Annotated in this window: 44 protein-coding genes, 1 tRNA gene and 1 pseudogene (1 of these 46 running past the window's edge); 28 read left to right on the forward strand and 18 right to left on the reverse strand. The window is 69.1% G+C overall.

Features of this window, described 5'->3' with window-relative positions:
• Positions 1-258: 258 nt before the first annotated feature.
• Positions 259-1,191: a hypothetical protein gene (locus PPSIR1_RS25620; protein WP_157595976.1), complete on the reverse strand. Its 933-nt coding sequence runs from the start codon at positions 1,189-1,191 to the stop codon at positions 259-261.
• 371 nt (positions 1,192-1,562) lie between these two features.
• On the opposite strand from PPSIR1_RS25620, the gene PPSIR1_RS43810 reads away from it, so the two are divergent.
• Positions 1,563-2,867: a 2-hydroxychromene-2-carboxylate isomerase gene (locus PPSIR1_RS43810; RefSeq protein WP_006974093.1), complete on the forward strand. Its 1,305-nt coding sequence runs from the start codon at positions 1,563-1,565 to the stop codon at positions 2,865-2,867.
• Entirely contained in the window at positions 2,864-3,031 is a 168-nt protein-coding gene (locus PPSIR1_RS48260; RefSeq protein ID WP_006974094.1) for a hypothetical protein, read from the forward strand. The genes PPSIR1_RS43810 and PPSIR1_RS48260 overlap by 4 nt, the downstream gene beginning before the upstream one ends.
• Here PPSIR1_RS48260 and PPSIR1_RS25630 read toward each other — a convergent pair.
• A complete protein-coding gene (locus PPSIR1_RS25630; protein WP_157595977.1) occupies positions 3,022-3,738 on the reverse strand; it encodes a dienelactone hydrolase family protein in 717 nt (238 codons plus the stop codon). The genes PPSIR1_RS48260 and PPSIR1_RS25630 overlap by 10 nt on opposite strands.
• Positions 3,739-3,785: 47 nt before the next feature.
• A complete protein-coding gene (locus PPSIR1_RS25635; protein WP_006974096.1) occupies positions 3,786-5,378 on the reverse strand; it encodes a sigma-54-dependent Fis family transcriptional regulator in 1,593 nt (530 codons plus the stop codon).
• A 138-nt stretch (positions 5,379-5,516) separates the two neighbouring features.
• On the opposite strand from PPSIR1_RS25635, the gene PPSIR1_RS25640 reads away from it, so the two are divergent.
• Positions 5,517-5,990, forward strand: a complete 474-nt coding sequence (locus PPSIR1_RS25640) for a nuclear transport factor 2 family protein (RefSeq protein WP_006974097.1) — start codon at positions 5,517-5,519, stop codon at positions 5,988-5,990.
• A gap of 48 nt (positions 5,991-6,038) precedes the next feature.
• Complete coding sequence (locus tag PPSIR1_RS25645; RefSeq protein ID WP_006974098.1) at positions 6,039-6,773, forward strand: cysteine hydrolase family protein; 735 nt, start codon at positions 6,039-6,041, stop codon at positions 6,771-6,773.
• Between the two features lie 72 nt (positions 6,774-6,845).
• On the opposite strand, the gene PPSIR1_RS25650 is transcribed toward PPSIR1_RS25645, so the two are convergent.
• Entirely contained in the window at positions 6,846-9,011 is a 2,166-nt protein-coding gene (locus PPSIR1_RS25650; protein ID WP_157595978.1) for a C1 family peptidase, read from the reverse strand.
• A gap of 242 nt (positions 9,012-9,253) precedes the next feature.
• Between PPSIR1_RS25650 and PPSIR1_RS25660 the strand changes: the two genes are divergently transcribed.
• The 7 genes and pseudogenes from PPSIR1_RS25660 (at position 9,254) to PPSIR1_RS50315 (ending at position 17,455) form a co-directional block, all read left to right on the forward strand.
• The gene (locus tag PPSIR1_RS25660; protein ID WP_157595979.1) at positions 9,254-9,802 is read left to right on the forward strand and encodes a hypothetical protein; all 549 of its coding nucleotides are present in this window, start codon (positions 9,254-9,256) and stop codon (positions 9,800-9,802) included.
• A 151-nt stretch (positions 9,803-9,953) separates the two neighbouring features.
• The gene (locus PPSIR1_RS25665; RefSeq protein WP_157595980.1) at positions 9,954-13,184 is read left to right on the forward strand and encodes a hypothetical protein; all 3,231 of its coding nucleotides are present in this window, start codon (positions 9,954-9,956) and stop codon (positions 13,182-13,184) included.
• Positions 13,185-13,205: 21 nt separating this feature from the next.
• The gene (locus tag PPSIR1_RS25670) at positions 13,206-15,170 is read left to right on the forward strand and encodes an HTTM domain-containing protein (protein WP_157595981.1); all 1,965 of its coding nucleotides are present in this window, start codon (positions 13,206-13,208) and stop codon (positions 15,168-15,170) included.
• A complete protein-coding gene (locus PPSIR1_RS25675) occupies positions 15,163-15,828 on the forward strand; it encodes a hypothetical protein (protein ID WP_157595982.1) in 666 nt (221 codons plus the stop codon). The genes PPSIR1_RS25670 and PPSIR1_RS25675 overlap by 8 nt, the downstream gene beginning before the upstream one ends.
• Complete coding sequence (locus PPSIR1_RS25680) at positions 15,825-16,742, forward strand: HTTM domain-containing protein (protein WP_006974105.1); 918 nt, start codon at positions 15,825-15,827, stop codon at positions 16,740-16,742. Before PPSIR1_RS25675 ends, PPSIR1_RS25680 begins: the two co-directional genes overlap by 4 nt.
• Positions 16,743-16,842: 100 nt before the next feature.
• A pseudogene (locus PPSIR1_RS50840) lies at positions 16,843-17,052 on the forward strand (RNA-binding protein); the annotation flags it as partial.
• A 19-nt stretch (positions 17,053-17,071) separates the two neighbouring features.
• Positions 17,072-17,455 carry a hypothetical protein gene (locus tag PPSIR1_RS50315; protein WP_232296550.1) on the forward strand — a complete coding sequence of 128 codons (384 nt, stop codon included), beginning with the start codon at positions 17,072-17,074 and terminating at the stop codon, positions 17,453-17,455.
• Between the two features lie 196 nt (positions 17,456-17,651).
• Here the strand turns inward: PPSIR1_RS50315 and PPSIR1_RS25690 are convergent, their stop codons facing one another.
• The 8 genes from PPSIR1_RS25690 to PPSIR1_RS25725 all read right to left on the reverse strand — a co-directional run bounded on the left by PPSIR1_RS25690 (position 17,652) and on the right by PPSIR1_RS25725 (position 25,646).
• Positions 17,652-19,013: an MFS transporter gene (locus PPSIR1_RS25690; protein WP_157595983.1), complete on the reverse strand. Its 1,362-nt coding sequence runs from the start codon at positions 19,011-19,013 to the stop codon at positions 17,652-17,654.
• 70 nt (positions 19,014-19,083) lie between these two features.
• Positions 19,084-19,260 carry a hypothetical protein gene (locus tag PPSIR1_RS25695; protein WP_157595984.1) on the reverse strand — a complete coding sequence of 59 codons (177 nt, stop codon included), beginning with the start codon at positions 19,258-19,260 and terminating at the stop codon, positions 19,084-19,086.
• A gap of 383 nt (positions 19,261-19,643) precedes the next feature.
• Positions 19,644-20,336, reverse strand: coding sequence for a TetR/AcrR family transcriptional regulator (locus tag PPSIR1_RS25700; RefSeq protein ID WP_086001693.1), 693 nt, complete (start codon positions 20,334-20,336; stop codon positions 19,644-19,646).
• A 197-nt stretch (positions 20,337-20,533) separates the two neighbouring features.
• The gene (locus tag PPSIR1_RS25705; protein ID WP_006974110.1) at positions 20,534-22,855 is read right to left on the reverse strand and encodes a sodium-translocating pyrophosphatase; all 2,322 of its coding nucleotides are present in this window, start codon (positions 22,853-22,855) and stop codon (positions 20,534-20,536) included.
• A 28-nt stretch (positions 22,856-22,883) separates the two neighbouring features.
• Positions 22,884-23,507: an aminoacyl-tRNA hydrolase gene (pth, locus tag PPSIR1_RS25710; protein ID WP_006974111.1), complete on the reverse strand. Its 624-nt coding sequence runs from the start codon at positions 23,505-23,507 to the stop codon at positions 22,884-22,886.
• Between the two features lie 75 nt (positions 23,508-23,582).
• Positions 23,583-24,188 (reverse strand): 50S ribosomal protein L25, encoded by a 606-nt coding sequence (locus tag PPSIR1_RS25715; protein ID WP_006974112.1) that lies wholly within the window; start codon positions 24,186-24,188, stop codon positions 23,583-23,585.
• 399 nt (positions 24,189-24,587) lie between these two features.
• On the reverse strand, positions 24,588-25,535 hold the full coding sequence (locus tag PPSIR1_RS25720) for a ribose-phosphate diphosphokinase (RefSeq protein WP_045116750.1): 948 nt from the start codon (positions 25,533-25,535) through the stop codon (positions 24,588-24,590).
• 38 nt (positions 25,536-25,573) lie between these two features.
• Positions 25,574-25,646: transfer RNA gene (locus tag PPSIR1_RS25725), tRNA-Gln, on the reverse strand.
• Positions 25,647-26,107: 461 nt separating this feature from the next.
• Between PPSIR1_RS25725 and PPSIR1_RS43815 the strand changes: the two genes are divergently transcribed.
• The 3 genes from PPSIR1_RS43815 to PPSIR1_RS25740 all read left to right on the forward strand — a co-directional run bounded on the left by PPSIR1_RS43815 (position 26,108) and on the right by PPSIR1_RS25740 (position 32,598).
• Complete coding sequence (locus tag PPSIR1_RS43815) at positions 26,108-29,356, forward strand: protein kinase domain-containing protein (RefSeq protein WP_006974114.1); 3,249 nt, start codon at positions 26,108-26,110, stop codon at positions 29,354-29,356.
• Positions 29,357-29,638: 282 nt separating this feature from the next.
• Entirely contained in the window at positions 29,639-31,036 is a 1,398-nt protein-coding gene (locus PPSIR1_RS25735; RefSeq protein WP_086001694.1) for a M16 family metallopeptidase, read from the forward strand.
• Between the two features lie 32 nt (positions 31,037-31,068).
• Positions 31,069-32,598, forward strand: a complete 1,530-nt coding sequence (locus tag PPSIR1_RS25740) for a M16 family metallopeptidase (RefSeq protein ID WP_157595985.1) — start codon at positions 31,069-31,071, stop codon at positions 32,596-32,598.
• A 61-nt stretch (positions 32,599-32,659) separates the two neighbouring features.
• On the opposite strand, the gene PPSIR1_RS25745 is transcribed toward PPSIR1_RS25740, so the two are convergent.
• On the reverse strand, positions 32,660-34,129 hold the full coding sequence (locus PPSIR1_RS25745) for a hypothetical protein (protein WP_006974117.1): 1,470 nt from the start codon (positions 34,127-34,129) through the stop codon (positions 32,660-32,662).
• Positions 34,130-34,249: 120 nt separating this feature from the next.
• Between PPSIR1_RS25745 and glmS the strand changes: the two genes are divergently transcribed.
• From glmS to bfr, 3 genes are all read left to right on the forward strand, one after another.
• The gene (glmS, locus tag PPSIR1_RS25750) at positions 34,250-36,133 is read left to right on the forward strand and encodes a glutamine--fructose-6-phosphate transaminase (isomerizing) (RefSeq protein ID WP_045116752.1); all 1,884 of its coding nucleotides are present in this window, start codon (positions 34,250-34,252) and stop codon (positions 36,131-36,133) included.
• 303 nt (positions 36,134-36,436) lie between these two features.
• A complete protein-coding gene (locus PPSIR1_RS46530; protein WP_086001695.1) occupies positions 36,437-36,628 on the forward strand; it encodes a (2Fe-2S)-binding protein in 192 nt (63 codons plus the stop codon).
• A 154-nt stretch (positions 36,629-36,782) separates the two neighbouring features.
• Positions 36,783-37,247: a bacterioferritin gene (bfr, locus tag PPSIR1_RS25755; protein WP_006974119.1), complete on the forward strand. Its 465-nt coding sequence runs from the start codon at positions 36,783-36,785 to the stop codon at positions 37,245-37,247.
• 77 nt (positions 37,248-37,324) lie between these two features.
• On the opposite strand, the gene PPSIR1_RS25760 is transcribed toward bfr, so the two are convergent.
• Positions 37,325-39,313 carry a S8 family peptidase gene (locus PPSIR1_RS25760; protein WP_006974120.1) on the reverse strand — a complete coding sequence of 663 codons (1,989 nt, stop codon included), beginning with the start codon at positions 39,311-39,313 and terminating at the stop codon, positions 37,325-37,327.
• A gap of 386 nt (positions 39,314-39,699) precedes the next feature.
• Here PPSIR1_RS25760 and PPSIR1_RS25765 point away from each other — a divergent pair, with 386 nt between their 5' ends.
• The 3 genes from PPSIR1_RS25765 (at position 39,700) to PPSIR1_RS25775 (ending at position 44,793) form a co-directional block, all read left to right on the forward strand.
• The gene (locus PPSIR1_RS25765; RefSeq protein WP_006974121.1) at positions 39,700-41,334 is read left to right on the forward strand and encodes a Re/Si-specific NAD(P)(+) transhydrogenase subunit alpha; all 1,635 of its coding nucleotides are present in this window, start codon (positions 39,700-39,702) and stop codon (positions 41,332-41,334) included.
• Between the two features lie 13 nt (positions 41,335-41,347).
• Positions 41,348-42,793: an NAD(P)(+) transhydrogenase (Re/Si-specific) subunit beta gene (locus PPSIR1_RS25770; RefSeq protein ID WP_086001700.1), complete on the forward strand. Its 1,446-nt coding sequence runs from the start codon at positions 41,348-41,350 to the stop codon at positions 42,791-42,793.
• Positions 42,794-42,957: 164 nt separating this feature from the next.
• Positions 42,958-44,793 (forward strand): hypothetical protein, encoded by a 1,836-nt coding sequence (locus PPSIR1_RS25775; RefSeq protein WP_006974123.1) that lies wholly within the window; start codon positions 42,958-42,960, stop codon positions 44,791-44,793.
• 258 nt (positions 44,794-45,051) lie between these two features.
• Here the strand turns inward: PPSIR1_RS25775 and PPSIR1_RS25780 are convergent, their stop codons facing one another.
• Positions 45,052-46,170 carry a SprT-like domain-containing protein gene (locus PPSIR1_RS25780; protein ID WP_006974124.1) on the reverse strand — a complete coding sequence of 373 codons (1,119 nt, stop codon included), beginning with the start codon at positions 46,168-46,170 and terminating at the stop codon, positions 45,052-45,054.
• 194 nt (positions 46,171-46,364) lie between these two features.
• Here PPSIR1_RS25780 and PPSIR1_RS43820 point away from each other — a divergent pair, with 194 nt between their 5' ends.
• Positions 46,365-47,570, forward strand: a complete 1,206-nt coding sequence (locus PPSIR1_RS43820; protein ID WP_006974125.1) for an RNA polymerase sigma factor — start codon at positions 46,365-46,367, stop codon at positions 47,568-47,570.
• Here PPSIR1_RS43820 and PPSIR1_RS25790 read toward each other — a convergent pair.
• A complete protein-coding gene (locus PPSIR1_RS25790; RefSeq protein WP_157595986.1) occupies positions 47,525-48,268 on the reverse strand; it encodes a hypothetical protein in 744 nt (247 codons plus the stop codon). The two genes, PPSIR1_RS43820 and PPSIR1_RS25790, sit on opposite strands and share 46 nt — an antisense overlap.
• Positions 48,269-48,299: 31 nt before the next feature.
• Between PPSIR1_RS25790 and PPSIR1_RS25795 the strand changes: the two genes are divergently transcribed.
• Both PPSIR1_RS25795 and PPSIR1_RS25800 read left to right on the forward strand, forming a co-directional pair.
• Positions 48,300-48,737: a hypothetical protein gene (locus PPSIR1_RS25795; protein ID WP_006974127.1), complete on the forward strand. Its 438-nt coding sequence runs from the start codon at positions 48,300-48,302 to the stop codon at positions 48,735-48,737.
• Positions 48,734-50,308 carry a DUF4397 domain-containing protein gene (locus tag PPSIR1_RS25800; protein ID WP_157595987.1) on the forward strand — a complete coding sequence of 525 codons (1,575 nt, stop codon included), beginning with the start codon at positions 48,734-48,736 and terminating at the stop codon, positions 50,306-50,308. The genes PPSIR1_RS25795 and PPSIR1_RS25800 overlap by 4 nt, the downstream gene beginning before the upstream one ends.
• A gap of 368 nt (positions 50,309-50,676) precedes the next feature.
• Here PPSIR1_RS25800 and PPSIR1_RS25805 read toward each other — a convergent pair whose 3' ends face one another.
• A complete protein-coding gene (locus tag PPSIR1_RS25805) occupies positions 50,677-51,837 on the reverse strand; it encodes a UTP--glucose-1-phosphate uridylyltransferase (RefSeq protein WP_045116745.1) in 1,161 nt (386 codons plus the stop codon).
• Positions 51,838-52,031: 194 nt separating this feature from the next.
• Between PPSIR1_RS25805 and PPSIR1_RS25810 the strand changes: the two genes are divergently transcribed.
• The 5 genes from PPSIR1_RS25810 to PPSIR1_RS25830 all read left to right on the forward strand — a co-directional run bounded on the left by PPSIR1_RS25810 (position 52,032) and on the right by PPSIR1_RS25830 (position 56,632).
• Positions 52,032-53,555, forward strand: a complete 1,524-nt coding sequence (locus PPSIR1_RS25810; RefSeq protein ID WP_006974130.1) for an Rne/Rng family ribonuclease — start codon at positions 52,032-52,034, stop codon at positions 53,553-53,555.
• A 68-nt stretch (positions 53,556-53,623) separates the two neighbouring features.
• The gene (locus PPSIR1_RS43825) at positions 53,624-54,211 is read left to right on the forward strand and encodes a PilZ domain-containing protein (protein WP_269744731.1); all 588 of its coding nucleotides are present in this window, start codon (positions 53,624-53,626) and stop codon (positions 54,209-54,211) included.
• Positions 54,212-54,314: 103 nt separating this feature from the next.
• On the forward strand, positions 54,315-54,791 hold the full coding sequence (locus PPSIR1_RS25820; protein WP_157595988.1) for a J domain-containing protein: 477 nt from the start codon (positions 54,315-54,317) through the stop codon (positions 54,789-54,791).
• 108 nt (positions 54,792-54,899) lie between these two features.
• Positions 54,900-55,715 (forward strand): hypothetical protein, encoded by an 816-nt coding sequence (locus PPSIR1_RS25825; RefSeq protein ID WP_006974133.1) that lies wholly within the window; start codon positions 54,900-54,902, stop codon positions 55,713-55,715.
• Positions 55,715-56,632: a class I SAM-dependent methyltransferase gene (locus PPSIR1_RS25830; RefSeq protein WP_006974134.1), complete on the forward strand. Its 918-nt coding sequence runs from the start codon at positions 55,715-55,717 to the stop codon at positions 56,630-56,632. The genes PPSIR1_RS25825 and PPSIR1_RS25830 overlap by 1 nt, the downstream gene beginning before the upstream one ends.
• A gap of 31 nt (positions 56,633-56,663) precedes the next feature.
• Here PPSIR1_RS25830 and PPSIR1_RS25835 read toward each other — a convergent pair whose 3' ends face one another.
• Positions 56,664-57,671: the 3' portion of a hypothetical protein gene (locus PPSIR1_RS25835; protein ID WP_006974135.1), read on the reverse strand. The gene runs 171 nt beyond the window's last position; 1,008 of the gene's 1,179 nt are visible here — the last part of the coding sequence; its start codon lies off the right edge, out of view; it ends in the stop codon at positions 56,664-56,666.

Here is a 57,671-nt window from a genome sequence, read left to right on the forward strand (position 1 = left end):
CAGGGACCCCTCCCGCCGAGCGGCCTGCTCGGGGTTCGCAAGTTGAATGCTGGGATCTCGAACGAGTTGCGCCTGGCTCCCTGACGCCCGCCGCAGGGGTCGAGCCACCGCCCAAGGTCTTCACAGCAGTGGTTGGAGAACCCCGCCGCATGCAGCACGGGCTCTTGGAACCCCAAAAAGCGGGACCCCAAAATTAGTTTGGCGGAGATGAGGACCAATCCCTCATCCCCGCCAACGGGGCCCTCGATGGCCGCAGCCTCAGGGAGCCTTGGGCGGCGGCGCGGTCGTCGTCGTCGTCGTCGTCGTCGGCAGCGGGCTGGCCTCGACGGCGTTGGCGGCCTCGGCCTCGCGGATGCGGGCGAGCTCGGCCTTGGCGGCGGGGCGCAGGGTGGTCCAGGCGAAGTCGTGGATGTCGAGGAGGTCCAAGGGCGCGTGGCCGAGGGACTCGAGCTCGGCGTAGACGGCCTTGGCGACGTCGAGGTAGCGCTGGTAGCCGGTCTCGTCCGGGCGCTTGGGCGGGTTGAAGCGGGCCCGGATGATCTTGCCCTGGGTCGAGAGGACGCTGGGGCGCACGCACATGTGGTGCTTGGGCGCCAGCAGGGCGAGGGGGGCGGACACGACCTGCCACGAGGTCGCGGGGCCGCGGGAGCTGACCAGGGCGGCCTGGAAGGGGCGGACCGTGGCCTCGTGGGGGTGCTTGGCCATCGAGGTGAGGATGGTCGTCAGCTCCTGGGTGGGCCGGGTCTTCTTGAGGTTGTTGAGCTGGGCGCTCGGGACCAGGTCCGTGCCCTGGAGCACCTTGATCAGGCGATCGAGGGCCTCTTGGTGGTTGCCGGCGGCGTTGAACTTGGCGAGATCGTCGGGGTTGAGGAGGTCTCGGGCCTCGGTGATCGCGGCGTTGCGGTGACGCTTGAGCCGGCGGCCAGTGCCGCGGTGCTTCTTTTGCCAGGCCTCGCCCGTGAACCCGCCGGGGTACTCCTCGAGCAGGAGCAGCAGCTGGTGGCCGACGGTGGGCAGGATCTCTTTGTGCTTGGTGGTGGCCGCACGGACCTCGGCGCGGAGCCGGGTGGCCGAGCCGTCGCCGGGGGCGACGGTCGGGACCATCAGCTCGTAGTAGCCCTTCTTGAACACGCGAACTTCGCCGTCGGCGAAGCGAAAGGCACGCTTCTCGTCGCGCTCCCACAGGAACACGGCGACGCCCCACCTCTCGCGTTTGGTGTGGCGGTATAGCGTATCCAGGTCGATTTCATTCTCGTCGACGTCCATGGGCTCTCTTTGCGCTGGGGGCAGACTTTGGTGTCGGGAGCGAATCGTGGGGGAGGCCGGGTGCTCGCGACGATGGACGACGCTCGACATCAACGCGGAGGTGCCGGCGAGGGCACGTTTTCGGATGATGAGCGCCGCCAAAAGCGGCTTTGGTGAAGCGCAAATATAAACTTCGTTCGTCAGTCTGGCAAGCGCGCCTCGCGGCGTAGGCGCAGAGGCCCTGGCACCACACAGAGGTCCAGGAGGCGAGATCTCACCTCCCGGGTGCATCCGAGCTTTGGCGCTAAGCTCCAGCCATGAACGCGCCTCGGGTCCGGTTCTACTTCGACTTCTCCTGCCCCTACGCCTACGTGGCGTCGACCCTGGTCGAGGCCATGGCGGAGCGCGCGGGGGCCGAGCTCGACGTGCGGCCAATCCTGCTCGGAGGCGTGTTCCGGGCCCGTTCGACACCCCAGAATCTGTCCGAGGTGCTCCCGCCCGCGAAGGCCCGTCACAACTTCGCGGACATGCAGCGCCAGGCCGCGCTGGCGGGTGTGCCCTTGCGCATGCCGAGCGGGCACCCCTTGCGCACGGTCGAGGCTCTGCGCGCTCTGCTCGTGGTCGGCGAGCCCTACCTGAAGCTCGCGCGTCATTTTTTTCACGCCTACTGGGCCGAGGGCGAGGCGATCAGCGAGGAGGCCGTGCTGCGCAGGGTGCTCGCCGCCGCCGGGCACGAGCCGGACCCGATCCTCGCCAAGATCGCCACGCCGGAGGTCAAGGCCGAGCTGCGCGCGCGGACCGACGAGGCGATCGAGGCCGGGGTGTTCGGGGTCCCGACCTTCGTCGTCGAGGACGGGAAGCCCAACGGGCTGTACTGGGGGGTCGACCGCATGGCGATGGTCGAGGCGCGGCTGCGCGAGGCGAGCGGGGTCGGGGCGCCCGAGGAGGCGCAGGTCGATCCGCAGGCGCCCGCTCGGGGCGTGGACATCTTCTTCGACTACTCGAGCCCCTTCGCCTACCTGGGCTGCCACCTCGCCGAGGTGCGCCTGGGTGACGCGGCGCGCTGGCGGCCCATGCTGCTCGGCGCGGTGTTCAAGTCCGTCGGCACCGTCAACGTGCCCCTGTTCACCTTCCACGAGACCAAGCGCCGCCACGCCTCCCTCGATCTTCAGCGCCAGGCCGCGGCCATGGGCGCGCCCTACCAATTCCCGACCCGCTTCCCCATGAACACGGTGCTCGCCCTGCGCATGACCCTGGCGGCCGACCGCGACGCGCAGATCCTCGATCACGCCGAGGGCCGCCGCTTTGTCCACGCGATCTTCCGGGCCTACTGGGCCGAGGACCGGGACATCTCCGACCCCGAGGTGCTCGCGGGCATCGCCGACGACTGCGGCCTCGACGGGGCCGCGCTGGTGGCCGCGGCGACGCACCAACCAATCAAGGACGCCCTGCGCGAGTCCACGGGCGCGGCCATCGACGCCGGCGTGTTTGGGGCGCCGAGCTTCGTCGTCGACACGCCCGCGGGCCCCGAGCTGTTTTGGGGCGCCGACCGCCTCGAGCTCGCCGAGCGCGTGGCTCGGGGCGACGACAGCCTCGCGGTCATGGGCGGAGGCCAAGGATGAGCGGGCACGGGGCGGGCACGGCCCGGGCGCGCCGCACGACCTGCGCGATCGTGGGCGGGGTCGTGGCCCTCGGCACGCCCGAGTCGACTCAGCCGCAGCCCTGGCGCGAGGCCCTCGAGGCCCTGCCCGGGCCCTTCGAGGCGATCACCTCCGCTTACTCCTGAGCGGGCCCGCTGGCGAAGAACTCGAGGCTCCGGGCCAGGGCGAGGGCCGAGGCGACGGGCTCGAAGGCGCCGCGGTGGTCGCAGTTGAAGCCGTGGCCGGCGTCGTACTCGTGGATCTCGATGCGCGGGTATCGAGCGCCGATCTCGTGGACCTTCTCGATGGGAAAGGAGGCGTCGTCCTTGCCGACGTGCATCATCAGGGGGACGCGCGGCCCCTCGTCGACGTAGTTGACGATGCGGCTGCCGTAGTAGCTGACCGCCCGATCGATGCCCTCCATGCGCGCGGCGGCCAGCCACACCACCGCGCCGCCCCAGCAGTAGCCGACGACGTCGAGGGGCCCGTCGGCGAGGCCCGGCTGCGCTCGGAGGTGGCTCGCGGCCGCGTCGAGGTCTGCGAGCACGCCGCTGAGCTCGAGCTTGCCGACGAGCTCGCGCCCGCGGGTCACGTCGGCCTTGTCGTAGCCGAGCTCGAGGCCGGACTCGATGCGGTCGAAGAAGGCCGGCGCGATGGCGGTGTAGCCGGCCGCGGCGAAGCGAGCCGTGACGGCCTGGATGTGCCGGTTGACGCCGAAGATCTCCTGCACGACGACGACTCCGCCCTTGGGATCCCCGAGGGGATCGACCCGGAGCGCCTCGAACTCGTGCCCATCACTCGCGCGCAGCTTGACCTTGCCCATACCGCTCAGCGTGGGTCTACGATCGCCCACTTGGACCCAGGATGTCCAGGGGAGATGGCGCCCGAGCGACGCCTGGCTCAGCGCGGGCGCTGGATGCCGAGGGCGCGCATGCGCGAGGCGAGGGTGTTCGGGTTGAGCTCCAGCAGCTCAGCGGCGCCGCCCGGCCCCGACACCTTCCAGCGACACTGCCGCAATGCCGCGAGGATGTTCTCGCGCACCCGCGCTTGCATCTGGGCGTCGCTGAGGATCTCTTTGCTGTCGCCCTGCGCGGGGGCGCGCTCGAGCACGGGCGAGGGCTCTGCCGGTGCGCCGAGCTCGAAGTGCAGGCGATCGCCAGACGCGAGGATCATCGCTCGCTCGATCACGTTTTGTAGCTCGCGGACGTTGCCGGGCCAGTCGTAGGCCTGGAGCTGCTGGAGGTCCCGCTGGCGCAGGCGCGGGGCGGCGCTTCGCATGCGTCGCTGGCCCTGCTCGATGAAGTGCGCGGCGAGGGCTGGGATGTCGCGCTTGCGCTCGCGCAGGGGCGGGACGCGGATCGGGAACACCGACAGGCGGTAGTAGAGGTCCTCGCGGAAGCGGCCGGCGCGGACCTCCGCGAGCAGGTCGCGGTTGGTCGCCGCGATCACCCGCACGTCGACCTCGCGGACGTGATCCTCGCCCACGCGGGAGTACTCCCCCGCTTGCAGCACGCGCAGCAGCTTGCCCTGGAGGGCCAGGGGGATCTCGCCGATCTCGTCGAGGAAGAGCGTGCCCCCGTCGGCGACTCGGAAGCGGCCGGCTCGCTCCCGCGCGGCCCCGGTGAAGGCTCCCTTGGCGTGGCCGAAGAACTCGCTCTCGAACAGCTGGTGGGGGATCGAGGCGCAGTTGACCCGGACGAGGGCGCGCTCGCTGCGGGGGCTGCGTTGGTGGATGGCGCAGGCGACGAGCTCCTTGCCCGTGCCCGACTCGCCGGCGATCAGCACGCTCGCGTCCGTCGCCGCGACCAGCTCGAGCTGGCGCAAGACCTGGCGGATCGCCGGGCTGTCGCCGACGATCCCCGAGCGCGACTGGGTCTGGGCCAGGTGCTCGCGCAGGTAGTCGCGCTCGAGCTCGAGGCGCTGGCGCAGCTCGTCGAGCTCGGCGAGGGTCCGGGCGTTGGCCAGCGCGACCGCGGCATGATCCGCGAAGGTCCGCAGCCAGCCAAAGCCCTCCTCGTCGATGGGCGTCCGACTGAACACGCCGAGCAGCCCGAGCTGCTCGTCTCGAAAGATCAGCGGCTGCCCGGCGAAGCTGCGCAGCCCCTCGCGCGCGGCCCAGTCGCGGTCGACGAGCCAGTCCCGCTGGCCCTCGATGGCCAGGAGCTCGGGGGCGCCGGTCTGGCCGATGCGCCCGATCTTGCGGACGCCGAGGGGGAAGCGACGGAAGCGACCGGTGAGCGTGGACCAGTCGGCGTCGGGGTCGACGCGAGAACAGCCCGCGCTGGCGACGAGGTGCATGCAGGTCTCGCGGTCGCGGCACTCGTGGCGCAGGCGGCAGTCCGAGCAGATGTCTCCGGGCCCGCGCAGCCAGATCCGCGCGAGGGCGACGCCCGGCTGCTTGGACAGCTGCGAGACGATGCTCTGGAGGACCTCGGCAGGGGGGCGGACCTGCGCGACGTCGAGGCTGATCTGCTGGAGGGCGCGGAAGTCCACCTTCGTTAGATTTAGCAACTCATCGTTGGATCAAACGAATTCATGAAATCCAACGACCTTGAAATATGGCCAAGCCACTGAAATCACTTTGTTTTCTGGGTTTTCTGGGTGGGCCTGGCCTTGCTCTGTCTCCCAGGCATGAGCGCCTCGTTCTCTCTCACGCCTCCATTCACCGAGGCCATCGCCCTCCAAAAAGTCCGCCTGGCCGAGGACGCGTGGAACTCCCGCGACGTCCAGCGGGTGACCCTCGCCTACTCCCCCGACAGCCGCTGGCGCAACCGCAGCGAGTTCTTCCGCGGCCGCGAAGCCATCGCGGAATTTCTGACGCGCAAGTGGTCCCAAGAGCTCGACTACCGGCTCATCAAGGAGCTGTGGGCCTACGGCCCGTCGCGCATCGCGGTGCGCTTCGCCTACGAGTGGCGCGACGCGAAGGGGCAGTGGTTCCGGGCCCACGGCAACGAGAACTGGGCCTTCGACGACGAGGGCCTGATGCGCTGGCGCCAGGCCAGCATCAACGACGTCCCGATCGCCGAGCACGAGCGGCGTTTCGACTGGCCCGCGCCCGGGCGCCGGCCCGACGGGCACCCCGGCTTGAGCGAGCTCGGGCTCTGATCGCTGACTCTGACCTCTGACCTCCTCCGCACCCAAGAAAGCACGACCATGACCACCCACGAGACCCCATCGACCTTCGTCACCCTGACCACCCGCGAAGACCTCGGCCTGCCCCGCCCGGGCGTGACCCTCGACCCGGCGCGCACGGCCATCGTCATCATCGACCCTCAAAACGACTTCCTGAGCCCCGACGGCGTGGCCTGGGGCGTGGTCGGAGCGAGCGTCACCGAGAACCGGACCGTCGAGAACATCGAGGCGCTGTTCGAGGTCGGCCAGCGCCTGCAGGTGCCGGTGTTCGTGTCGCCGCACTACTACTACGCCCACGATCACCAGTGGCTCATCGAGGGCGCGCTCGAGAAGCTGATGCACGACATCCAGATGTTCGACCGCAAGGGCGCCCTGAGCCTCGAGGGCTTCGAGGGCTCGGGCGCGGACTGGCTCGAGCGCTACGAGCCCTTCATCGCCGGCGACAACGTCGTGGTCACGACCCCGCACAAGGTCTACGGCCCGGAGACCAACGACCTGGTCTTGCAGCTGCGCAAGCGCGGGATCACGACGGTCTTGCTCGGGGGCATGTCGGCCAACCTGTGCACGGAGTCCCACATGCGCGAGCTGATCGAGCAGGGCTTCGAGGTGGGCGTCGTCGCCGACGCGACGGCGGGCGCTCGGACCCCGGCGGGTGATGCCTACGCCGCCGCGCTCACCAACTTCCACTACATCGCCAGCGCGGTGGTCAGTACCGAAGAGGCCGTCGCCGGCCTCGAGCGAGCCTTCGCCCGCTGAGCCAGTGGAGACCCAAAAGAGCCCCGAGCGTCTTTCGAGGCTCGGGGCTCTTTTAGGGGCTCAGCGGCCTCGTCAGTCCCAGGACTTGCAGACCTTGCCGTCGTCCTTGCCGAGCCAGTCGATGGTGTCCTTCGCGGCCTTGATCCACTCTTGCGAGGAGCCCAGGTCGCTGTAGGCCACGGCCTCGTAGAGCTGCACCGCGTAGCCGCAGTCGCCGAGCCCGACGTAGGACGAGCCGGCCCAGTAGTAGACGTAGGGCAGCCAGTCGTGGTCCGAGTGGTGGTCGGCGAACTCGGCGAAGTAGAGCAGCGAGTCCCAGTAGTTGTCGAGCTGGTGCTCGGCGACGCCCATGAAGTACAGGGCGTAGGGGACGTCGGGGCTGGTCGGGTTTTGGGCCTTCCAGGCGGCGAACTCGGCCTTGGCCTCGGCGTACTTGCCCGCGCCGAACAGGTCGTAGGCGGCGTCGAACAGATCGCTCGGATCCTGGTCGGGCTCACCCCCGCCGGCCGAGTCCTTGCCGCCGGGCAGCAGGCGCAGCTCGAACACGTCCATCTCCGTGGCCTCGTAGGCGGCGGGCGCCAGGTCGAGGTCGCGGGTCTTCCAGTGCTCCCAGCTCTGGCCCGAAGCCGTCGCCCACAGCCGGACCTTCTTGGCCTGGAGCATGAAGGGCTCGTGGGTGGGGTCGTCGAGGTTGAGGGACTGGCCGTTGGCGAGGCTGTAGCCCGCGGACTTGGAGCTGCCGGGGGCGCCGGGCAGCCACTGCCACTTGCCGTCGCGCTTGGTGTACCACTGGACCGCGAGCTCGACCTTCTTGCCGGTCTCGTTGGTGACCCGGAGGTTGCGCTCGGCGTGGGACAGGACCTTGGGGCCCTCGTCGGTGTTGCTGTTGGCCTTGGCGTCGGACTCGACCAGGGCCCAGGTCGAGTAGGCGCCGATGCTGTTCGACCCGTAGTCGATCCACATGTAGCCGCTCTCGCCCCAGTTGGAGCCCCACGAGTTGCGCATCAGCCAGGCGTTGCGCGAGTCGTCCCAGCCGACCAGGGTCACGGCGTGGTTGACCTGGGCGCTGGAGCGCTCGTCGAAGGTGCCGCCGCTGTAGGCGATGAAGGCCGGGGTCGCGGCGACGGCCGAGGTCAGCGCGCCGTACTTGCAGATGCTGGCCTTGATGTCCTCGACGCCGGGCTGGACCTTGTAGGGGTCGACCCAGCCCCAGGCCTCGACCTCGTAGGGGGTCGAGCCGCCGTTTTGACACGAGCTGGCGCTGCCCTTGTAGGGCACGGCCGCCTCGGTCTCGAGGCCGTCCTTGCCCCCGGACAGCCAGTCGTAGATCGGCGTGTACCAGCCGCCGTAGCAGGTGCCGCCGTCGGAGCAGCTCAGCGCGTGCTGCTCCGAGAGGTCCGAGCGCCCGCCGTTGACGATCGCGTTGCTGGCCTCGATGGTCGAGACCGCGGCGAAGGCCCAGCAGCTCCCGCACGCGCCCTGGTTGCGGATCGCACCCAGCTCGCTTTGCCAGGTGAAGGCCTCGGCGCTCGGCGAGCAGATGTCGGCGAAGTTGTTGCCCACGGACGCCGGCGTGTCCGAGTTGCTCGAGCTGCCCACGGGGGCCCCGAGCCCGCCCGGCAGGCCGCCCTTGTCCTTCTCGGCCATGCGCTTGGGCTTGGTCAGGGTCCGGGACAGGCTGCGGACCATGAGGTCGCGGCCCTGGGTGGCCTTGCGGGCCCGGCTGTTTTGCTTGGCCGCGTCGCGCAGGGGCTTGGCCGGGAGCGAGAGCCCGGCGAGCTCGCCCACGGGCCGGGCCATGGCGTCGGTGTAGCTGACCTCGAAGCTGTACTGCTTCTTGGCGATGTCCTTGCGCAGCTGCTTGAGGTCCTTCTTGGCCCGGCGCGGCGCCTTCTTCTCCCGCGTCGAGTAGGTCGTCGCCAGCGCCTTGGCCTTCTTGCTCGACGCCCGCGCCGGCTTGCCCTTGGGCCGGCTGAGCTTGCGCGCGGGCTTGGTGCCCGGCTTGGGTCGGAAGGTCTTGCTCACCGCCGGGGGCTTGCCCGCCTTCAGCGGCGCCCGCTTGGGTTTGGACTGCTTCGACTTGGACTTCGACGGCGGCGCCTTGGCCTTGGTCTTGGTCTTGGTCGTGGCGCGGGGAGAGGTGCTGGTCTTGGTCTTGGATTTCTGGCGCGGGGGCGCGAAAACGAGACCCAGACTCAAGGCGATGAGGGCGGCGTGCGAGGTCCAGGGGGCGGGCATGCGAGAAACTCTACTGGGCGCAGAGACGGAGCCGGAGATGAATTTGTTCGTTTCGAGGTGGGCTCGCGGCGAGATGGAGAAGCAGTTTGTGACTCGGTCGATCGCTCGGCCGATGACTCGACCGATGGGTGGGGTGGAGTTCACCCCGAGCGCAGGCTCGAAGGCGCCCGGGACAGCCCTTGGTCTGTGCTTGGACCCTGGGGGATCCTTGGGGTAGCGTGGGAGCGAAGACGACCATGGACATGCCCAACTCTCCTCGCCGTGTGTCGACCGTGTTCTCGTGTTTCCTCGGCCTGGCCGTCGCGGGCCTCGGCGCGAGCCCGGCCGCGGCGGCGCCGCCTGATCCCGGGGCGCCTCCGACCCTCGGCGGCGACGGTGGCTCCAGCGCGGGCGCTCCCGGCATGGGTCCGGAGGAGCAGGTCTGTCAGGGCAAGAGCATCGGAGCGCCGTGCGCCATGCCCAACGATCAGCCGGGCACCTGCGGCGAGGGTTTGTGCAGCCGCCTCGACTACTCCGGCGGCTCGCCACCCAAGGCCACCGAGGAAGCGTGCGTGGTTTGCAAGCCCTCGAGCGGCCCGGGCAAGCCGCCGATCCTCGGTGGCGACGGCGGGGGCGGGGCTGAAGGCGATTCGAAGGCGGGCGAGGGCGGGTCCAAAACCGAGGACAAGCCGCCGGAGTCCGCGAGCCGCTGCACGATCAGCGACGACGCGAACTCGACAAACACTGTGAGCCTCGCCCTGTTTGTCCTCGGCCTCGCATGCCTTCGTCGCCGTCGACGAACGAAGGCGTGAGTCGCCTCGCGTCATCGATGTCGTGGCCGGCTCCAGGTGAGCCATCTGCGCGTGGTTTGCGGCAGTTTCTGCGTCGCGGACTCGCGAAACGCCATGCTAAGTAGCTCTTTCAGGCGATGAACTCCGTGTTCACCGCCATAAAGGCGCTTGCATGCTCTCTCTACTCGCCAAGGCCGAGTACCCGAAAGCACCCCTCGATCTGCAGCTGCAGGTCGGGTGGCTGGTGTTTTTGGTGTTCGTGTTGATCGTGTTTTGGATCTGGACGCGCGCCGAGTCTTTCCGGCGCGCGTTTTTTGCTCGGGAGGATCCGCGGGTGCTCGCGATCTGGCGGATCGGCCTGGGCATCATGACCATCCAGAACTTCTGGAACCTCTTGAGCCACTCCAGGATGCTGTGGACCGACGAGGGCATGTTCACGGACGCGGAGGTCCGCCAGCGCCTCGGACGCACCGCCTTGTCGGGGTGGACGGAGGTCGACGGCTTCCTCGATGGCTGGGCGATCCTCAAATTCTTTTGGGGCAAGAACTCGCTGCTGTTCATTCACAGCAGCCCGGACTTCGTGTGGGGCTACCTCGCCGTGCTGTTCGTGGCCCTGGCCCTGTTCACCGTGGGCTTTCGGACCCGGATCACGGCGGTCGTCATCTTCTTGATGATCAACGGGATCTACAACCGCAACGGGGTCTATCTCGAGGGCCACGACACGGTCTATCGCTGCATCTGGTTGATGACCCTGGTCGCGCGCACCGACGCGGCCTGGAGCGTCGACAACTGGCTGCGGCGGCGTCGGGAGCAAAAGCTGCGCGACGGCGGGGGCGTGGGCTACGACTGGCGCCACTTCCTCGACCGCGCCGGGCACTGGCTGTGGGCCGGGGCCTGGGGCGTCGCCTTTTGCCTGATCGTCGAGTTCACCATGGTCCACGTGATCCTGGTGACCCTCGCGGGCGTGCTCGTCTCGGGCGTCGTCGGCGTGTTCGAGGCGAAAGGACGCGGCGCGCTCCATGACGCCGGCAAGCTGAAGCTGCCCGAGCCCAAGCGCTACCAGCTCGTGCCCCGGTGGCCGCGCTACGTGATCATCGCCCAGCTGACGTGCATCTACTCGGCCACGGGCATGTGGAAGATCGGCAAGGTGTGGAAGGCGGGCGACGCCCTCTACTACGCCCTGAACATGGACCACTTCTATCGTTTCGAGGTGTTCACCCAGTGGGTGAGCTTCTACTTCGCAACGAACATGTTCAAGGTGATGAGCTTCGTGACCCTGTGGTGGGAGAAGCTGTTCTTCTTGATGTTCCTGGGCCTGGTCCTCAAGTGGGGCCTCGACCACAAAGACGACCCCTGGTACCAGGCGCAGGACTCGGTGCTGTGGCGCAGGTGGGCGGGTCGGCTGGCGCTGATCGGCTCTTACTTCGCCATGTACCGCGTCGCGGTCATCGCGGTCCCGTGGTGCCTGCCGCTGCTCAAGAACAAGAACCCCACGCCGCCGGAGGCTGCGCTGCAGAACGTGCACATCCTGTTCGGCGGGGTCTTGCCCGTGGCGATCATCGTGTGGCTCGTGCTCGGGCGGTGGCCGGTCCGGCTACCCAACCCGCGGCGCTTGCTGCTGTGGCTGCGCGAGCGCAAGCCGAAGGACGCCAAGAAGGGCGAGGGCAAGGACGGCAAGCAGGCCGCGACCAACGAGGGCGAGGCCAAGAAGAAGGCGGACGCCCCCGAGCTCGAGCCCTTCCTGATCGATCAGCGCTTCGTCCGCAACTGGCTGTTCGGCCGACGCATCTGGCTGAGCCTCGGCCTGATCTTCCACGGGATCCTGTTCGTGTTCATGAACATCGGCATGTTCCCGCTGATCATGATGTGGATCTACGTGGTCTGCTTCGAGTCGAAGACCTACCTGAAGATCTTCCGGTGGACCGCCGAGCTCCTGCGCAAGTGGCGGGTCACGGCGTGGATGGTGCCCGAGCGCCTCGACGAGTACATCGCCGAGGACGACAGCGTGCTCGAGAGCTCGGCCGACGCCGTCGCCCGCGATCCTGCGGGTCCTTGGTACCAAGATCCCCACCGCCTGCTGCTCGGGCCGCTCAAGCTGTTCTCCAAGGACGCGGCGAGCTTCCTCGAGTCCTCGCGGGAGCGGGGCGGCCGGATCCCCGACCTGCTGGTCCTCGCGCTGTGCGGCGGCCTGGCGCTGCTCGTCGGCCTGCGCGGCCTCGAGGCCCGGACCGAGGCTGACGTGGCCGCGGCCAAGGCCGACCCGGACGCGGACGTCGACGCGGCGGCCGCAGCCCGAGACGCGCGCAAGGCCGAGTCCGAGGCGCGGAGCAAACGCATCGAGCGCATCGGCGACGCGTCGTGGTGGTGGGTCTACGCGGTGTTCGGCTTCGCGGCCGTCGCCCACTTCCGCCGCCGCGGGCCCTTCGATCGCCAGTTCAGCGAGGAGGAGCTCGCCGCCAGGGCCAAGGCCGAGGGCAAGGCCAAGGCCAAGGTCGAGGGCGAAGCCGAGGAGGCCGTCGAGCCCGTCGAGATCGCCACGCCGCCCCTGGTCGCCGGCACGCTCATGCGCACGGCCATCCTCGGCCTGACGATCTGGCACGTCACCGCGGTCGGGGCCCTGTTCATCCCCAAGTACTCGGTCACCCAGGCCTGGCGCGGGGAGGTGACCAAGGTCTACGGCAACTGGGTCCGCGGCCTGAACATCAGCCAGAGCTGGAAGATGTTCTCGCCCAACCCGCCGCGCTCGAACACCTTCATGCGCACCGTGGTCAAGGACCAAGACGGCGAGCTGTACATGGTCGGCACCGACCACTACACCGACCGGCCCTACGTGTTTTGGTACAACGACCGCAGCCGCAAGATGCACCGGCGCATGGTCGGCAAGAGCAAGTGGTATCTGAAGTACTGGTCCCAGTACCACTGCCGCGAGTGGGCCTTCGACCACGACGGCCAGCTGCCCCTGGAGGTCCAGGTCTTGAAGCTCAAGACCCCGATCCCCAAGCCGGAGGCCCTCGCCAAGATCGGCGAGCCCTCAGACCCGCGCAAGCGCAAGCTCAAGCGCAACGTGGTCAACACCTACAAGTGCAAGGACAGCAACATCGAGCCGTGGATGAAGCAACGCCGCGGCTGGGAGCTGACGGAGGCGGACGAGCGCCGCCTCGAGTCGGCCGAGCGCAAGGCCGAGCGCTCGGCTGAGACGACCCGGCGCAGCTGGGATGCCCGCACCGACTTTGGCGGTGAGCCCCGCCCCGGTATCGAGGGCAAGGTCGACGCCGACCCGCAAAAGGGCAAGGGCAAGGGCAAGGGCAAGGCCGAGGAAGACGAGGGCGGGGAGGACGGCGAGGACACGCCGGCCAAAAAGCCCGTCAACCGCCGGCCTCCGGTCCCGACTCGCAATCGCTGAGGTTTCGATTCCATGACGTTCATGACCACTCCCTTGTTGCTCGCGCTGGCGAAGAAAAAAGAGATCGACGTCTCGGCGCACATCGACGTCTCGACGCAGGCGCTGTGGATCGCCGCGGCGGCCGTCGCGATCTTCTTCATCCTCCGCCCCGAGCTGTGGCGGCGGATCTTCTTCGAGCGCCGGGACGCACGCCCCGCGGCGCTGACGCGGATCGCCTTCGGCATCACGATCATGTGGACCTTCCTCGACCTGCTCGTGCTGCAGGGCGAGTTCCTGTTCACGGATCAGGGCCTGCTGCTCACGGAGATGGCGCGGAAGAACTACGGCGGCAAGATGCGCACGCTGTGGGATCCGGAGTACGGGGTCGAGCACTGGTGGGATTACTTCATGATCCTCACCGATCGCTGGACCGTGCTGTTCATCCGCAGCGATCCGCCCTTCGTCTACGCGATGTTCGGGGTGCTGTTCTTTTGCTGCACGATGATGATCATCGGCTGGCGGACGCGCCTGTTCACGGTGCTGACCTGGCTCGCGGTCCTGCAGCTGTACAACTACAACCCCATCTACTTCACGGGCGGCGACACGGTCCTGCGCGTCCACGCCTTCTTCATGATCTTCGTCGACTGGGGTCAGGCCTACTCCGTCGATTCGTGGCGCAAGCGTCGCAAGGCGATCTCGAAGGGCGAGACGGCGGCGCTGCCGGACTACAAGCAGATCGCCGGCTGGCCGCGGATCATCTTCATGATCCAGCTGGCGGCGATCTACTCCTCCACGGGCCTGCTCAAGAGCGGCAAGACCTGGGCCGACGGCACGGCGCTCTACTACGCCCTCAACCTCGACCACTTCTACCGCTTCCCCAACCACCTGATGAACGCTTGGATGACCAAGCTGTACATCACGCGGGGGGCGGCGATCCTCGTGCACTGGTGGGAGATCCTGTTCCCGCTGCTCTTCCTCGGGGAGGCGCTGCGCGGGTGGGACCGGGACGAGAAGGCCGGGACCTGGCAGGGGCCGGTGCCGCGGTGGACGCTCTACTGCGTCGCCATGGCCGCCTCGATCTACGGGGTCTGGTACGGGCCCTCTTGGACCCGCCCGCTGCCGCTGCTGCTGCTCGCGGGGCTGATCCTCGTCGATCGCATGTGGCTCAAGGAGGCCGACACCTCCGGCAAGGGCGCGCTGTCTTGGGTCGTGCGCGTGTCGAGCTGGGCCTGCGTGGTCGTGTTCTTCGTGGTCGCCGCCTACATGGCCGACCTCGGCGTGCACTACTACTACAAGCCCGGCGCCAAGGTGGCGGCGTTTTGGAAGAACAAGGAGATGCTGGGGACGCTGGCCTCGGTCATGACCCTGGTCATCCCCGCCTTCGCCGGCGGGCTGATCCTGGGCCTGCGCCGGTGGGCGCCCAAGGTCTACCTGTTCGTCCGCGACTGGCTCCTGGGCAAGCGCTTTTGGCTTGTCCTGGGCTTCCTCTTCCACCTGGGCATCGACGCGAGCATGAACGTCGGCACCTTCGTGCAGGTGATGATCGCGGTCTATCCGATCTGGCTGGCCGGCCAGGACATCGACAAGATGTGGTGGTACCTCTACCGCCTGCCGGCCAAGCCCGGCGAGGGTGGGCGCCCGGCCTGGCCCGAGGGCAAGCTCAAGCAAGGCCTGCGCCTGGCGATCGCGCCCTTCGAGCGGGCGGTCTACCGGGTCGAGCGGGACCCCTGGGTCGTCGTGCACGGCGCCGACGACGTCGACGTTCGGCGCGTGGCGCTGCTGCGTTGTTGGGACCTCGGCCAGCGCCTGCGCTTCGAGCTCGACGAGGACCGGGCCAAGGGCGCGCCCTTGACCCTGCGGGCGCCCGACGGCAAGAGCACGCTGACTGGGGCCGACGCGGGGGCCGTGCTGATCCCCCTGTTCCCAGGCCTGTGGTGGCTGTGGCCGCTGAGCCTCGTCCCTGGCGTGGGCAAGCTGGCCGTGCTGATCTTGCGTCAGCGTGGCTGAGCGAGACGACAGCGAGCTCGAGCCTTCGGCTCGTACGGGTTCCGAGCCTTCGGCTCGCGCGGGTTCGGGCGAAAGCTCGGGCCCGCGGGCGCATGAGCCCTACCGGCCCCGCGCCCGGGACGTGGTCCTGGCCGCGGTGTTCGTGTGCGGCTGGCTGATCCCGCTGACGATCTCGGCCTACCACGGCGGCGCGCCGGAGTCGTGGCCGATGCACGCCCGCGACCTCTACTCCGTGTCCTGCCTGTTCGGCACCGAGAGCGACCGGGTCAGCGTGTTCTACGTCCAGGTCCGCCGGGAGCACAGCCGGGGCTGGGAGACGGTCGAGGAGTCGCAGTACTTCGAGCTCGAGCCCTTCGGCCACCGCAACCGCTTCGACCGCTTCATGGCGCGCTTTGGGTACATGGACAGCCAGTCGGCGGAGGCCGCCCGGGCCGAGTTCGCGCGCTGGATCGCCGCCCGCGAGAGCGAGGGGGACGCGAGCGGCGGGGTCGTGATCGCCGTGCGCTACCTGTGGCTCGACGTCGACCTCGACGGCGACCCGCAGGGCTGTTGGCGCAAGCCGGACCTCGCCGACCTGCCCCCCGGGACCAAGCGCCGCCGCCTCGGTGAGGTGGTGCCCATCTCCGCGGAAGACCGCGCGCGGGGAGGGTCACGGTGAGCCGCCGGAACGAGTTCGGCCGCCTCGGCAATGTGGCCGTGCGCTGGATGTTCGCCCCGGACGCGAGCTCGGGGCTGCGCCTCGAGGCCTTCCGCTGGGCGACGACGCTGACCTTGCTGATCTACACGCTGACCTGGGCGATGGACGCGAGCGAGTGGCTGACCGCGGCCAGCTACCACATCAGCCCCGAGGTCTCCCGCGGGCTGCAGTGGCCCGTGCCCTTGCTGCCCGCCTGGGCCTTGCCGGTGTTCCTCGTCGTCTACCTCGGCAGCATGGTCGCGATCTTGCTGCGGGTGCGCCCGCGCCTGTTCTCGGTGTTCGTGTTCGTGGGCCTGGCCTACGTGACCGCGGCCGATCGTCTCGCGGCCTTCTCGATGAACAAGATCGCGCTGGTGGCCTGGGCGGTGCTCTTGCTCGCGCCGTGGATCCCGGCCGAGGGGCCGCGAGAGCCCGCCAGCGAGGGCTCGGAGGAGGACGAGGGCGAGGCGCCGGCAGAGCCACGGCTAGGCTCGCAGTGGCCCGTACGGATCCTTCAGGGGACGGTGATGTTGCAGTACGTGGGCGCGGGCCTGTGCAAGCTGCAGGGCGACTGGGACGAGAGCAGCCGGGTGCTCTGGTATCAGGCTCAAGGGATCTACATGACCGACCTGGCCGCGTGGATGGTGCGGACCTTCCCGGTCGAGCTGTGGTCGGTTCTGCAGCACCTGGCCCTGGCCTTCGAGCTTGGCGCTCCCCTGCTCTTTGGTGTGCGCCGACTGCGTCCCGTTGCCTACGTGTGGGGGCTGGGCATGCACCTGGCGATCGGCCTGCTGATGCACCGAGTGGGGCTTTTTTCCATGTCGGTGGTCGCCTACTACGTCCTGTTTCTGGACGAGGACTGGCTCCGAGCGCTGCGTCGCCGGGGCATTTTTTGACGCTCAGTGGGGCGTTCTGGATGGTTGTTCCCGCCGCGGTGCGTCGGTTATTCTAGTTCCACTGGGGGAGGTTTGACCCCCCGGATCGAGAAGCGCAGAGATGTCGAAAAAATTGTTCGTCGGGGGCCTTCCCTGGGCGATGGATAACCAACGCCTCAAGGAAGTTTTCGCCGAGTTTGGTGCGCTCGAGGACGCTCGAGTGATCCTGGACCGAGAGACGGGTCGTTCCCGTGGCTTCGGCTTTGTCACCTACGTCGATGAGGAGGGCGCGACCAAGGCCCTCGGCCTCGACGGCCAAGAGGTAGATGGCAGGCGGATCCGCGTGGACCGTGCTCAAGAGAAAGAGCGCCGTGGTGGCGGTCGTGGACCTCGCCCTGGTGGCGGCGGCGGAGGTCCCCGCGGAGGCGGTGGCGGAGGCGGAGGCGGAGGCCGTGGAGGCTACGGCGGAGGCGGAGGCGGAGGTGGTCGCGGAGGCTACGGCGGAGGCGGTGGTGGCGGAGGCGGTGGCGGCTTCGACGATTGGGGCAAGGACCGTCGCAACGATCGTGACGGCGGCGGCGGACGAGGAAAGGGCAAGGGCGGTCGCGGGCGTCGTCGTGGAGGTCGTGGAGGTCGCGGAGGAGGTGGTGACGGCTTTGGTGGTGGCGGCTTCGGTGGTGGTGGGGGCTACGACGACTACTGAGCCGTCGCGCCTCGTCGTTCCGGCCGGCTAGCAAGTCCGTATAGACCCATTCGTGGGGCCGTCCTCGACAGAGCGACGGCTCGATGTGCTGGTTGTTCGGCTCCCTCGACCCGTTGGCTGGGGCGCGAGGCGGGTCTGAGTCGTGGCGTCGTCCACGACGGGTAGAGCAGACAGAGACTGTGAATCATTCACAGTCTCTGGGCTGTGGGGGCGCAGAGAGTCGCGGCTCAGCGGTCGGGCTCGAGCTTGGAGTCGAGCTCGTAGCGTCGAGACATGGGCAGGCTGGACAGCAGGAAGAGGGCAGGGAGGATCGAGCTCGACAGGCGGATCGCGAGCATGGCGGTGTCGGGCTGGTCGACGAGCTCGCCCGCGCGGGTCTCGATGAACTGGCCGGCGTCGAGGACCAGGCCGGCGAACAGGGCCCCGAGGGCGACGGCGCCCTTGTCCGCGGCCATCCACAGGCCGGTGAACACGCCCTCGCGCTGCTCGCCGCCCTTGGCTCGGTCGGCGGCGATGGTGTCGGGCAGCATGGAGAAGGGGAACAGCTGGGTGCCGGCGAAGCCGATGCCGGCGAGGCCGACCTGGAGGTTGACCAGCCACATCTGCGAGGGCGAGCTCAGCCACAAGCTGCCGATGCCGACGCCGAACAGGGCCGAGGCGAGCTGGTAGGCGCGCAGCTTGCCCGTGCGCTTGGACAGCCACACCCAGCCGGGCATGAACGCGAACGCGGGCGCGACCAGGGCCACGAACATGATGGTCACCGTGCCCTCGTCGCCGCCGAGGGTGTAGCGCGCGAAGTAGGGGACGTTGGCGAGGACCAGGCCGACGCCGACGAGCTGCAGGGCGTAGGTGCTCAGCAGCACGCGGAAGGGGCGGACCCGGGCGGCGGCTTGGAGTTGCTCGCGCAGCGGCGGGCTCTGATCCAGGCGCGGGCGACTGGGGGCCGAGCGCGTGCCCACGAAGGTCCCGAGCATGGACGCGAAGATCACCCCCGCGACGATCATCGCCATGAAGGTGTAGCCCCCCCGGCCGCCGCCGCCGAGCTCGATGAGCTGGGGCGCGGCCGCGCCCGAGATCAAGATCCCGACGGTCAGCAGGGCGACGCGCCAACCCATGAGCGAGGTGACCTCGTCGTAGTCCTCGCTCATCTCCGCCGGCATCGCGGTGTAGGGGACGATGAACATGGTGAAGGCGGTGGCCGCGAGCACGTAGCTGACCATCACCCAGGCGAAGGCGGCTCCGGGGCTGAGCTCGGGCACGGAGAAGAGCGCGACGAAGCACAGCGGCAGGGCCAGCGCGGCGGCCAGGATGTAGGGTCGGCGCCGGCCAAAGCGGCTGTCCGTGCGGTCGGAGATCGACCCCATGAAGGGGTCGGTGATCACGTCCCACAGCTTGGGCACGAAGATGCCCAGGCCGGCCAGGGCTGCGGCGATGCCCAGGGTGTCGGTCATGTAGTAGAGCAGCAGCAGCCCGGGGACGGTCGTGTAGACCCCCGAGCCGAGGCCGCCAATGCCGTACGCCGCGAGCACGGCCCGGCTCAGGCGGGGGCGATCACTCTCGGCTCGTTGGTCCTGGTCGGGCGCGCTCACGCCCGACATTGTCGGTCATCGGCCCTTGGCGCCGCGAGCCGAGTACCGCGCGGTCCGTACGAGGAGCGTGCTAGGTGCCCTCGAGCTCTTCCTTGCTCATGTCCGTGAGCGAGTTGAAGCCCATGGACTTGCGCGCGAGGAGCTCGGGCCGATCGCGTCGGCGCTCGCGGGCGCGGGCCGCCTTGCGGCTCGCTCGATCGTTCTCGCGCAGTCGCGCGCTGACCCGGTGCGGAAGGGAGCGAAGCATCGGCAGCACCCAGCCACTGACCAGTCCAGCAGGCGTCTCGTCGGTCACCGTTTGATGATGACAGATGGCCGAGTCTGCGCCAGGAAAGTTGGGCGCAGAAAAGTCGCAACTGGGATAAGAGTTTTGTGACTCGAGGGGTCGTTCAAACTCGCCCCTGATCGATCGATCCTGATCCTTCGATCGAACCCCACCCACGGGTCAGCCCAAAACTCGAGCGAGGGGGGCGGGTCCACGCAAAAGCCCGCCCGAGGAGTATCGGGCGGGCTTGGGTTATCGGAACGACCGGGTCAGTCTGGGAACGGTTGGGGGGCCGGCTGACTAGACTCTCAGACAGGCCCGGGCGTGGTGGTGTCGCCGTATCGGGGCGCCAGGGAAGCTCGAGCTCAGTTGGGCTGGCGCTCGAAGTCGATCGACATCGCCGACTCGAACAGCTGCAGGCCCTCGCGGGTGAGCTGAGCCAGGTCGTCCTGGCCGTTGCTGCGGGTCCAGTCGGCCATGATGGCCCGGAGCGCGCCCCAGACGGCGCCAGCGACGAGGCGGGCGCGCTGCTTGGCGGCCGGGGTGGCGTCGCGCAGGCCCGCGATGAGGGCGGCGGAGATCGCATCCTCCCACAGCAGGTCCTGCTGGCGCTCTTGCTTGCCGAGCACGGGGGAGGCGTCGATGATCTGCGCGCGGGAGAGCATGGACTCGCGGTCACGCATCATCTCCTCGGAGATCGCGATGCAGGCGCGGCGGACCGGGCCGAAGGCGTGCTCGCCGGGCTGACGCAGGGCCAGCAGCTCCTTGAAGCGGACGAGGCGCTCGCGGTTGTCGACGAACAGCAGCGCGTCCTTGGTGGAGTAGTAGCGGAAGAAGGTGCGACGCGAGACGTTGGCGGCGCGGGCGATCTCAGCCACGGTGGTCGCCTCGTAGCCCTTGTCCTGGAACAAGGCGAAGGCGGCGCGGGCGAGGGCCTCGCGGGTCTGGTCCTTCTTGCGCTCACGAAGGGCGACCATCGAGAGCTTGGGGCTCGCGGGCGTCTCCACGTTGGAGGAGGGCTGCGGGGTGATGTTCGAGGGGTGGGTCATGTCAGGCATGTCGGCTCCACCGGGCTAGTTGCCGACGCTCGTGGTCATGGTTCACCCAGACGCAATTAAATTTGATTTGGCTGTAGAGCGTACAGAGACGACGGCATTTGAACGCACGCCCATTCCAAGAAAAAGGGCCCACCGCAAAGCGGTGAGCCCTCTCACTGGTCGAGACTGACCAGTCTGGCCGGATTGGCGCAGTTGGACTAGCCGGCCTTCTTGGCGGTGTCCGCCTTGGCCTCGTCCTTTTTGCCATCCGTTTTGTTTCCATCGGCCTTCTCGCCGTCGTCGGCTTTTTGCTCGACGGCGTCGGCGGCCGGGGGCGCCTCGATCTTGTTGGGGTTGATGTGCGGGGCGATGACCACCGCGACGATCGTCATCAACTTGATGAGGATGTTGAGGCTGGGGCCGGCGGTGTCCTTGAAGGGATCGCCGACGGTGTCGCCGATGACGGCGGCCTTGTGGCGCTCCGAGCCCTTGCCCGTGTTCGCCTCCATGTCCTTCTTCTGATCCTCGACCTGCTTCTTGGCGTTGTCCCAAGCGCCGCCGGCGTTGGACATGAAGATCGCCAGCATCACGCCCGAGGCGAGGGTGCCGGCCAGCAGGCCGCCGAGGGCGTGGGCCGACCAGAAGCCGACCACGAGCGGGGCGACGATGGCGAGCAGGCCCGGGAGGACCATGCGCCGGATCGAGGCCTGGGTGGAGATGGCCACGCACTTCTCGACCTCGGTCTTCTTGCCGGCGGCCTGGACCTTGGCGTCCTCCTCGGGGGTCAGGTCGCGGTCCTCTTCCTCGGCCTTGGCGACGAGGGTGAGGGCCTCACGGAGGACGGGGATGTCCTTGAACTGACGACGGACCTCTTCGATCATGTCCATCGCTGCGTCGCCCACGGCCTTCATGGCCATGGCCGAGAACAGGAAGGGCAGCATGCCGCCGACGAGCAGGCCGATGAGGACCTCGGGGTCGGTGAGCACGATGTCGGTGTTGCCCAGGGCGAGCTTGCGGTAGGCCGCGAACAGCGACAGGGCGGCGAGCGCGGCCGAGGCGATGGCGAAGCCCTTGCCGATGGCCGCGGTGGTGTTGCCGACCGCGTCGAGGTTGTCGGTGCGCTCGCGGACCTCGCTGGGCAGGCCGCTCATCTCGGCGATGCCGCCGGCGTTGTCGGAGATCGGGCCGTAGGCGTCGACGGCCAGCTGGATGCCGGTGGTCGAGAGCATGCCCAGGGCCGCCAGCGCGACGCCGTAGATGCCCGCGTAGAGGTTGGCGATGTAGATCGCCGCGACGATCAGCACGATCGGGATGGCCGTGGACTCGAAGCCCACGCCGATGCCGGCGATCAGGTTGGTCGCCGGGCCGGTCTTGGACTGCTCGACGATGCTGTTGACGGGCTTTTTGCCCTTCGAGCAGTAGTAGCCCGTGACCAGGCCGATGAGCACGCCGGCGACGAGGCCGACGACCATCGGGTAGAACAGGTGCAGGGTGGTCAGCCCGTCGGCGAACTCGGAGAACTTGATCGCGCCGCCAGCCGACTCCACGAACATGTCGATGATGAAGTAGCTGAGCACCAGCATGACGCCCGCGGCACCGAAGGCGCCGGCGTCGAGGGCGAGCTGCGGGTTGCCGCCTTCCTTGGTGCGGACCACGAAGGTGCCGAGGATCGAGACCACGATGCCCACCGCCGCGAGGATGAGGGGCAAGAAGGCGGCCTCGAAGGCGCCTTGCGTGGCGATCGCGCCGAGGATCATCGCGCCGATGATCGAGCCGACGTAGGACTCGAACAGGTCCGCGCCCATGCCGGCGACGTCGCCGACGTTGTCGCCGACGTTGTCGGCGATGGTCGCGGGGTTGAGGAAGTGGTCCTCGGGGATGCCCGCCTCGACCTTGCCGACGAGGTCGGCGCCGACGTCAGCGGCCTTGGTGTAGATGCCGCCGCCGACGCGCGCGAACAGGGCGATGGACGAGGCGCCCATGCTGAAGCCCGCGAGCACGTTGATGACCTTGCCGAACTTGAAGCTCTCGGCGGCCGTGTCGAGGGCGTTCAGGTCGACGCCAAACTTGTTGACGTAGAGGAAGAACAGCGAGCCCATGCCGAGCAGGGCCAGGCCGACGACGCTCATGCCCATGACGGCGCCGCCGCGGAAGGCGATCTGCAGGGCCGGGGGCAGGCCGGTGCGGGCGGCGGCTGCGGTGCGCACGTTGGCGAGGGTGGCCACGCGCATGCCGAAGAAGCCGGCGGTCGCCGACGCGACCGCGCCGAGCACGAAGGACAGGGCGACCATCGGGTCCGAGGTCGCCTCGTTGCGGTTGAGCAGGAAGAGACCGACGGCGACGACGGCGACGAAGATGGCGAGCACGGTGTACTCGGCGCGCAGGAAGGCCATGGCGCCGCGCTGGATCTGCGCGCCGATGGACTTCATGCGCTCGTTGCCGGGGTCACGGCCCTTGATCCAAAACGAGGTCACGGCCGCGTAGATCAACGCGAGCACGCCGGCCGCCGGGATGGCGAGGAGCAGCTGTTGGGGGTTCACGATGGTTTCCTTGAACGGTAGATGCGGGTCAGGACGCCGCGGCGTCCGTCTTCGCAGGGGTCTGGTTGAACTTGTTCATGGCCGAGGACAGCCCCTCGGCCAGCAGGCAGGTCAGGGCTCGCTCGGCCCGATCGACGAGCTCGTCCACGAAGGACGCGTCCTCGCCAGAGAAGTCGGACAGGACCCAGTTGGCGACCTCGCCGTGGCGCGGCCGGTCGACGCCGACCCGCACGCGCAGGAAGCTGGGCTTGCCCAGGTGCTTGATGATGTTGCGCAGCCCGTTGTGGCCGCCGTGGCCACCGCCGCGCTTGAGCGCGACCCGCCCGAAGGCGAAGTCGATCTCGTCGTGGACCACGACGGTCCGCTCGAGGGGCACGTCGTGGTAGTCCGCCGCCGCCCGGACGCTCTCGCCCGAGAGGTTCATGAAGGTCTGGGGCTCGAGCATCACGCAGCGGCCGATGGAGCCGCCAGCGTGGACCGTGGTCGCCTTGCCCTTGAACTGCTCGCGCCAGCTCGGCCCGCCGGTGCCGGGCGTCGCGTGACGATCGGCGAAGCGCTCGACGACCATGAAGCCGACGTTGTGTCGGTTCTTGGCGTACTTCGGCCCGGGGTTTCCGAGGCCGACGATCAGCCATGGCGAGGAGCTGGGCATGGTGAGGCTGCGAGAGCAAGGAGGCGGCGAATCAGCGAAGGGCCCGCGCCGGGTCGGGCCGGCCCAGGCCGGGGATCACTTCTTCTTCTTGTCGTCTTCCTTCGCCTTGCGCGGGGGATCCACGTGGGCGACGACGACGTCGGGGTGATCGAGGAGCCGCGCGTTCTCGAGGTTCAGGTCCTTCATGCGCAGGGTCGAGCCAGCGTCGAGGGGGCTGACGTCGACGGTCAGCTTGACCGGGACCTCGGCGGGCTTGGCCGCCACGCGGGTCGTCCGCTGGTAGGTGCGGAGCTTGCCGCCCGCGACCACGCCCACGGCGCGGCCGATGTACTCGACGGGGATCTTGGTGACGATCTCGCTGTTGGGATCGACGCGCAGGAAGTCGATGTGCAGGAACTCGTCGCGGATCGGGTCGGCCTGGTAGTCCGTGACCACGCACTGCTCTTGGCTGCTCGCGCCGCCCTCATCCTGGATGGTCAGGGTGAAGAAGGTGTTGAGCTTGCGCTGGGGGTCCATGGCCCGCCGCAGCTCCCGGGGGCTGACGGTGAGCATGACGTTGCCCTCGCCCTTGCCGTACATGACGGCGGGGATGAGGCCCTGGGCGCGGAGCTTGCGGGAGACACCCTTGCCAGTGTTGGAGCGCACGGAGGCGTTGAGCTTGCCGAATTCGGTTTCGGTCATGATTGTGTTCGCTTTCTTTTTTCCAGTGAACGCGCCGAGCTGAGCCGGCGCGGTTGATGGGTGCCGTCGGATAGGTGCCTCGTGGCCCAAGCAGTGGACCGGCTCGCCGCCGAACAACGACCCTGATCAGTCGGCCGGTAACTACTCGTGCACGGGGCCAGGGCCAAGGACTGGGCGGGCCTGGCCCCGTGAAAGTGCTCACACCTCAAAGCGAGCGCAGTTCAGCCGCGCTTCAACCACGCAAAAGGCCGCCCGAATGCACGGGCGGCCCTGGATCTCCGAGCAGGTGATCGAGCGGTGATCTCGGGTCCGCGACTCAGGGACTGTGAAGTTTCACAGTCCCTGTCCATTTTAGCCGTCGTGGACGACGCCACGCCCTCCCTGCCCCACGTCCACGACTCAGTCGAAGAGCGACGAAATCGAGTCACCGTGGTGAATGCGCTTGATGGCCTCACCCACGAGGTTGGCGATGCTCAGCACCTCGAGCTTGGGGCAGGCGGCCATCTTCTCCTCTTGGGGGATGGTGTTGGTCACCCACACCTTCGAGAGCACGGAGGCGTTGAGCCGCTCGATGGCCGGACCCGACAAGACCCCGTGGGTCGCGCCGGCGAAGACCTCGGCCGCGCCGTGGTCCATGACGGCCTTGGCGGCGTTGCACAGCGTCCCCGCCGTATCGATCATGTCGTCGATCAGGATCGCGCGCTTGCCCTCGACGTCGCCGATGAGGTGGTGAACCTTGGACTCGTTGGGCGAGTCGCGGCGCTTGTCGATGATCGCCAGCGAGCAGTTGAGGTACTTGGAGTAAGCCCGGGCCCGCTCCGTGCCGCCCGCGTCGGGAGACACGACCACGGTGTTGTCGCCCCCGAGGCCCTCGCGCTCGAAGGCGTCCCGGAGGATCGGCGTGGCGTAGAGGTGGTCGAAGGGGATGTCGAAGAAGCCCTGGATCTGCCCGGCGTGCAGGTCGACGGAGAGCACGCGCGTGGCACCCGCGGCCGACAGCAGGTCGGCGACGAGCTTGGCGGTGATCGGCGTGCGCGGCTTGACCTTGCGATCCTGCCGGGCGTAGCCGAAGTAGGGCACGATCGCGACGATCGCCCCGGCGCTCGCGCGCTTGAGGGCGTCGATCATGATCAACATCTCCATCAAGTTGTCGTTCGGCGGCGAGCAGGTCGACTGCACGATGAAGCAGTTGACCCCGCGGACGTTCTCGCCGATCTCGACGAAGATCTCGCCGTCCGAGAAGCGCGACACCTTCGAGTTGCCGACGTTGACGCCGACGTACTTGCAGATTTCGGTGGTCAGGGCAGGGTTGGCGTTGCCACCGAAGATCGAGATCAGCCGGTTCAAGTCGAGCTCCTCAGACGTCACGGGCGGGTGCAAAAAGACTGGGGCGGTAGGATTCGAACCTACGCATGTCGGTACCAAAAACCGATGGCTTTACCACTTGCCGACGCCCCAATGGCGGCTTTGCCCGCCAATCGCGCGCGGTTATAGGGGCACCACGCAGGCCTGTCAATCCTGCGTGAACTCCGCTAAGTCCCGAGATTCGCTACGCTTTTGTGGCTGATGCGCAGCGCTTTGGGCCCTCGGTGGGGCCCGCTGGGGAAGCGAGCGCGGTGTGAGCTTCTTCAGGGGCGGGAGCCCCCGAAATACGGAGTGGATCCGGGCCAAACCAGCACTACCGTCACCGGCGACCCATCCCCCGATGGGGCGAGCATGAGCTGGCTCGCCCGGGCTACACGGGGCATGTGGGCCTGGGGCGAAACCGCCCGGACGGCGTGATGGGCGCCTGCTCTTCGAAGAAAATCACGTGACCGACCTGCTCGCTTCAAAACGACCGTACAGCGGCCTCGCGTCCGTGCGACTTTTGCTTCCCACGACGGTCGAGGGTACCGTCCTCTGCGACGTGTAGGGGCTCTGTGCACGAGCTAGCACACAAGATCTGTCCAAACTGCGACGCGCGGGTTCAGGACGGGCATCGATTTTGTCCGGCCTGCGGGACCGATCTGTCCGAGGTCGAGAGCACCGACGGTGATCCTTACGTCGGTCGCGAGATTCACGGGCGATATCGCCTGGAGTCGCTGATCGGCGTCGGCGCGATGGGCCGCGTCTACAAGGCGGAGCAGACCGCGCTCAAGAAGGCATTCGCTGTCAAAATCTTGAGCCCGCAGCTGACCAACGACCCGGACTCGCAGGCGCGCTTCGCAAACGAGGCGCACAACGCCGCGAGCTTGAACCACCCCAACGTGGTCTCGGTCGTGGACTACGGCCGGACCAACGACGGCGTCACCTTCCTGGTGATGGAGTACATCGAGGGCCGCTCCCTCGAGCAGATCATCTATGACGAGCACCCGCTCCCGCGCGAGCGCGTCGCCGACCTGACCCTGCAGATCCTGGCCGCGCTGACCGAAGCCCACGGCCTCGGGATCCTCCACCGCGACCTCAAGCCCGAGAACATCCTGGTCCAGAGCCTGCGCACCCGCGGCGAGCTGCTCAAGGTGCTCGACTTCGGCATCGCCAAGCTCATGGACGAGTCGCCCAACGCCCAGGCGCGGCCGGGGCTGACGAGCCAGGGCGTGGTCTGCGGGACGCCCGAGTACATGTCGCCGGAGCAGGCCTGCGGCCTCAAGCTCGACCAGCGCTCGGACCTCTACGCCGTCGGCGTCATCCTCTATCAGATGATCACGGGGCGGCCGCCCTTCGAGTCGGAGATCGCCGTGGAGATCCTCCACCGGCACATCAACGAGGAGCCGATCCGGCCCAGCGAGCTCATGGGCACCGAGCCCGATCCGCTCGAGTCGGTGTGCCTGCGCGCCCTGGCCAAGGACCGCGAGGCCCGCTTCGACGACGCCGCCGCGTTCCGCGAGGCCGTGCTCGGCGCGACCCGCATGGGCACCTCGACGCAGATCCACTGCGCGAGCTGTGGCGCGGTGATGAAGGCCTCGGACCGCTTCTGCGCGTCCTGTGGCGCCGCGGCCCCCGACGGCATCAGCACCTTCCGGCATCCGGCCTCGGGCCAGCGCAAGGTCACCCGGCGCTCGACCCGTGCGCTGCGCCAAGCCACCGGTGAGGCCACCGCCGAGGTGCTGCTCCGGGCCATGCCCCAGCGCCTCGCCGGCGAGGCCGCGAACGCCCTGCTCGAGGCCGGACAGCAAAACCTCGACGCGCCCCGCCGCGGCCTGTTCGCGCAGGTCATCGCGGGCGGCGCGGGCATGGGCAAGACGCGGCTGCTCGACGAGTTCGCCGAGCGGGCCGAGAGCGCCGGCTGGCAGGTGGTCGCCGCGGGCTGCGAGCCGACCAGCGCGATGACGGCGCTGTGGCCGATCCGCGCCGCCGTGGGTCAGCTCCTCGACGTCGATCCGCGCACCGCCTCGCCCGGCGACATCGCCCGCGCGGCCAGCTTGATCGGCCTGTCCTACGAGTCCCTGCCCGGGCTCAACGAGCTGTTCGGCGTCGGCGTCGGCCTGGGCTCCATCGAGTACGCCGTGCGCCGCCGCGAGTGCTTCACCTCCGCGGTCCAGGCGCTGACCGAGAGCGCCGGCGGGCGGCCGCTGCTGCTCGTGTTCGACGACGTCGATCGCTGGGACGCGCCCTCGCGGCGGATCCTCCAGCAGCTCATCGGCGCCCACGTCAGCGTGCCGATCCTCGTGCTCATCGGCACGGCCGAGGCCGACCGGACCTGGCTGCGCAGCCCCGTCGTCGAGCTCGAGGCCCTCGACGCCGCGGCCATGGCCCAGTGGGCGACGGGCCTGAGCCAGGACGACTCGGGGATGATCGCGCGGCTGACCTCGCACGCGCCCCTGAGCCCCTTCGAGCTCGAGCTGGCCCTGCGCTGCCTGCCCCCCGAGGGCGAGCGCGTCAACTTCGAGGATGCGATCCGCGGGTGGCTGCAGCGCCTGTCCGGACCCGAGCGCCAGGTCCTCGAGCTCGCCGCGATCCTCGGCGAGCGGGCCGAGTACGACGACCTCGACGCCCTGCGCTCGGCCGACCCCACCGGCCAAGAGGGCGACGTCGCCCGGCACCTCATGGCGCTGCAGCAGGCCGGGCTGATGGTCCCCGTGGGCGAGGGCTCGTGGGCCTTCCGCAGCCGGCGGATCCGCGAGCTGGTCCTGTCGACGATCGAGCGCCGCCGCAGCAAGCACCTCCACCGCGAGGCCGCGATGCGCTCCGAGAGAGCTCAGCTCACGCCCACGGTCCGCGCCCTCTACCTGCTCCGCGCCCAGCCCGGGCGGGTCAGCGACGACCGCGGCCGGCTCAACACCGTCGAGCTCATCGAGGCCCTGCGCGAGGCGGCCGTCAGCGCCGTCGCCTCCTTCGACGATCCCAAGGCCGTGCGCCTGCTGAGGACCGCGCTCAAGGCTTGCCGGCGCCTGCCCGACGAAGAGCGCCTGCACCACGAGGCCAACCTCATCGCCGAGCTGGTCGATCCCTTCTGCTACACGGACCGCGTCGACGAGGCGGTCAGCACCCTGCGCAAGTTGATCCGCAGCGGCACGGTGCCCGAGAGCGAGCCCGAGCTGCAGCGCGCCCTGGGCCGCTGCCTGGTCCGCAAGAAGGACTGGGCCGGGGCCATCGAGGCCTACCAGCGCGCCCTCGGCCCGCTCATCGCCCAGGGGCGCCAGCGCGTGCTCTTGCAGCTCTACGCCGACCTCGCCCGAGCTCGGGACGCCTTCGGCCAGCACGACAAAGCCCTCGCCGAGCTGCGCGAGGGCCTGGACATGTGCACCTTGGGCGACGGCCCGCGGGCCAACCTCGACGTGTCGATGTGGCGCTACCTGCTGACCTTCGCCGAGCTCTACGAGCGCGGCGGTCAGCTCAAGCAGGCGCGGGTCTGGGCGGAGCACGGGCTGTTCCAGGCCGAGCGGCGCAACGAGGACCTCGGCCGCATGCGCGCGCACGAGACGATCAGCCGGCTGCTCCGCGCCCTGGGCCAGCACATGCTCGCCGAGCAGCACGTCGGCCGCGGCCTCGAGGTCGCGCGCAAGCTGGGCGACCGCCGGACCAGCGCGCAGCTGCTGCTCCTGCGCGCGCACCTGCGTGCCAGCTCCGGGCGCATCGACGACGCGCGGCGCTTCCTCGACGAGGCCTGGCGCCTGGCCGAGCTGCTCGAGTGGGCGCGGGGCATGGACATGGCCGATCGCGCCCGGGCCGAGCTCGACGGCAAATAGCCCACGTGCAACCCGCTTGCGATTCGCGCAATAGGGGCGCGCTCTGGCCTTCTTCGCGACGCAGTGGGCACGGAGTTTCAGGCGAACAATTGAGTCAAGGCACGGCGTCGACGCCGTCTTCGGGCCTCGAGCTGAGCCTGAATTGCGACGCTGGAAAACAGCCCAATGTGGGTCACGAGCCCGTCTACGGCCGTTTGGCGAGGCATCCCCGCCGGCCGAGCCGTCCGCGAGTTTGTGCTAGGGTCCCGCGGCTAGGGTCCCAAACGCCCGCAGAGAATCAACATGCCAGCTCGACGTCGTTCCCCCCTGTTGCGCCTCGCCCTCGGCTGCGCCCTCGTCACGCCCCTCGCTGGCGCGTTGATCGTGGCCCCGGCCGTCCACGCCAAGAAGAAGTCCAAGCAGGACTCGCTGAAGATCAGCCTCGACATCAAGGACTTCACCCTGGACAACGGGATGGAGGTCTACGTCATCGAGGACGACTCGACGCCGGCGTTCAACATCAACATCACCTACGACGTGGGCTCCCGCGACGAAGAGGTCGGGCACACGGGCTTCGCCCACTTCTTCGAGCACATGATGTTCCAGGGCAGCCAGAACCTGCCCGACAACGCCATCGGTGAGTACACCGAGCGGGCCGGCGGCAACATCAACGCCGCGACCTCCTTCGACCAGACCTTCTACTACCACAACATCCCGAGCCAGTACCTCGACATGGTGCTGTGGGGCGAGGCCGACCGCCTGGCCAACCTCGAGATCACCAAGGAGGCCTTCGAGGCCCAGCGCGCCGCCGTCAAGTCCGAGAAGGACCGCGGCGACAACCAGCCCTTCGCCAAGGGCATCGAGCAGATGATCGGCGAGCTGTTCGAGGGCACGCCCTACTCGCACATGCCGATCGGCTACCTCGAGGACCTCGACAACGCCAAGCGCGAGGACGCCGAGGCCTTCTTCAAGACCTACTACAAGCCCAGCAACGCCGTGATGGTCATCGTCGGCGACGTCGAGTTCGAGAAGGTCAAGGAGCGGGTCACCCACTACTTCGGCGAGATCCCCAAGGGCGACCCCAAGCCCCCGGTGGTCGAGTTCGAGGTCAAGCGGGGTCGCAAGATCGAAAGGCAGGTCAGCGACGACAAGGCCCAGCAGACCCAGTGGATCTGGGCCTGGCCGACCGTCGGCGACGATCACCCCGACCGCGCCGCCATCGAGCTCCTCGGCAACATCCTGTTCGGCGGCCAGTCCTCGCGCGTGCCCAAGCTGATGACCGACGACAAGAAGTGGACCGCCTTCGCTGGCGGCGGCCACCTGTTCGCCTTCCGCGACGCGGGCGCGATGCTGTTCTTCGGCGTGCCCACGACCGAGGGCGAGAAGCACCTCGACGAGGTCAAGACGGCGCTCGCCGGTGAGCTCGACAAGGTCGCCAAGAAGGGCGTCAGCTCCAAGGAGCTCGAGAAGGCCGTCAACGCCCAGCTGATGCAGACCATCTCGACCTTGCAGACCAACGCCGGCCGGGCGATGGCCGTGGCCAACGGGGCGCTGTTCTACGACGACCCCAAGCGCGTGCTGACCGACATGGACCGCTACTCCGAGGTGACCACCAAGGACATCAAGCGCGTCGCCCAGACCTACTTCAACGACAACTGGGTCTTTTACGAGATGGTGCCCGCGAACAAGGCGAGCAAGTGACCTGCCGACTGGCCGCGACCAAGGACAAACCCATGACCCGCACCAAGCTTTCGCTCACCAGCTCCCTCGCCAGCCTCGCCCTGCTCGGCTCCCTCGCCGCCGGCTGCGACAAGAACCAGCCCGACCTCGAGCCGCCCCAGGACGACGGGACCGCCCAGACCGAGCCCGAGGCCGACCCCGAGCCCGCGCGCGTCTACCCCGAGCCGCCCGCGCCCACCGAGCAGCGCCCGGTCAACTTCCCCGAGGTTCAAAAGTACGAGCTGCCCAACCGCCTGTCGGTGATCATCGTCGAGAACCACGAGGTCCCCCTCGTCGACGTGCAGCTCGTCGTCAAGGCCGGCACCATCCACGGCGAGCTCGTCGCCGGGATGACCGCCTCGATGCTCACCGAGGGCACCAAAAAGCGCACCAAGGCCAAGATCGACGAGTCCATCGAGCAGGTCGGTTCGAGCCTCAGCGCCGGCGCCGGCGAGGAGAACGCGTTCATCACCACCCGCGTGATGACCCCCGACCTCAAGCTCGCCCTCGACCTGGTCAACGACGTCGTCCAGAACCCCAAGTTCGACGACGAGGCCCTCGGCAAGCTCAAGGAGCAGCAAAAGACCGCGGTCAAGGGCGAGAAGTCCGACGGCGGCGCCCTGGCCCAGCGCCTGGTCTCGCAGGTGCTCTACCCCAAGGGTCACCCCTACGCCCAGCCGTGGTCGAGCGACGCCGACATCGACGGCGTCACGGCCGAGAGCCTGCGCGAGTTCCACAAGACCTGGTACCGGCCCAACAACGCCTACCTGATCCTCTCGGGTGACGTGACCAAGGCCGACGTCGAGAAGCTCGTCGAGAAGACCCTCGGCAAGTGGAAGCCGGCCGAGTCCTTCCCGAGCCACCCCCTCGAGACCTTCAAGCCCGAGGACTACCAGGGCGCCGTGCCCACCGAGCTGACCGTCCACATCGTGGACCGCAACCAGATCAGCTCGGACATCATCATCGCCAACATCAACTCGGTCGCCCGCAACAGCCCCGAGTGGCACAAGATGGCCGCGGTCACCAAGCTGTTCGGCGGCGGCATGAGCTCGCGTCTGTTCCGCGACATCCGCGAGGACAAGAAGCTCACCTACAACATCAACTCCTTCCAGTCCTCGCAAAAGGCCGTCGGCGCCTTCGCGATCGTGACCCAGACGAAGGAGGCCGGTGAGATGCTCGGCCTGCTCTTCGACCACGTCGAGCGCCTGCGCACCAGCGACCCCAGCGAGACCGAGTTCAACGCCACCGTGAACAACATGGCGCTGAGCTTCCCGCTGCAGATCGAGACCGCCGGTCAGATCGCCGGCAAGGTCCGCACCATGCAGACCTACGGCCTGCCGGACGACTACTACAACACCTACATCGACGACGTCCGCGCCATCACCATGGCCGACATCCAGGCGACCGCGGCCAAGCACATCCACCCCATCCCGGTGATCGTGATCGTCGGCAAGGCGATGAAGGTCGAGAAGCAGCTCAAGGACGTGAAGGCGCTCGAGGGCGCGAAGATCATCAAGTACAACACCGAGCTCCAACCGATTTGAGCAGTCTTCATGCTCGAGAAAGTCGCCCCCACTCGGGGGCGATTTTCGTTGGTTGCGGAGTCTAAATCTCGAGCTCGATCAGCCGGGCTTCCCCGCTGGCGATCACCCCCAAGCTCAACCGCTCGCCGTAGACCTGCACGTCGACCGCCCGGGGACTCAAGGCCTCCGGATCCGCGACGTTGAAGGGCGCCGGAGCCCAGTCGAAGCTCAGCACCTCGACCAGCTCCCCAAAGGACGCTGCCCCGAGCTCCACCCGCCCGAGGTGCACCGTCGCTGCGCCGGCGTCTTCGATGTCCTCGACGATGCAAAAGCAAGGCGGCTCCGGCGGCGGGTCCGGATCCTTCGGGTCGGTGGCGCAGTGCTTCACCCAGCTCGTCGTCCGCAGCCGCTGCTGCCGAATCCACGCGACCCACAGCCGCCCCTGGCGATCCCGAGCCACGGCCGCCGCGTCCGTCTCGACCCCGACGCGATCGTCGACGCAGGGATCCCCGCAGCTGTCCGCCTCGGCGTCGTACTCGGGCGTGAAGCAGATCGGCGGCAGCGCGGGGGTGTCGGGGATCGCCACGGACACCCCCGGCCCCACGAGGGAAAAGCCCTCGTCCAGGCCAACGAGCGCGACGGGCTCGAGGCTGTCGTCCTGGCCGCCGGCTTGATAGGCGGGCCCTGCCTTGCGCGCGAGGGCCCAGCTCGTGGGCGCCTGGCTCAGCCCGTCGAGCAAGACCACGCCTTCGCTGTCGTCGACGCCGAGGTGGGCGCGCAGGCTCTCGCCCAAAACGCGCAGGTCGAGCTCGAGGTCGTCGCGGGTGAGGCTGTGCGGGCCGTGGCTCTGGTTTTGGCTCGGACTCTGGCGCAGGGTCTCGATCCAGGCGGCCTCGGCCTCGAGGTCGTCGCTGGGCGCTTCGAGCAGGTGGTAGCGGGAGCCGGCCTCGGTGAACCACGCGTGGACCCGGCCCTCGGCGTCGACCTCGAGGCCGAGCAGGTCGAGCCAGGCTTGCTGACTCGTGAGCGGCTCGCCAAAGTACACGCCGCCCACGCTCGGGCGCAGCAGCCACAGCAGCTGGCGGTCGTCGAGGGTCCCGCCGACGTCCACGCCCGCGAGCAGGACGCGGCCGAGGCCGTCGGGGACGAGGTGGGGATCGACCAGGGGCAGCTGGGGCACGGGGACCTGCTCGGCGACGCTGCCGCTGCCCTGGCCGTCGGCGCGGAACAGGTAATTGCCGTTGAAGCTCGCCGTGCTCAGGTGCACGCCCGCCTCACCGCCGGCTACGCGCAGGGTCTGGTCGCCGAAGTAGGGGTCGTCGGGGCAGGTGATCCGCAGGTCGCGGACGAGGGCGCAGGCTCCGTCGGGGCAGCTGGGCGTGGGCGTGGGTTCACCCAGACGCACGCGCTCGAAGAAGGCGCAGGGCGGGGGCTGCTCGTCGACGGGGGCGGCGTTGGTGCCCCCGCCAGGATCGGGGATCACCTCCTCTTCGGCAGGGACGCACGCGAACGTGAGCGTGACGACGCCCAGCCAGGGCCCAAAGCGACGCATGCAGGGAAGTTGCCACGGGAACGGGGCGTCGAGCGAGGGCGAAGCTGCGCAACTCTCCGGGACATGGAGGGACAGAACTGGCGAGCTCTCGCGCTCCTCGATACAAACCCCGAGAACACCATGTGCGGCATCATCGGCTACACCGGCTCCCGTCCTTGCGCCCCCTTGCTCGTGGAGGGGCTGCGCCGCCTCGAGTACCGAGGCTACGACTCGGCGGGGGTTGCGATCCTCGACCCCTCGCGCACGCCGACGACCGCCGTGACGCGCTGTGAAGGCAAGATCGCCGCGCTCGCCGGGCGCCTCGAAGCCGAGCCCATCTCGGGCACGACGGGCATCGGGCACACGCGCTGGGCGACCCACGGGCGGCCCTGCGAGGCCAACGCCCACCCCCAGCGGTCCGGGCGCGTGTGCGTGGTCCACAACGGGATCATCGAGAACCACGGCAAGCAGCGCGAGGCCCTGCGCGCGCGCGGCCGGAGCTTCGCCAGCGAGACCGACACCGAGGTCATCGCCCACCTCATCGACGAGCTCTACGACGCCCGCGCGGCCGAGGGCGGCCCGGTCGATCTGCTCGAGGTCGTGCGCGCGGCCCTGGCTCAGCTCGAGGGCGCCTACGCCGTCGGCGTCGTCCACGACGAGCACCCCGGGACGGTCGTCGCGGCGCGCCAGGCTTCGCCGCTGTTGGTCGGCCTGGGCGACCAGGATCGCGAGCCCGAGTGCTTCATCGCCTCGGACGTGTCCGCGATCCTCGAGCACACGCGCACGGTCGTCGACCTCGAGGACGGCGACATCGTGCGCATCGGCGCGGGCGGGATCGAGGCCCACCTCGACGCCGCTGGCGAGGTCGTGCGTCGGGGCAAGCGGCGCATCGACTGGAGCCCGCTGGCCGCCGAGAAGCAGGGCTTCAAGCACTTCATGCTCAAGGAGATCTTCGAGCAGCCCCGGGCGGTCCGCGACACGCTGATCGGCCGGCTGCGCAGCGAGGACGCCAGCCCCTCCCTCGAGTTCGCCGAGCTCGACGCCCGCGTGGACGTGCGCGCCCTGGCCGAGCGCCACAAGATCACCATCGTCGCCTGCGGGACCTCGTGGCACGCGGCCCTGGCCGGCAAGTACCTCATCGAGCAGCTCGCGCGCATCCCCGTCGAGGTCGATCTGGCCAGCGAGTTCCGCTACCGCGAGCCCATCGTCCGCGAGGGCGACCTGGTCCTGGCGATCTCCCAGTCCGGCGAGACCGCCGACACCAAGGCCGCGCTCCAGGAGGCCCAGCGCCTCGGCGCCACGGGCCTGGCGATCTGCAACGTCGTCGACTCCTCGATCGCGCGCCTGGCCGACGTGGTGCTCTACACCCACGCCGGCCCCGAGATCTCCGTGGCCTCGACCAAGGCCTTCACCACCCAGCTGACCATGCTCAGCATGCTGGCGATCCACCTCGGCAAGCAAAGCGGGGCGATGGCCGACGCGCGCGCCCAGGCCCTGCTCGAGGGGCTGCGCGAGATGCCCGTGGCGATCGACGCCGTGCTCGGGGTCCAGGCGGCGATCAAGATCATCGCCCGGCGCTGGGTCGGCGCCCGCGACTGGCTCTACCTCGGCCGCGGGCTGAGCTTCCCCGTCGCCCTCGAGGGCGCGCTCAAGCTCAAGGAGATCAGCTACGTGCACGCCGAGGGCTACGCCAGCGGCGAGATGAAGCACGGGCCCATCGCGCTCATCGACGACAGCGTGCCCGTGGTCGTGCTCGCCCTCGAGGGGCCGGGCTACCACAAGACCCTCGCCAACCTCGAAGAGGTGCGCAGCCGCGGCGGCAAGATCATCGCCGTGGCGACCGCAGGCGACGACGCCATCGGCGACGTGGCCGATGACGTCATCTTGGTGCCCAAGGTCGACGCCTTCTTGCAGCCGATCCTCGCGTCCGTGCCCCTGCAGCTCCTGGCCTATCACGTGGCCGACCTCAAGGGCACGGACGTCGACCAGCCGCGCAACCTGGCGAAGTCCGTGACGGTCGAGTAGGCGCGGGCGCTCAGACCGTCGAGCAGAACGCGGCTTCGTACATGCAGTCGCCGTAGGCGGGGCGGGCCCGCGGACGGGATTGCGGGGGATCTCGATTTTTGAACGCGCGAGCCTCGCGCCTTGCTCCAAGCAGGTCCGCGTGCTTGGCGCAGCCGCCACGAAGAGGCATGGAGCGCTCTCTGGCCGCAAAATTCACCTCGATATTGAAATCAAAATTCACTTCTTGATCGAGCTTCGGCGTCCCGCTATACCGATCTCAGACGTTGAAAAAGACTTTCAACGCCAGGACGGAGCCAACCCCGCATGCTCGTATGCATCTGTAAAGGAGTCTCGGACCGCCGCATCAACGAAGAGATTCGGCGCGGCGCCTGCAGCCTTCGGCAGATCCAAGACGGCTGCCAGGCGGGCACGGACTGCAAGGCCTGTGTTCGGCAGATTCGGCAGATGCTCACCACCCAGGCCCGAGCGCCGCGAGCTTCCTCCGAAGCCAGCTGAGCCGACCGAAGTCGATAGCAGTTTTCATCTCGGCCCTCGCGGATCTCGAATCCCGGGGGTCGATGAAATTGGGTCTCAGTCGCGAGCGGGCAGCTCGAGTGCCATCGCAATTCAGCGATTGCAAGGCGCGTTTGCGCTGATAGCTTGGCGCTTCATGAAGGGCAGCACCAAGGTCATCGAGCTTCTCAACGAGGTCCTCACGGCGGAGCTCACGGCGATCAATCAGTACTTCATTCACGCGAAGATGCTGAAGAACTGGGGCTTCAACAAGCTCGGGGATCACGTCTACCGCGAGTCCATCGACGAGATGAAGCACGCCGACGAGATCATCGAGCGGATCCTCTTCCTCGACGGGATCCCCAACCTCCAGCGCCTGGGCAAGGTCAACGTCGGCGAGACCGTGCCCGAGCAGTTCAAGCTCGACCTCGACATGGAGTACGCGGCCCACGAGCGCTTCAACCGGGGCGTCGCGCTGTGCCGCGACGAGGGCGACAACGGCACCCGCGACCTGCTCGAGCGCCTGCTGGTGTCCGAGGAGGACCACGTCGACTGGCTCGAGACGCAGCTCAACCTGATCTCGACGCTGGGTGAGACGGCCTACCTGGCCGAGCAGATGTGAGCCGCGGACAACCCCGCTGAACCAACGAAGAAGGCCCGCACGCGCGGGCCTTCTTCGTTGGTTGGAGGGGCGCCGGCTCAGGCCTCGAGGGCCGGGCGCTCTTCGGGCTGACCGGCGGCGACGGTGCGCCGGGCGAGCCACAGGGCCAAGACCGCGTTGCCCGCGAGCCACAGCCGATCCCAGCCCGCGCCGCCGGGGATGCCCTCCATGAGGGTCGGCAGGACCACGGCGCCGTGCACGAGGATCGCGGCCCAGCCGAGGCTCAGGCCGGCGAGCAGGCCGCGCAGGCGCTCGACCTGCAGCAGGGTCAGGGTCAGCAGCAGGGGAATCAGCGCAGACAGGAACAGGCCCGAGCCGATCCACGTGGTCGCCGTGCCGGCGGCGTAGGCCAGCGGGGTCGTGAACGCGCCGACGGCCAGGCCCGCGCCAGCGGCGAGGCCGAGGCCCGCGCCCAGCTTGCGACCGACGGAGCTGCCCGGGCCCGCGCCGAGGCCGGTCGCCACGCCCGCGAAGCCCAGACCGGCGAAGCCGAGCAGCGCGAGCAGGCCCGCGAAGCCGATGCGCTCACCCCGGTAGCCGACCAGGCTGTTGCCCTGGGCCTTGCCCTTGGCCGCGAGCACGGCCTTCTCGGCGTCGATGATGCCCGCGCCGTACTCCCGGTCCCAGTTCTTCTTGTTGGGATGGACGGCGGTGTTCTTCATGATCCGCTCGACCTCCTTGGGGTTGGTGACGCCCGAGGCGACGACCAGGCCGGCCACGCCGGCGGCGTGGGGCGAGGCCATGGAGGTGCCCTGGAACCACAGGTAGTCGTTGCGCGAGGGGTCCTGAATCCGAATGGTGTTCTGGAGGACGCCGTCGGGGTGGCCGTCGCCGTTCTTGTCGCTGCGGGTGTCGCCGCCCGGGGCGGAGATGTCGAGCTGCTTGCCCCAGTTGGAATAGAAGGTCCGCTTGCCGCTCCAGTCCGTGGCCGCGACGGCGACGGAGCCCTCGTAGGCGGCGGGGTAGGAGACCCGCGAGCGCTTCTCGTTGCCCGCCGCGCACACGACGGTCACGCCCTTTTCGTGGGCGTAGAGGACCGCCTTGGCCATGACCCGCGAGGGCAGGGGGCCGCCGAGGCTCATGTTGATGACGTCGGCGTCGTTGTCCGCGGCGTAGCGGATCGCGTTGGCGATGGACGCCACGGAGCCGCCCCCGCTCGCGCCGAGGACCTTGAGCGGCATGATCTTGGCCTGGTGGGCGACCCCGGCCACGCCGATGCGGTTGTCCGTGGCCTGGGCGATGGTCCCGGCCACGTGGGTGCCGTGGGCGTGGTCGTCGAGGCCCTCGGGCAGGCCGTTGTTCACGAAGGTCTCGCCGTGGACGAACTCGATGCCGGCCAGATCCGGCACGGCCCGGGCGTCGACGTTCTTCCAGCGCAGGTCCTTCCAGGCCACGCCGGTGTCGATGACGGCCACCGTCGCGCCCTTGCCCCGGGTGTGCGTCCACGCCTCGGGCGTGTTGATGGCGTCGAGGTGCCACTGCAGCGGGTACATGGGGTCGTTGGGCTCAAAGCGCGGGCGCCGGGGCTTGGCGATGTCCGCGTCATCGTCGAGCTCTCCGAGCTCTCCGGTCACGGCCACGAGCGCGTCGTCGGGCAGGGAGTAGCTGACGTCGGCCTCCATGCCCTCGATGAGCTCGGCGTACTGGGACAGCGCGTGGTCCCCGGAGCGCAGCTCGTCCTGGAAGCGCTGCAGCGCTTGGGGGGTGCCGTGGACGCGCCACAGGTGCTCGGTCTCGGAGTAGAAGCCCGCGGGCTCCGCGGTCAGCCCGGGGATCGCGTCGATCGCCGCCATCAACTCGGCGAGCTGGGCCTCGCTCCCGCCCTCGCCGCGTTCGGGCTCGACGAGGTCGAGGAGCAGCTGTCGCCCGTCCTGCCCGGCCTCGAGCTCCTGGGCGATGGTCGCCTCGTCGATCGCGGCGGCGGACAGGCCCTCGTCGCGGTCGTGGTGTTGCCAGGCCAGGAGGCAGCTGAGGCCAAAGAGAGCGGTTCCTGCGAGGACGGTGGGAGCGTTGGAGCGACGTTTCATGGTGGTGGCGGTCCGGAGACTCGAAATTATAGGGGATGGCGGCTGCCATGCACGGAGGGGACCGCGAAACTCCCTTCGCCCCGAGGCCACGCGCGCGTTGTCGACTGTTCAGAGGCCGCGCGCAGGGTCTGAGGGCGCCGTGCGGGCCCTCCTCGGATGGGCGGCCGTCGTCGCGGGGTCGCGGCGGACCCACGACAGACCTGCCATGGACCTGCCATGGACCTGGGACGTGCGCGCTCACCCGAGCACGCGCCGACTCGCGCCCAAAGCAGCGCGCGTTCGTGTTACTGATGCAACGCTGGTCGGCCCCGGAGCGGGGTCGACCCCGTCCCCATGTCCGTGGTCGTACGCCAGCAGCTCCGAGGATCGAGGGTCCCCGTGTTCGCGTGCTCGGTTCGTACGGCCCCAGCGAGGAGCACACCTTGAAAGTAGGCATCCCCAAGGAGGTCTTCCCCGGCGAGCGCCGGGTGGCGACCACTCCAGAGACATCCAAGCGCCTGCAAAAGCTCGGCTTCGAGGTCCTCGTCGAGTCCGGCGCGGGCGCGAAGGCGGACTTCTCCGACGAGTCCTACGTCGAAGCTGGCTGCACCATCATCGAGACCGCCGAGAAGCTGTGGGCCGAGGCCGACGTGATCGTCAAGGTCCGCGAGCCCATGGACCACCCGGAGCTCGGCAAGCACGAGGCCGAGCTGCTGACCGCCGACAAGCTGCTGATCAGCTTCATCTGGCCGGCCCAGAACGAGGCCCTGGTCGAGAAGCTGAAGGCGAGCGGCGGGACGGTCGTGGCCATGGACGCGATCCCCCGGATTTCGCGGGCGCAGAAGATGGACGCGCTCTCGTCCATGGCCAACATCGCCGGCTACCGGGCGGTGGTCGAGGCCGCGCAGCACTTCGGCAGCTTCTTCACCGGCCAGTTCACGGCCGCCGGCAAGGTCCCGCCCGCGCGGGTCCTGGTCATCGGCGCGGGCGTGGCTGGTCTGGCGGCGATCGGCGCCGCTCGAGGCCTCGGCGCCATCGTCCGCGCCTTCGACACGCGCCCGGCGGTCAAGGAGCAGGTCGAGTCCATGGGCGCCGAGTACCTGACCCTCGAGTTCGAGGAGGACGGCACCGGAGCCGGCGGCTACGCGAAGGTCATGACCGAGGCCTTCATGAACGCCGAGCGCGAGCTGTTCGAGGAGCAGGCCAAGAAGGTCGACATCATCGTCACCACGGCGCTGATCCCCGGCAAGCCGGCGCCCTTCCTCATCACCGAGAAGGCGCTGCAGAACATGCGCGAGGGCTCGGTGGTCGTGGATCTGGCGGCCGAGCGCGGCGGCAACTGCCCGCTGGTCACCGCCGACGAGGTCACGACCAAGCACGGCGTGACCCTCATCGGCTACACCGACCTGCCCAGCCGCATGGCCAACGTGGCCTCGAACCTCTACGGCAACAACATCTTCCACCTGCTCGACGACATGGGCGGGGCCGAGGGCTTCAAGGTCGACGAGGACGACGAGGTCGTGCGCGGGGCGCTGATCCTCAACAAGGGCGAGATGCGCTGGCCGCCGCCCAAGATCGAGCCCTCGCCCAAGGCCGCGCCCAAGCCCGAGGCCAAAAAGGACGCGCCCTCGACCCCGGCTCCGGCCCCGGCGGCGTCCAAGCCCAAGAAGAAATCCAGCGGCCACCACGGCCCGCCCGTGACCGAGCCCAAGTGGTGGCCGATCATCGTCGGCGGCATCGCGCTGCTCGGGGTCGGCCTGAGCGACAACCCCGACTTCCTGACGCACTTCACCGTCTTCGTCCTGGCCTGCTTCATCGGCTACCAGGTCGTGTGGAACGTGGCCCCGGCCCTGCACACCCCGCTGATGTCGGTGACCAACGCGATCTCCGGCATCATCATCGTCGGCGGCATGCTGCAGCTGGGCGGGGACATCGGCAGCCCAGCCCTATGGCTGGGCGCCGCCGCCATCTTCTTCGCAACCATCAACATCGCGGGGGGCTTTTTGGTCACCCAGCGGATGTTGAAGATGTTCACGAAATAGGAGACCGACCATGTTGCCCGCAGGACTCCTCACCGTCTCCTACATCGCCGCTGGCGTGCTGTTCATTCTGTCCCTGGGTGGCTTGTCCAACCAGGAGACCGCCGGCCGCGGAAACACCTACGGCATCCTCGGCATGGTGGTCGCGATCCTCGCGACCCTCGGCGCCGTCGTGGGTGGCTTCCCGGATCAGCCCGTCAGCCTGACCACCTCCGGCATCGGCGTGCTGGCGGTTGCGATCTTGCCCGCCGCGGTCATCGGCGCGACCTTGGCCGCGCGCGTGGGCATGACCTCCATGCCCGAGCTCGTCGCGATCTTGCACAGCTTCGTCGGCCTGGCGGCCGTGCTCGTCGGCGTCTCCAGTTACCTCGGCCCCATCGAGACCCTCCACGGCGCCGAGAAGCTCACCCACGAGATCGAGATCTTCGTCGGCGTGTTCATCGGCGCGATCACCTTCACCGGCTCGGTCATCGCCTTCCTCAAGCTGCGCGGCAGCATCTCGGGCAAGCCGCTGATGTTGCCCGCGCGCCACGCCCTCAACGTCGCCATGGTCGTGGGCTGCGTGGTCCTCGGCTACATGTTCGTGGGCCACGACGACCCCTCGGGCGGCCGGCTGTGGCTGCTGATCATGGCGGGCATCGCCGGGATCATCGGCGTGCACATGGTCATGGCGATCGGCGGCGCGGACATGCCCGTGGTCGTGTCCATGCTCAACAGCTACTCGGGCTGGGCGGCGGCCGCCGCCGGCTTCATGCTCGAGAACGACCTGCTGCTGGTCACCGGCGCCCTCGTCGGCAGCTCCGGCGCGATCCTCTCGTACATCATGTGCGCGGCGATGAACCGCTCGTTCATCTCCGTCATCCTCGGCGGCTTCGGCACCGACGGTGGCGGCGGCGGCAGCAAGCCCAAGGAGGGCGCGGGGCTCGGCCGCGACGACGTCACCGAGTTCGACGTCGAGGAGACCGTGGCGATGCTGCGCGAGGCCAAGAGCGTGGTCATCGTCCCCGGCTACGGCATGGCCGTCGCCCAGGCCCAGCACTCCCTGTCCGAGGTCGTGAAGATCCTGCGCAAGGCCGGCACCGAGGTGCGCTTCGCCATCCACCCCGTCGCCGGTCGCCTCCCGGGCCACATGAACGTGCTCTTGGCCGAGGCCAACGTGCCCTACGACATCGTGCTCGAGATGGACGAGATCAACGACGACCTCCCGGACACGGACGCCGTCATGGTCATCGGCGCCAACGACATCGTGAACCCCAGCGCCCAGACCGACCCCGACAGCCCCATCGCCGGCATGCCCGTGCTCGAGGTGTGGCTGAGCAAGACCGTGGTCGTCATGAAGCGCGGCATGGCCAGCGGCTACGCCGGCGTGCAAAACCCGCTGTTCTTCAAGGAGAACACGCGGATGCTGTTCGGCGACGCCAAGAAGAACGTCGACGCGATCTTGGGCGAGCTCCGGGACTGACCCGAGACTCCCTTCGCACAGGCGGCTCCCAGATGGGGGCCGTCTTTGCGTTTGGATCGGCAAGATTGGCTGGAGGCTGCTGCGTGTCGTGCACCCGTGGCCTTCGAGAGCCATGGGGAGCGCGGGCGCGGGCTGGGCATGTCGATTGCAGCTAGACCTTGCGCATGCCCCGGACTGCCCGCGAGCCCGACCGCGCCTCGAGCACCTCGACTGGCAAGGCGATCACCCATGCACCCGAGCGTAGCCCGGGTGAGGAGCGCGAGGCGCTCCAGGAGCTCGCGGACGCGAGCGCGCCGGTCAAGGTCCTCGAGCGCCTGCAGCTCCTCGCGGACGAGGGCGTGGGCGGGTCTCGCTCGCGGAGCCAGTCCCTGGCCATCGCCCGGGACGGGGTCTCGGGCAGCGCCGGCGACTACCCGCACCGCGGGCAGATCCAGTCGGCCTTTGGGCGCCACAGCATCGGCGGGATCCAGGGCCACACCGACCAACTCGCGCACCTGGCCTCGAAGGGCCTGGGCGCCCGCGGCTACTCGGTGGGGGAGCACGTCGGCTTTCGCTCGTCCTCGCCGAGCGTGTTCGAGGCGACCCACGAGGCGGTCCACTACCTGCAAAAGCGCGCGGGGCTGAGCCTGCCCGGGGGGATGGGGCGGGCCGGCGACGCCCACGAGCAGCAGGCCAACGCCGTCGCCGGGGAGGTCGCCGCGGGTCGGGGCGTGGAGGGCATGCTCGACCGCGGGCTCGGGTCTGGGTCTGGGTCTGGTTCGAGCTCGGGCGCCGAGGGCCTGCAGCTGCTCGGCGAGAAGGAGGCCCTGGCGTCGACGCGCGGGATGGCCGTGGCCAACCTCAAGAGCAGCTTCAAGTCGACGGGCGGCAAGTCCTACGGCCGCTTCAAGTTCGCGTCGACGACCCTGTCCGATCGCTACAACTTCGGCCGCGTCCTGCAGCAGCTGATCATCCGGACCCAGGCCACGGTCACCAACAAGGCCCAGGCCACGACCTGGAAGACCAACAACCGCACCCACCTCAACCGCTTTTTGTTCGAGGCCCTCGACACCGGCATGTGCCGTCAGCTGTCCGAGGTCGTCGCCTCGCGCCTGGTCGAGTCGACCACGGGGCAGTGGGTCTACATCCTCGGGGCCACGGGGGCGTCGGGGGCCTCGGACAACCACGCCTTCGTGATCACCAGCCCCACCCAGCTGCCCTCGCGTCGGGACGTGCACCTGGGCAAGCTCCTCAACCTCGGCAACCTGTCGAGCGACGAGCTGATGGTCGCCGACGCCTGGGACAACCACAAGTACATGAACCTGGACCGCTACCTGCGCAAGGAGCACCACCAGCTCGGCGACAACGACCTCGACCGAGACCGGCTGAACGTGGAGTTCGAGGAGCAGGCCCGGGGCCAGGCGGCGTTCACCGCCCGCTTCCCCGCGGCGCTCATCCAGGGGATCCACCAGGCCGCCACGGGCTCCTTCGAGCGCTTCGAGAGCGAGCACTCGAGCGAGTACAAGGCGATGAAGAAGGACCAGACCGGGGCCTACTTCGACTTCCCGCGCAAGGAGAACCTGAGCATCGAGCACGACGACGCGGCCCGGCTCTACGCCATGACCCAGGGCGAGAGCAACAACGTGCGCCGTCAGGCCTTCCTCAACTGGGCCGCAGACCTCCGGGGCCGGCGCATGGACTGGAACCACGGCAGCGCCCGGGCGAGCTTCAAGTACATGCTCTCGGAGAACCGGCTCAAGGTCCACGCCCGGGCGCTGCTCGACGCCATCGACCTGAACAACGAGAACGTGCCCCGGGCCATCGACGGGGCGGATCTGTGGCGCTACATCAAGTACGCCAAGCTCGACAAGAACCGCGCCGCACAGGCGCGGCGGAAGCTGGTCCAGTCCATGAGCGACACCCAGGTGACCGAGCTCCAGGCGGCGGCGGGGGACAACAAGTACAACAGCTTGATCGCGCCCTTCGTCGCCCGCGACACCCAAGAGGAGACGACGCTCTAGCAGTCGCCCACCCCGGCCGCGCCGGGACCCATGATCCACGAAAGCATCGTCCACGGACTCAGCTGGCGCTGAACCCGTGGGCGGCTGCCTTTCTCGGTAGGACATCGGAGAAGTCATCGCGGCTCCTCGCGCCGTGGATTTTCATCGAGATCGCGGAGCCAAAACGCCGCTGTGGTGGATCCCACCGCAAGTTTTGGCGACAAAGAGCTCGGGCGAAAAGACCAAGCGAGGTGTCGTGAGGACTTCTCCGATGTCCTGCTAGCCAGAGCCCCGCCGCAGGGCCTTGGGTCGGCGCGGCTTGCCTGAGCCCGCGCCCGACTCCACGGGCTTGGCCAGCACGATGTTGCGCCCGGCCTGGTCGCCCTGGGAGTAGGCCTCGTTGCGCCGCGCCCCGCTCCGGCGCACGGTCTGGACCCGGGGGTAGCGGCGGCGAAAGTACTGGTCGAGGTCCGGCGCGGGCACCCAGACCAGGCCCTGCTCGCCGAAGCGCGCGCTTTGTTTGTCGAGCTTGGCCTCGAAGCCGCCCATGACCCCGGCGAGGAAGGCCTGGCGGTCGCGGTTGGAGCTGCGCCCGGTCTCGCGCCTGTAGTCCCGCCACAGGCGCAGGGCCGTGGCCGAGAGGAAGGCGTGGACGTGCTCGGCCATCTGCAGGTTGTGCTCGAGGCCGACGATCTCGAACACGCTGCCGCGCTTGCCCTCGCGGGGGCGGTAGACGGGGATCCAGATACCCTCGACGAAGAAGTACTCGGTCAGGATGTGGGCCAGGCGGCGGTCGTGCTCGAGGATGCGCCCAGACGGCTTGCCCAGGTGGCGAAAGCCGTAGCGGCGGCCTGGGCCGGCCTCGGCGTTGGTGGCCATGGCCTGCTCGACCTGGATGTTGAACTTGAGCATGAGCCGGCGGGCGGCCGTGGCCGCGGCCTCGGCCTCGTGCAGGTTGGGGCTCTCGGCGAGGGCGAGCAGCTTGCGGATGCGCGCGACGGTGCGGCTGGCGGGGTCCTCCCGATCCTCGGCCGTGTCCCGAGGATCTCCGCTGGCCCGGCCGTCGATGCCCAGGCGCGCGCAGGTCTTTTTGAAGGTCGGCCCGTGGGGCGGCTCGTCGACGTGCAGGCACTCGTCGATGAACTGGTGGGCGACCTCGTGCTTGAGCACCTCCACGACCTCGGGCCAGGGCCGCTCGAGCACCAGGGGCCGCGAGATCTCGAGGCAGCGGTGCTCCCCCACCCACCGGCCCAGGCGCGTCCGGGTGTCCGAGAGCTCGAACACGGGCGCGCGCAGGGCCTCCTTGAAGTGGGTGTAGTTGATCGAGGCCCACTCGTCGCGCAGGCGCGCGAGCAGTTTGCGCTCGAGCTCGATGCTCAGTTGATCGGGTCGGGGCATCGCCGGGACTATAAGAGACCGCTGACACCAAGGCGCCACCAAGGCAGCGAGGTCGATTGGCACCAGGAGTTGGCTTGCGTCCCCAGGGTCATGCAGTAGACCCACGTGAGGCCCCCCAGAGGCCGAACGCTCGCCCTGACACGGACTCAAAAACCCGAGACAGAAGCTGCCATCCGCGGACAATCACCCCTCGCATGCGTCTGGCTCACGAACAACACCGCGAACTGACCCGGGTCGCCCGTCAGCGGGCTCGCCAGGCGCCGAGCTTTGAGGCGCTCTATCGAGACAACCACGCCTTCGTGTGGCGCTGCGCCCGGAGCCTGGGCGTCGCCGACGCGGTCCTCGACGACGTGGTCCAGGACACCTTCGTGATCGCCCTGCGCCGCCTGGACGACTACGACCCCAGCCGGGCCGCGCCCTCGACCTGGCTGTTCTCGATCTTGCGCAACGTGATCCGCAACCGCGCCCGGGGGGAGCGACGTCGCCGGCAACGACACGCCCGCTTCGCCAGCTGGAGCGCGGCCCACGAGGAGAGCCCCGACGCCCGCGAGGCCCTCGGGCGCCGCTTGCTGCGGGACTTCCTCGACGGCCTCGACGACAAGCGGCGCGAGGTCTTCGTGCTCGCCGAGCTCGAGGGCCTGCGCGCGCCGGAGATCGCCGCGGCCCTCGACTGCAACCTCAACACGGTCTACTCGCGGCTGCGCGTGGCTCGGGAGCGCTTCGCCGAGCACTTTGGGGAGCGCGAGCTGCCGAGCGCGGCGCAGCCGAGCGCGGCGCAGCGGCGGGCGAGCTACCTGGCGATCGTCGGAGCCGTCGAGCTGCCGGGCGCGGGCGCGGGTGCGCTCGGGCTCGGGGCGTGGACCTCAGCGGCGGGCAAGGTCGCGGCGGCGGTGATCCTCGGCGCCCTCGGGGTCGTGGGCGCGGCTCGCCTGACGGGCGAGGCCGAGGCCAAGCCAGAGCGCGTCGAGGAGGCCACGCATGCGTCCACGAGGGAGCCGGTCGAGGCTCGACCAGAGCCTTCGGCGGCGCCCCTTTTGGCCGCGACCGAGCCCCTCGATGACGCGATCGTCGTCGAGCCGCAGCCGCGTCCGCGGGTCGCTCCAAAAAAGCCGGCCGCACCCCACGCTCCCGCGAGCGCCATCGAAGCCCTCGCTCAGGCCCGGGCGGCCCTCGACGCCGGACAGGCCGAGCGAGCCCTCGACGCCCTCGACGGCGCGCGCTGGTCGAGCTCGGCCCTGGCCGGCCGCGCCCGCGTGCTCGAGGTCGAGGCGCTGTGCGAGCTCGGGCGCGTCGACGAGGCCCGGCGCCAGGCCGCCCGCTGGCGGGAGGCGCAGCCCGAGGGTCTGGTCGCCGATCAGCTCAGCCCCGAGCGCGTGTGCGCCGGTCGACGGGAGGGATGACCCTGAGCGCGGGCCTGGTCGCCGGCTTGGTCGGGCTCCTGGCCACAGAGCCAAGGGTGCCCGAGCTGGAGATCCAGCGCCCCCGTCGATCGGCGGTCGCGGAGCCCGAGGCCGCCGCCGTCGAGGTCGCGAGCTGGAGCGAGACCTGCCCGGACCCCGACCGGCTCCACGCGCGGGTCCGCGACGAGCTCGAGCGCGCCGGCGCCCCGGCGGGCTGGCTGCGCGTCGAGGCGGCGGTCTACCCCAAGGGCACGGGCCACGTCCTCGAGCTCGGGCTGACCCGCGGCGAGGTCGGCGAGCGCCACCGCGTCGAGGCCCTCGACTGCGTCGAGCTCGTCGACGCGGCGGCGCTGTTGGTGGGCCTGGCCCTGCGCCCCGAGCTCGGTCTGTGGTCCGAGCTCCCCGACGAGGTCGCGGTCGAGCTCGCGGCCATCGAGGTCTTCCCCAGGCCGCCAGTTCAGCGCCCGCGCGCGGCTGCGCCGAAGGCCTCCGAGCCCGCTTTGGTCGAGCTCGCGTCGGCGCCGGCGGAAGACTGGGAGCTGCGTCCCCTCGACGAGCCGGAGCCCGAGCTGGAGCCGGCTCGCCGCGGGCGCTGGCCGAGCAGCGAGCTCGAGCGCGGCCTCGACCTCCACGTCCGCGGCGGCCCGAGCGTCACCTCTACCCCAACGTCGCCGCCGCGCCGCGCCTTCGCTGAGCACCCACGGCGCCTGGGCGAGCGTCGGCGGGGGCGTGAGCGGAGTCCTCGGCGGACGCTTCGGCGACCCCAGCCTCGGCTCGGGCCGCGTCGACGGCGGGAGCCTCGACGTGCACGGCTGCGGCTTGCCCATCGCGACGCGGCGCTGGCGGTTGAGCGCGTGCGCCAACCTGGGCCTGGGCTTGCTCCGCGGCCGAGGCATCGACGTGCCCACGCCGACCGCTCGAGTCGCCCCCTGGCTGTGGGCGGGGGGCGAGCTCGGCGTCTCGTGGTGGCCGCGCCCGCGCCTGGGTGTCGAGCTGAGCGGAGAGCTCGCGACCTCCCTCACCCGCCCTGCCTTCCACGCCCTCGACGCCCAGTTCATCACCGGCGGCGTGTTCGGGGGCGTGAGCCTGGGCCTGGTGTTCGAGCTGTGGGGTCGAAAGTTGGGCGACACAGATCCGCGGAGCCGTGGACAAGCACGGGCACCATGAAGCGGACTGCGATTGAAGGCATCACCCTCGCAACGACCCTGGCTCTGTTGGGCCCGAGCGCGTGCGTCCTCGTCTCTCTCCCCATCGATGACTCCGGCACCGAGGGCGGCACCGAGTCGGCCGACGAGGCGGACTGGGGCGAGACCACCGATGGCTCGGAGGGGTCGTCGAGCGAGGGCGTCGACGAGGGCGAGACCACCGGGGGCTGGGAAGACTCGTCGACCGAAGGGGTCGACGACGGCTGGGAGGGCTCGTCGAGCGAGGGCGTCGATGACGGCTGGGAGGGCTCGTCGAGCGAGGGCGTCGACGAGGGCGAGACCACGGACGGCCTGGTGTGCGAGGACCTCCAGGCCCAGTACGAGGAGCAGATCTCGACGACCGCGTGCGAGACCGACTGGGACTGCAAGCTCGTCCATGGCCACTGTGGCGTGGGCCTGGGCGGGTGCTGGCACGCCGTCAACGCTGGCGTGGACCAGGCCTTCCTCAACAGCCTGGCGATCGAGTGGGACGAGCTCGGCTGCCTCGAGGGGGGCGTGTGTGACTGCCCCGAGCCTCCCGCGGCGGCGGTGTGCAGCGAGCAGGGCGTGTGCGTCGGGCTGGAGCAGGTGCCCTGCGAGCCCATGGACGCCGTGGGCGTCGGGGACTGCGACGCGGAGTTCGGCGTGGCCTGGGACGGAGCCCAGTGCGTCTCGATCTCGGGCTGCGAGTGCGTGGGCACGGACTGCGCCATCGCCTACGCGTCCTTCGAGGACTGCGAGGCCGCCAACGCCGAGTGCAACGAGCCCGTGCCCTGCGAGGCCCAGGACGCCGAGGCCGTGGGCGCCTGCGAGATCGCCCTCGGGGTGTTCTGGAACGGCGCCCAGTGTGTGATGCTCTCGGGCTGCGAGTGCGTGGGGGCGGACTGCGCCGACTCCTACCCCTCCCTCGAGGCCTGCGAGGACGCCAACGCCGAGTGCACCGCCCAGGAAGAGGGCGCCCTGCGAGCGCTCCACCTGTTCGACTTCAACATCGAAGGTGACGTGGGCCTCGCCAGCCAGGGCCTGCTCTTCGCCGGCGTCGCGCAGGGCCAGAGCACGGAGTACACGAGCGTCAACCCGGGCCCCGGCGTCATCGAGATCTACCCCTCCGGCAGCCTCACGCCCTGGGCGACGGCGCCGATCGAGATCAGCTCGGGCCACCAGCACACCGTGGCGATCGCGGGCGCGTTCCCGGACATGCACTTCGTGGTCATCGACGAGGGCAACGACGCCGTCCCCGTGGGCGTTCGTCGGATTCGCTTCGCCCACGCCCGGTCCGAGCTCGCCGGCCCCGTCGATCTGTGGTCGATGGGCCCCGACCCGGCCGTGGTCGCGGAGAGCATCCCGCTGTGGGCCCACGTCAGCGTGGACCTGGACGCGCAAGACGACGTCATCGCCATCGACTACGAGCAGGACGGCGTGCCCGATGCGCTGTTCCCCATCAACGGCTTCTCGCCGGGCAGCGCGACGAACCTGTACATCTCCGACCTCGGCGGCGAGCAGCTCTTCGTGCAGACCTTCGACTCGATCACCGGCCAAATCGCGCCGTTCTAGTCCAGCTGCGCTGGGCTAGAACTTCTAATCTCGATGGAGGGGCTTCGCAGCCCTCCCCCGCGCCGGCGAAGCCGTCACGGGGCCCCCTCCCCGGCGGTCGGGCTTTCGCCCTCCGTCTCGCTACGATCACTCGCTTTGGATCGGGTCTCGCTACGATCACTCGCTTTGGATCGGGTCTCGCTACGATCACTCGCTTTGGATCGGGTCTCGCTACGATCACTCGCTTTGGATCGGGTCTCGCTACGATCACTCGCTTTGGATCGGGTCTCGCTACGATCACTCGCTTTGGAGCCGGGCTCGTTGCGGTCGCTAGCTTTGGATCCGGGCTCGTTACGGTCGCTAGCCCGGATCCGGGCTCGCTACGGTCGCTAGCCGCGGAGCTTGCGAACCATTGCGCGCATGCGCGGACCCGCGGCGGCCAGGTCGTCGCGGGTCTTGATCGGCAAGAAGCGGCGCGAGCGGTCGACCTCGAAGTAGTAGGCCTCGAGCTGCTCGGTGGCTTGGCCGATCAGCTGCTCGAACTGGACGACCTCGATCTCGCCGCCCTCGGGCAGGGCGAGCTTGCGCTGGACCGGGAACCAGTCGAGGTCGAAGTCGCGGTCGATGGCCGAGAGCCAAAACCACAGCGTGTTGGTGTTGAACTGGGGGTAGACGTCCATGTCGACCCCGGCGGGCAGGCGAAAGCCCTCGACGATCACCGGGCGCCCGGCGAGCACGGCGATGCAGCCGCCCTTGTCGCCCTCGCGGCGCACGACCTCGACGCTCATGTGCGCCCCGGCGTCGATGGCCTCGATGTGGGCCCCGAGCAGGATCGGCTCGAGCTCGGCCCCGAGGTTGTCGACGTTGGACACGATCATGTGCTCGACGCCTTGCTGACGCAGGGTGTGCAGCACCCCGCTCGCGCGCAGGCGGCCGAGGGTGTCGCCGTGACCGGGCGCCGTGTAGATCAGGTTGTCGGGATAGTTCGCGCCCTCGGGCAGGTGGGCCAGGGGCTCGCCCTGGGGGGTGACCCGGGGCATGACCGATTGCGCGAAGCTAAAGCGCATCGACTCGGGGATGCCGGCCCAGTCGATCTTCTCGAGGTAGGCCTCGCTCGTCGCCTGGGTCGCGAAGCTGTGCATGATGACCACCGGCACGTTCGCCTGGTAGGTCTCGATCAGCTTGCGGACCTGGGCGAGCTTGACCCACAAGAAGGCCTCGTCTCCCTCGGCCACCGGGACCACGCCCTTGGCTGTGCCACCGAAGCGCGTGGCCATCCCGCCGTTGAGGATCAGCACGGCCGCGCGGCCGTTTCGGAGCGCATATTCGCCGCGCTCGGCGAGCTGGCCGAGGTTGCGCTCACCTCCGACCCGCGGGCCGAAGGTCCGGAAGTCCAGTACCGGGGACCGGGGGAGCACGCTCAGCGGGTCTGGCGCCCGGGGCAGTTTGACGGTCGCAGCGCTCAGGTAGCCGTCCCGCAAGCGTGAGCGAAGGGCCTCGAAGGCCTCCCGGTCAAAGGCGTATCCGGCGACGGTGGGACGCAACTCCACGTGTCCTAAATATCACCGTGAACGGACCTTTGACCAATTCTGCTGCCGCAAACAGCTGTCATTGCTGGCTCTGAGGACTGACTCGTGAGTCGCGCGGCGCGAAACCAAGCACCTCGGGGCAACACCTGTACAGGTCGCGCGGCCCCCTGCGCGAGGCCGCCCCGCCGTGCTAACACTCGTCGGCCGACCCTCTCATGTCCGAATCCGTCATCGTCATCAACGCCGACGGCCCCGAAACGCGGGTCGCCCTGATTGAAAACGGCATCCTCACCGAGCTGTTCATCGAGCGCGAGCGCGAGCGCGGCATCGTCGGGAACGTCTACAAGGGCAAGATCCTGCGCGTGCTCCCGGGCATGCAGGCCGCCTTCGTCGACATCGGCGAGGACAAGGCCGCGTTCCTCTACGCCGGCGACATCGCCAGCCAAAAGCCCGGCGAGAAGGTCGACAAGGTCGACAAGAACGGCGTGCCCAAGCGCGGCGGCAAGGTCAGCAACATCGCCGACCTCGTCCACCCCGGCCAGGAGATCCTCGTCCAGGTCGTCAAGGACCCGATCTCGACCAAGGGCGCCCGGATCACGACCTACATCTCGCTCCCCGGCCGCAACGTGGTGTTCATGCCCACGGTCAGCCACGTGGGCATCTCCCGGCGCATCAACAGCGAGCGCCAGCGTCGACGGCTGCGTCGGCTCGTGGATGAGATGCGCCCCAAGGGCTCGGGCTTCATCGTGCGCACGGTGGCCCGCCACGCCTCCTCGGCCCAGGTCCGCGCAGGCATGGACTACCTGATCCGCTTGTGGGCCAACATCAAGGCCAACGAGCGCCTGCACCGGGCCCCGGTCCTGCTCTACCGCGACCTCGACCTGATGCTCCGGGTCGTGCGCGACAACCTGTCCCCCGACTACGCCCGGGTGATCGTCGACGACCGCGCCGCCTACGAGCGACTCAAGCGCTTCGCCGACGCCTTCTTGCCCGAGTACGCCGATCGCATCGAGCTGTTCAGCGGGCGCCAGGGCATCTTCGACAGCTACGGCATCGAGCTCGAGATCGACCGCGCCCTCGAGCGCAAGGTCGAGCTCAAGAGCGGCGGCTCGCTGGTCTTCGACCAGGGCGAGGCGCTCACCGCCATCGACGTCAACACGGGCAAGTTCGTCGGCAGCAAGGGCAAGACCCTCGAGCAGACCATCACCCAGACCAACCTCGAGGCCGCCGACGAGATCGCCGAGCAGCTGCGCCTGCGCAACGTCGGCGGGCTGATCATCATCGACTTCATCGACATGGACCGCGAGTCCAACCGTCGCAAGGTCTACCGCCGGCTCCAGGACGCCCTGCGCCGCGACCGAGCCAAGGCCCACATCACCAAGATCTCGGAGATGGGCCTGGTCGAGATGAGCCGCAAGCGCACGCGCGAGAGCCTCGAGCGGCGCCTGGCGATCACCTGCGAGGTTTGCGGCGGCAAGGGCTACCACAAGAGCCCGTCGACGATCTGCTACGAGATCCTCCGCCAGATCCGCCGCGAGGGCGAGCACCTCGCCGGGGAGGTCATCTCGGTGACCGCCCACCCCGACGTCGCCGAGCTGATGAACGGGGCCGAGCGCTCCGCCCTCGATCACGCCGTCAAGCGGGTGCACAAGGCCATCGACGTCCAGGGTCGCAAGGGCTTCCACCCCGAGAAGTTCGAGATCCGCGGCAAAAAAGCCCGGCGCGCCAACCCGCAGTAGCCTGCCCACCCCGGTGATCTGCCACAAAGTCGCGGATCACGGGGGAAGCGCGATATGCTGGCCGCGCGGTGACGCGTCGACGGGATGACTCAAGCCCCCACGAGCCGGGGGAGCGGCGACGCTCGGAGCGGGTGAGCATCAACCGCGAGTTCGCGGGGCTCGAGGTGGGCGGCACGAGCGGGACTTGGGTCTCCGATCTGTCGACCACCGGGGTGTTCGTGCACACCAGCGACATCCTCACGATCGGGGCGAGCATCGAGCTGCGCTTTAGCGTGCTGCTCGACGATCCCGTGGTCGTCGAGGTCCTCGGCGAGGTCGTGCGGCACTCGGACGACCCGCCGGGCATGGGCATCCGCTTCACCCGGGTCGACCCGGCCATGCGGCTGCGCATCGACGAGTGCCTCGCGCGGCGCCGACCCATCGACAGCGGCGCGCCCTTGGGCACGCCCAAGAGCGCGGGCAAGCGCCGGCGGACCCCCACTCGGCCCCAGGGCAGCGACTCCATCGCGGCGGTGACGGGCAGCGGGCGTCACCGGCAGGTGCGCTCTCTGGGCGGAGACGAGACCGGGGCCCTCCCCATCGTGGGCACCCCGGCGCCGGTGATCGACGAGTCCCGGGACTCGATGTCCGTCTCGGGTGAGATCGGCGGGGATTGAGCTGAGCCCCCTCCTCGGGGCCTGACAGCGGCACCTGGAAGCGGGGCCGCCGAGGCGGGCAGCCGGATTTGTATTCGGGGCCCAGAGGCACCAAACTCTGGTGGTGGGCATCGGGAAACGGCTAATCGACGTCGCGCGCGCGAACGTCACGGACTTCGCCAGCGCGTTCACGACCGATCCCGAGGTTCGAGAGCGTCGGCGCCTCGATGACGAGCTCGAGCGGGAGCTCGCCCAGGAGGTCGACAACACGATCGGCGCGCGGGCGGGCCGTCGCGCTCGCAACGTGGCCGACAAGGCCGAGGAGGCCTGGGAGCGCGCCTTCGACGAGGCCCGGGCGCGGGGCGGGACGAGCGGCCGCGCCGGGGTGACGCCCCGGACCATCGAGGGCTGGTACCGGACCCTCGAGGTGCCCCCGGGCTCCGACTTCACCGTCGTGCGCAAGTCCTACCGCAAGCTGGTCGCCAAGTATCACCCCGACCGCTTCGCCTCCGATCCCGACAAGTACGCCGCGGCGACCGAAGTCGCGCGCAAGATCACCGAGGCCTACGAAGGCATCAAGACCCACATCGGCGAGGGCTAGGGGTTTTTTGTGCTTGACCGCCCCTGCGCGCTCCACTAAATCCGCGCGACAGCAATGGCCAAGCGTCGTTCGTCGAAGCGTTCAAAACTAGTGGGTCGCGCAGCCGAGGTGGATCGTCACGATCTCTACGAGCTGTCCGTCCAGGATCCCGAGACCGAGGTCGCCTTCGTCGCGGAGACCTTCCGCAAGCTCCGGGGCCGCGAGGCGCTGAGCCTGCGCGAGGGCTTTTGCGGAACGGCGGTGTTCAGCCTCGAGTGGGTCCGCACCGACGAGCGGCGCACGGCGATCGGCGTCGACCTGCACAAGCCGACCATGAGCTGGGGCATGCGCAAGCGCATCCGCCCGGCGTGCAAGGCCGACGGGGTCGACTACGCCGCGCGCATCGAGCTGCGCAAGGCCAACGTGCTCGAGCCCGAGCCGCCGCGGACCGACGTCGCCGTCGGCTACAACTTCTCCTACTGGTGCTTCAAGACCCGGGACCAGCTGCGCGCCTACTTCGAGGCCGCGAAGGCCGGCCTGGTCGAGGACGGGGTGCTCTTCCTCGACGCCTACGGCGGCAGCGAGATGAGTATGCCCGACCACAACGCCCGGCAGGTCGTGGACCCCGAGGGCGTGGTCAACGACGGCGAGCCCTTCACCTACGAGTGGGAGCAGCTCGACTACGACCCGCTGACCCACGACATGAACTGCGCGATCCACTTCGAGCTCGAGGACGGCTCGCGCATCGAGGAGGCCTACACCTACTCGTGGCGGGTGTGGAGCCTGCCCGAGCTGCGCGAGCTCCTGCTCGAGGCCGGCTTCTCCCGGGTCCGCGTGTGGGCCGAGCAAGAGGACGAAGACGGCGACGAGACCGGCGTCTACACCTCGATTACCCGCCTCGACAATCGTGGCGTATGGTGGGTCTACCTCACGGCGGAAGTCTAATGGGCGGCAAGAAGCACAAGCGCAAGCGCAAGACCAAGAAGGCCCGCCAAACGCTGGCCGACCTCGCGGACACCCACGAGCTCTACGAGCAGGCCGTCCAGTCCCCCGAGGCGGACTGCGAGCTGTTCTCGACCATCTATGAAGAGCTGCGCGGCTCGAGCCCCGCGCTGCTGCGCGAGGACTTTTGTGGCACGGCCCAGCTGTCCTTGACCTGGTGCCTCGAGGACGAGTCGCGCCGGGCGATCGGCGTCGACTACGACGCGGCCACCCTCGAGTGGGGGCGGGTCAACAACCTCGAGCCCAACGCGGACGCCATCGGCGATCGCCTGCAGCTGATCGAGGCCGACGTGCTCGAGGTCGACAACGAGGCCATCGAGGGCGCCGACGTGGTCGCGGCGCTGAACTTCAGCTTCTGCATCTTCAAGGAGCGCCACGTCCTCAAGCGCTACCTCGAGCAGGTCTACACCAGCCTCGCGGACCGGGGCCTGGCCTTCTTCGAGCTGTTCGGCGGGCTCACGGCCATCGACACCGACGAGGAGACCCGCGAACTCGAGGACTTCGACTACGTGTGGGAGCAGGCCTCCTTCAACCCGATCACCAACGAGATCGTCTGCCACATCCACTTCGAGTTCAGCGACGGTTCGCGGCTCGAGAAGGCCTTCACCTACGACTGGCGGCTGTGGTCGATCACCGAGATGCGCGACCTCCTCTACGCGGTCGGTTTCGAGAACGTCCGCGTCTACTGGGAGAAGGTCGAAGAAGAGGACGAGGACGACGACGACGACGACGACGGGATGCTCGAGGGCACGGGCGAGTACGAGGAGGTCGAGGTCGTCGAGCAGCAGGACAGCTGGCTCGTCTACATCGTCGCCGAAAAAGCCCGCGCCGACCCCTCTGGCGGGGCGACGCGGGCTTAGCAGCTCGTCTAGCTCGGGCTAGCGGGCGAGCTCAGATGCACTGCTGCAGGGCGGGGTGGCAGGCGTTGGCGCAGTCGGCGTTGAGGCTGCAGGGCGCCCCGGCCTCGCCGGTGGTGCACTGGTCGGTCAGGTCCGAGCAGTAGGGCGCGGCCGCGGAGCAGTCCGTGTCGAAGTCGCAGGCGTCGCCTTCGTTGCCGGCGGAGCAGGCACCGAGGGAGCACAGCGGCGCGTCGGCGGAGCAGTCCGAGTCGTAGTCGCAGGCGTCGCCGAGGTCACCCTCGGAGCAGGCGCCCTGCGAGCACAGCGGCGCGTCGCCCGAGCAGTCGCCGTCGTAGCCGCAGGCGTCACCGAGCGCACCGGCCGAGCAGGTCTCGGCGCCCTCGTCACCCACGCACAGCGGCGCGTCGGGGGAGCAGTCGTTGACGACGTCGCAGGAGTCGCCCGCGTTGCCAGCGGAGCACTCGTCGACGGCGCAGTAGGGGGCGTCGGCGGAGCAGTCGCTGTCATAGTTGCAGCTGTCCCCGGCCGCGCCGGCGGAGCAGAGCCCACCCGAGCACAGGGGCGCGTCCACACCGCAGTCCGCGTCGCCGTTGCAGGCGTCTCCGACGGCGCCCTCGGAGCACTGGCCGAAGGCGCAATAGGGGGCGCCCGGCGAGCAGTCCGCGTCGCCCGCACAGCTGTCGCCCTCGGCACCGGGGGAGCAGGTCCCGCTCGCGCAGTAGGGGGCCGAGGGGGAGCAGTCGAGGTCGTTGACGCAGCCCGAGCCCGAGCCGCCAGCGGAGCACTCGTTGTTCACGCAGGAGGGGGCGCCGGGGGAGCAATCGCTGTTGAACAGGCAAGCGTCTCCGGCATCACCGGGCGAGCAAGCCCCGTCCGCGCAGTAGGGCGCGGTCGCGTTGCAGTGCGAGTCATAGTTGCAGGCGTCACCTTCACCACCGTCCAGACACACGCCGTCGGCGCAGCGGTTTCCGGGGGCACAGTCCTGGTTGTAGTCACAGGGATCGCCGTCGCTGCCGTCGTAGCAGAGGCCGCTGACGCA

Origin of the sequence: Plesiocystis pacifica SIR-1 (assembly GCF_000170895.1) — a bacterium.
GTDB lineage: Bacteria > Myxococcota_A > Polyangia > Nannocystales > Nannocystaceae > Plesiocystis > Plesiocystis pacifica.

Bases quoted from the DNA above. Each gene is read 5' to 3' on its own strand.
- PPSIR1_RS43810 (WP_006974093.1), top strand. From the start codon at position 1,563: ATGAACGCGCCTCGGGTCCGGTTCTACTTCGACTTCTCCTGCCCCTAC.
- PPSIR1_RS48260 (WP_006974094.1), top strand. From the start codon at position 2,864: ATGAGCGGGCACGGGGCGGGCACGGCCCGGGCGCGCCGCACGACCTGC.
- PPSIR1_RS25640 (WP_006974097.1), top strand. From the start codon at position 5,517: ATGAGCGCCTCGTTCTCTCTCACGCCTCCATTCACCGAGGCCATCGCC.
- PPSIR1_RS25645 (WP_006974098.1), top strand. From the start codon at position 6,039: ATGACCACCCACGAGACCCCATCGACCTTCGTCACCCTGACCACCCGC.
- PPSIR1_RS25650 (WP_157595978.1), bottom strand. From the start codon at position 9,011: ATGCCCGCCCCCTGGACCTCGCACGCCGCCCTCATCGCCTTGAGTCTG.
- PPSIR1_RS25660 (WP_157595979.1), top strand. From the start codon at position 9,254: ATGCCCAACTCTCCTCGCCGTGTGTCGACCGTGTTCTCGTGTTTCCTC.
- PPSIR1_RS25665 (WP_157595980.1), top strand. From the start codon at position 9,954: ATGCTCTCTCTACTCGCCAAGGCCGAGTACCCGAAAGCACCCCTCGAT.
- PPSIR1_RS25670 (WP_157595981.1), top strand. From the start codon at position 13,206: ATGACCACTCCCTTGTTGCTCGCGCTGGCGAAGAAAAAAGAGATCGAC.
- PPSIR1_RS25695 (WP_157595984.1), bottom strand. From the start codon at position 19,260: ATGCTTCGCTCCCTTCCGCACCGGGTCAGCGCGCGACTGCGCGAGAAC.
- PPSIR1_RS25700 (WP_086001693.1), bottom strand. From the start codon at position 20,336: ATGCCTGACATGACCCACCCCTCGAACATCACCCCGCAGCCCTCCTCC.
- pth (WP_006974111.1), bottom strand. From the start codon at position 23,507: ATGCCCAGCTCCTCGCCATGGCTGATCGTCGGCCTCGGAAACCCCGGG.
- PPSIR1_RS25715 (WP_006974112.1), bottom strand. From the start codon at position 24,188: ATGACCGAAACCGAATTCGGCAAGCTCAACGCCTCCGTGCGCTCCAAC.
- PPSIR1_RS25735 (WP_086001694.1), top strand. From the start codon at position 29,639: ATGCCAGCTCGACGTCGTTCCCCCCTGTTGCGCCTCGCCCTCGGCTGC.
- PPSIR1_RS25740 (WP_157595985.1), top strand. From the start codon at position 31,069: ATGACCCGCACCAAGCTTTCGCTCACCAGCTCCCTCGCCAGCCTCGCC.
- PPSIR1_RS25745 (WP_006974117.1), bottom strand. From the start codon at position 34,129: ATGCGTCGCTTTGGGCCCTGGCTGGGCGTCGTCACGCTCACGTTCGCG.
- glmS (WP_045116752.1), top strand. From the start codon at position 34,250: ATGTGCGGCATCATCGGCTACACCGGCTCCCGTCCTTGCGCCCCCTTG.
- PPSIR1_RS46530 (WP_086001695.1), top strand. From the start codon at position 36,437: ATGCTCGTATGCATCTGTAAAGGAGTCTCGGACCGCCGCATCAACGAA.
- bfr (WP_006974119.1), top strand. From the start codon at position 36,783: ATGAAGGGCAGCACCAAGGTCATCGAGCTTCTCAACGAGGTCCTCACG.
- PPSIR1_RS25760 (WP_006974120.1), bottom strand. From the start codon at position 39,313: ATGAAACGTCGCTCCAACGCTCCCACCGTCCTCGCAGGAACCGCTCTC.
- PPSIR1_RS25775 (WP_006974123.1), top strand. From the start codon at position 42,958: ATGCCCCGGACTGCCCGCGAGCCCGACCGCGCCTCGAGCACCTCGACT.
- PPSIR1_RS25780 (WP_006974124.1), bottom strand. From the start codon at position 46,170: ATGCCCCGACCCGATCAACTGAGCATCGAGCTCGAGCGCAAACTGCTC.
- PPSIR1_RS43820 (WP_006974125.1), top strand. From the start codon at position 46,365: ATGCGTCTGGCTCACGAACAACACCGCGAACTGACCCGGGTCGCCCGT.
- PPSIR1_RS25800 (WP_157595987.1), top strand. From the start codon at position 48,734: ATGAAGCGGACTGCGATTGAAGGCATCACCCTCGCAACGACCCTGGCT.
- PPSIR1_RS25810 (WP_006974130.1), top strand. From the start codon at position 52,032: ATGTCCGAATCCGTCATCGTCATCAACGCCGACGGCCCCGAAACGCGG.
- PPSIR1_RS25830 (WP_006974134.1), top strand. From the start codon at position 55,715: ATGGGCGGCAAGAAGCACAAGCGCAAGCGCAAGACCAAGAAGGCCCGC.